Source organism: Nitrobacter sp. (assembly GCF_051535215.1).
GTDB lineage: Bacteria > Pseudomonadota > Alphaproteobacteria > Rhizobiales > Xanthobacteraceae > Nitrobacter.
In genome coordinates this window covers 1-57671 of sequence record NZ_JBPPLY010000015.1, presented here as the reverse complement: position 1 = coordinate 57671, position 57671 = coordinate 1, and the positions used below count along the sequence as shown (strand labels likewise).

Here is a 57671-nt window from a genome sequence, read left to right as displayed (position 1 = left end):
CCAGCGGCATCTATGTGTCGAGCACCGGCGGTAATTCTTTTGATGTCAGCCAGGGGCACGGCGGCATCGCCGGTGACGTGACTGTGTCGAATGCCGGGGTGGTTACCACCACTGGCGTCAATGCATACGGCATCCTGGCCCGTTCGATTGGCGGTAACGGCAGGCCAAACAACCAGGACGACGGCGCTCTCGGTGCGCCGGGCGGCGTGGTGACGGTCACCAACGGCGGCACAGCCTCAATCACGACCACAAACGATGGTGCTGCCGGCATCTACGCGTTTTCAAGCTCGGGTCACACCACCAACAGCAGCACCTATGGTATCGGCGTTGGCACCGTCACCGTGACAAACAACGGGTCGATCGAAACCTCCGGGACATCCAGTCTGACTGATCCGCTGTCGTTTGCTCATGGCATCGTTGCCGTCAACATCGCGGGTTCCGGCAGCGACGGCAAAAACGAGAACCGCCTCGGCAGCGCCAGCGGCGGCAATGCCGGCCTGGGCGGCGACGCCAGCGCGGTCACGGTCACGACGACTGACAGCATTACGACGCACGGCAACGGCAGCTACGGCATCTACGCGCAAAGCCAGGGCGGCTTTGGCGGCACCGGCGGCGCGGCCGGCGAGCGGGGTTCGACCAATACTGGTGGTGGTTACGGTGCAGCGGGTGGCCTTGGCGGCGCCGTGACAGTCACGGCTTCAGGCAGCGTGGCGACGACCGCGGATGCCGACGCCATCGGCATTTTTGCCAACAGCGTTGGCGGTCGAGGCGGCAACGGCGGCAGCGCCACCGGCGGTACGGCGGTGGGACGCGACGGCGGCACCGGGGGTACGGGTGGCGCCGTTACCGTGACGATGGACGGATCCGTTGTCGTGAAAACCCATGGTTCCACCAGCTATGGCATCTATGCCCTGAGCCAGGGCGGCGTGGGCGGCGTCGGTGGCGACGCCAGCGACAGTCTGACCATTGACGGGACCAGCGGCAACGGCGGCATCGGTGGTGCGGGTGGGCAGGTGACGATTGCCGATAACGGCGTCGGCGTCCGCAGCGTGACAACGGATGGCGTCAACGCCATCGGCATTTTTGGTGAAAGTCTTGGCGGCCGCGGTGGCGACGGCGCCAATGCGCTGGGTTCCTTCAACGCCAACGCGCGCAATGGTGCGGATGGCGGTGCGGCCGGTGGCGTGACCATCGATACGACTGCCAACGTCACCACGGGTGGTGCAGGAGCATTCGGTCTCTTTGCCTACAGCCAGGGCGGCGACAGCGGCAATGGCGGCCATGCTTTCTCGCTCACCAATGCCAATGCTGGCAATAGCCACAATGCCGGTGCCGGCGGCGCGGTTTCGCTGACCTCCAGCGGCACCGTCACCACAGGTGGAGCAAATGCCGTTGCGCTGTATGCGTTGAGCGCCGGCGGCAATGGCGGCAACGGCAATAGCGGTGACGCGTTCAACGCCGCTGGCGGCAATGGTGGCGCTGGAGGTGATGGCGATATCGTCACCATCAATGCGAACGGAACCGTCAAGACGACCGGCACGGCCGCCTATGGCGCGTTTGCGCAAAGCGCCGGAGGCATGGGCGGCAACGGCGACGACGCCGGCGGTGCTGGCGGTAGCGGCGGCACAGGCGGCGCGGCGGGTTCGGGCAAACTGGTGACGGTCAACGTCGATGGCACCATCAATACCGGCGGTGCGATCGCCTACGGCGTATTCGCCGAAAGCGTCGGCGGTACCGGCGGTCACGGTGGCGGCGGTGCTGGCGTCGTCGCCCACGGCGGCACTGGCGGCAGTGGCGGCAATGCCGACGCTGTGACGGTGACAACATCGACCGCCAGTGAAATCCATACGACAGGTCAGTTGGCGAGCGGCATTTACGCCAAGAGCCTCGGCGGCGTCGGTGGCGACGGCGCCAACGCGGGAGCGGCCTATGCCAGCCCCGGTGCCGGCGGCCAGGGCGGAACGTCCGGTCATGTCATCGTCCAGACGGCCGGCTCGATCATTACCGATGGCTTCGGCGCATTTGGCATCCAGGCCGAGAGCACCGGCGGCGGCGGTGGCACTGCGGCCAGCGGCAGCGGCGTTGTTTCGATCGGTGCCTCGGGTGGATCCGCAGCCAATGGCGGCATCATCGATGTAACCAACGATGGTCGCATTACGACCAATGGCGCTTTCTCCCACGGCATCGTTGCGGCCAGCATCGGCGGCGGCGGTGGCGCTGGAAGCCAATCGGGCAGCCTGGTTGCGCTCGGCGGTGCGGGAAACTCGAGCGGCGACGGCGACACCGTGACGGTCACCAACAATGGCACCATCCGGACCACCGGCGCCGGGTCGTATGGTGTTTATGCTGAAAGCGTCGGCGGCGGCGGTGGCAACGGCGGCGGTGCGTCGGGCTTCATCACCATCGGTGGTGACGGCGGTGGTGGCGGCAAAGGTGGTGACGTCAACGTCTACAACTACAACCTCATCGCGACGAGTGGTCTCGGCAGTCACGGCATTTTTGCGCAAAGTGTTGGTGGCGGTGGCGGCGACGGCGGATCGGCCAGTTCCTATGCCGGTCCTTCGGTTGGCTCGGTGTCGATCGGAGGCAACGGTGGCGTCGCCAGCAATGGCGGCAATGTGCTGGTTCAGAACGACGGCGCCATCAACGTATCCGGCTTCCGCTCCAGCGCGATCTTTGCGCAAAGCACCGGCGGCGGTGGCGGCAACGGCGGCGACAGCATGGGCCTCGGCGTGACTGTGGTGGACTACACCATCGGCGGCAAAGGTGGCGCGGCAGGGAATGGCGGCACCGTGGAGGTCGACAATTACGGAACGATCACAAGTCATGGCGATCTCGCACCTGCTATCCTCGCGCAAAGCGTTGGCGGCGGCGGCGGCAGCGGTGGCGCTGCCTACGCGATCACTGGCAACCTGGTGAATGCAACGGTTGCGATCGGAGGCAGTGGCAACGGCGGCGGTGACGGCGGCACGGTTACCGTCAATCAGACCGGTGCGATCACAACGACCGGCATCGGCTCCAACGGCATAACGGCATTCAGCATCGGTGGCGGCGGCGGCACCGGCGGGACCAGCATGGCACGCTCGATCAGCGCGTCGCCGAAGGGATCGATGGCCCTGGGACTTTCGATCGGCGGCAGTGGCGGTGTCGGTGGTGATGGCGGTGAAGTCACGGTCAACAATACCGGCTGGATCATGACCGGTGGCGCGGCCTCCGTTGGTGTATTTGCCCAAAGCGTCGGTGGCGGTGGTGGAAACGGCGGCGACGCAACCGCGACGGCGCAGGTGATCGTTGCGGGAAATGCGGCTGCGATTTCCGTCGCCATTGGCGGCTCCGGCGCCGGTGGTGGCGACGGCAAGGCCGTGACGATCACCAACAACGGCCGTATCGTGACGCTCGGCAACGATGCGCACGCGATCGTGGCGCAAAGCATTGGCGGCGGCGGCGGCATGGGTGGCGCCGGCCGCGCCAGTTCGGATGCTGACGTGGCTGGTGGGCTGGTGAGCTTTCTTGCGCTCAATTCGGACGATCCGGATCCTACCAAGCCTCCGCCAGAACAGGACAAACCGGAACGCAACGGAAAGAAGACCGACGACGCCAAAAAGGGAGAGAAGGAAGATACCAAGATATCGGTTGCGATCGGTATCGGCGGCAGCGGTGGCGTTGCAGGCGCCGGCGGCACAGTCACGGTCGGCAATACCGGCTCGATCGATACTTACGGCTATGCGGCTTACGGAATTTTTGCCCAAAGCGTTGGCGGCGGCGGTGGCGCCGGCGGTGGTGGTGGCGGCGAGAGCGACGGCGATATCAGCGTCGGTGTTGGCTTGGGCGCCAGCTCGGGCGGCGCCGGCAAAGGTGGCGATGTCATCGTGACCAATACGGGCACAATCGCGACGCGTGGCGGAGATGCCTACGGAATTTTCGCGCAGAGTGTGGGCGGCGGCGGCGGTATCGCGGCGGCAGGTGACGCCAGTGCGGGCACCGATGTAAAAAATATAGGAATCAGCGTCGGCGGCTCAGCCGGAAGCTCCGGCGAGGGTGGAGTTGTTACTGTCAACCAGACCGGTGACGTGACAACGCTCGGCGATCGCGCGGTCGCGATCTTCGCGCAAAGCATCGGCGGCGGCGGCGGTGTCGGCGGTACTGGTCAAGGGGCCGATGGTGGCTCCGTCATGGTTGGCGGCTCGGGTAGCGCAGGCGGCAAAGGCGGCGCCGTTAACGTGACGATGGCCGGCGATATTCTGACCTTCGGTGACGGCGCTCACGGCATTTTCGCGCAAAGCGTCGGTGGCGGTGGCGGTGTCGGCGGCGACGTCTCGGGCAGCAACCCGACCCTGATAAGCCACGCGATGACGATTGGCGTCGGCGTCGGTGGTGCGGGCGGTGGCGGCGGTAACGGCGGTGATGTCACGATCGGCACGACCGGCACCATTACCACATACGGCTACCGGACTTACGGCATCTTCGCGCAAAGCATCGGCGGCGGTGGCGGCACCGGTGGCAGCGGCAATGCCAGCTTCGGCACCATTCCATTCGCGGGTTCTAACGGCGGTGCCGGTTCGGGCGGCAAGATCACCATCGACCAAAGCGGCAGCGTGATTGCGTACGGTCTCGACTCCCACGGAATTTTTGCGCAAAGCGTTGGCGGTACGGGCGGCGACGATATTACGGTCAACCTGCATAGCGGCACGGTTTCCGGCGGCGGCGGATCGGCCGCAGGTATTTACATCGACGGCGGCAAAACCAATTCGGTCACGATTGCCGCTGACGCTACCGTCACTGCGTTGTCCGGTCTGGCGATCAAGGCCACCGACGGCGTCGATCAGAACAACGTCGCGCATGCGACCGGCAATACCGCGATTACGAACTCCGGAAACATTTTTGGTAACGTTGACCTTGGCTCCGGAATCGGCAGCCTGAGCAATCTTGCATCGGGCGTTTTCGTCACCGGCCAAACAATCAATCTCGGCTCAGGCACGATGAGCAATGCCGGCCGGCTCGACCTCGGCGGTATCGGCTATAAAATCAACGCCGCGCTGAACGGGAATTTCATCCAGGCGCCAAGCGGCGTATTGGTGGTCGACGCGGCGTTCGGTGGCACGTCGGATGTGCTTGCAGCGACGGGAACCGCCAACGTGCGCGGCAAAGTCGAGCCTCATCTCGCGTCGTTGATGCCTAACGCGCCAACGACGATCGTCAGTGCCGCCAACGGGTTTGTCGGCACCAACGACGCCACGCCGATCAATAGTGCCAGCGTGACTTATGGTCTGCAGATCGCGGGCAACGATTTGCAACTCAGTGTTCAGAGCGCGCAGTTTGTGCCGCCTGCGTTTGCGTCCTATTTTTCGCCGAACGAGATTGGTGTTGCCAATCAGCTTCAGGGTATCTGGAATGCCGGCGGCGGAGCGGCCGGTATGGGGCCGGTCTTTGCGTACTTCGCCACCATTCCAGATTCCAACACTTACGGCCAATCACTTGATCGATTGCACGGCGCATCCTACGCAAGCCAGGCGTCCGCCGCGATTTTGACCGGTCTCAACTTCACCGACAGCATGATGAGTTGTCACGGGGTTCAAGGCGCGCTCGCCCCCCTTCGCGAAACGGCTTGCGAGTGGACCAAGGTCACGGGTGTTCTGACGGACAAAGGTTCGGCGTCCGGTTCGAACGGATATCGCGATCGTGCCGGGCGCATCCAGGCCGGCCGCCAGATAGAGATTGCACCGGATTGGTTCTTTGAAATCGCGGCAGGTTATGAGTATGGCCACACGACGGTCGGTAATTTTTCCGTCACGCAAGCTGATCGTTATGACATCGGATTGGCGATCAAACGCCAGGTAGGGTCATGGTTGTTTGGCGTGGCCCTCGATACCGGCTACGCCGCGCTCGATACCACGCGCGGCATCAATCTGGCGGGCATCGGGTCTGCCAGAAGCCAATCAAGCATCTGGCGGCTCGATACCCGATTCCACGCGGCTTATCTGGCGGAATTCGGGATCACTTACGTCAAGCCGATGCTCGACTTCGATGTCATTTATAACGCCATGCCTGGGTTTAGCGAGACGGGTGCCGGCGTACTGGGCCTGCGTGTTGCTTCGGCCAGTCAGATGATGTTCGCCTTTGCGCCATCGGTTGAGCTTGGTCAAACCATCATTTGGAACAATGGTCAGGCCATGCGGCCCTATATTCGGGCCGGCGCCACGTTGCTGTCGACCGGCAGCTGGACGATCAACTCCAATTTTGAAGGTGCCCCGGCCGGCGTCGCCTCGTTTGCGTCGGTGAATTCGATGCCGCGTGCCCTGGCCAAGACGTCGGCGGGTATCGATCTCTACGGATTGTGGGGCGTTTCCGGGCTCGATCTGAAGCTGCAATACGAAACACAGTTTACCAGCGGCTATCAGGATCAAACGGGTTCAATCAAGCTGACCCGACGTTTTTGACCTCGCGGAAGAAGATCCGGCTCGCCCCGGGATCACGTAGCTGTCGGTCCCATCTGAATGCGCAAAGCCCGCTATTGGCGGGGTCGCGATACCGTTGAAGGCGGTCGCAACAACATTCAGCGCTGCCGCGACAGCAATGCGCACCAATTGGTGATGATGGACTCGAAGCGCCGGTCAAGCTCGGCGCGCTCCCTCACCTCGCCGTTGAAATGCGCTGCCGCCCCGGCGTTCTCGCGCAGCCGTACCAGCAAGAACAGGCAGGTCTTGTGCGGCGTTGATTTCGTTTGGCTCTGCTGTGGCCGAGGAGCTTTGGTTCTCCGACTATTTCAGCGTTAGCTGAAAGTCTGTCGGCTAAAAGTGAAAGGTCTCCTAGGGTCTGACAAGATTTGCCGATTGTCTTGGTCGATTGGCAACTTGTCCTGCAGCAGGCCCTTTGGCCTCGGCCCTTGGCTTATGAGCGTCACTTGAAAGATATTCCGCCGTCTCACGCAACACGTCGATAGTCTGCAGCGTGACCTCCGTCTGCCGGGACGGAATCGAGATACCGACCTCGTGGAAGGCTTCCAAGATCGCGATCCTTAGGTCAGCGGCCACGTTGCCGCCCGCGCGCAGGTCGACAAAGGCGTAGAGTTTGAACGTGAGACCCTCTACTCCAAAATCTTCAAAATCGAAGGACGGTGCAGGCATTGTCAGGACATTGGGATGATCCTGCGCGACCTTGAGCAGAATTGATTTGACCGCCCGCGGATCGGAGCCATTCGCCACCTTCACCGGAATCGCGATGCGGCGCTTGTTGTCGCGCAATGTCCAGTTCTTCACCTTCTCCGTAATGAAGTAGGAGTTCGGAATCACAACGCTCGCCCGCTCAAACGTCTCGACCTCGGTCGAACGAACGCTGATCTTGCGAACATAACCTTCTTCGCCTCCGACGACGACCAAGTCACCGATCTTGATCGGGCGCTCGGCCAGAAGGATCAGCCCTGACACGAAATTGTTGACGATGCTTTGCAAACCGAAACCGATACCCACGGAGAATGCGCCGGCCAGTATCGCGAGATTGGACAGGTCGAAGCCTGCGTAAGAGAAGGCCACAAGCGTTGCGATGACGACGCCGCCGTATCCCACTCCAACGCGAATCGAATCGCGGAGGCCGCCCGAAATACCCGCCGCCTTGAGAACCCGCTCATCGAGCCAGCCCTGGAAAAGTCGCGCGGCGCCATAGGCGAGCCCGAACACGATCACCGACGCGAGGAGTACCGCAATGGATACATGGGTGTTGCCAACCCGAAAGCCGAAGAAGAGCTGCGTGTACCAGTCGTAGACTTCCGGCCAACTGTAGCCCCACTGAAGCAAGATGAGGGGCACGGACAGTATGATCACGGCAGCCTTGAGCAACAGGCCGATCGGTAGAGCCAACTGCTCGTGCCGCCCGTGTTGCTCACCAAAGCTTTCCTTGAACCAGCGGCCTGTCGCCGCGCGGTCGTCGCCCAAGCCCTGCATCAGTCCATCAACCCATAGCAGCAGGAGGTAGGCAAAGGCCATGATGGAGCTGGTCACGACCAATTGTTGCGCGAGAAACCGAGCAAGCGCCAGGTACCCGGCAAGGGCCGATATGATGATCGCGACCACTGCGATCCAAATAGGCGCCCGCAGCACGGCGAGCAGTCGCGGTGAGATACTTCGGTCCTGATGTTGCCCCTCCAGCGGCGTAAGGAGAATGGCAACGATGATGCCGGCTATAAGCAGGCTCGACGGAAGTGCAACCGCGACCGTCAGTGCAAAGGGGGCCTGCACAACACGGGTAACGATGTAAAGCAATGTGGTCACGCCGTAGACGATTGCGAGCGCCAGAAGCAGCCGGCAAAGCCGACGGGCTGTGCGATCAGACACGGGAATCAACCGCCAATGCGGCATTCTCGGTGCGAACGCGCTGATGACAAGCACGCCGACCGCGAGAACGGTGATGATTGATTGCGCAGTCGAGTAAAGCAGCCAATCGACGCGTTCGGGCAATTGATGCGTGTTAGCGACAAGCCCGTAGAGGAAAGCGATCGGCACCACGACCGGCAATACCCACAGCAAGGCGACGGCGCCGGCGACCGCAACCCGCCGCCAGAAAGGCTGATCGACATCTTCGGATGACCGGCGGCGCAACCGCCAGGTTCCGAAGGCGGCGGCAACAGCGAGCCCGAGCAGGAGCAGTCCGGCTTCGAAAACGACGAGCAACACCTCGTCCTGATCGCGGAGGCTGCCCCACCAGTCGACCATGATGTCGCGAACGCGGTATGTGGCCAACGGGACATAGTCCGGCACTCGCGACCAGGTCTCGGACGAGTAAATGCCAGGGATCGGCTGCAACAGGCGCGTCGCGAAATTTTTTCGACGGATGTCCTGGATGGTATCGATAAGCTTGTCGATGCGCAGGTTGGCGGAGTCGATCTCTTTCTGGCCTCCGGTCAACACCCCGAGGTAGTAGGTCCGGTCAGCCCGGCTTCGTGATACCTCATCCGGCTCGGGTGGCTGACCGGCGGCCGGTGCCGGCCCGAGCAAGCCCAGTTGGTCTTTGGCGGCCGTGAGTGCCGGTTCAAGATGAGTGCGGAAGCTCCCGATCTCGCCGCGAATGCGCTGGAGCTCGCCACGGTAGTCGTTCAGTTCGGAATAGCGCAATCTCGGCTTTTGCAGGTTGCTCTCCAGGCGCGAAAGCTCCTGCTGCCAACCCGTGATACTCTTCTCGATATCAACGCCGACACTCTTGTTGGCACGTATAGTGATCTCGGCCGTGTTGAGTGGAGGCGGTTTTGCTGGCTGCGCGGTGGCTGGCGCAGTTGAAGGAGAACCGGCCTGCGGGGCCACATCAGGATTGGGCGATGTGGGCGCCTGTGCGGTCTGAGCCTGAGCGCCGGCTACAACCAGCAAGGAAAAGAGGCTCAACACCCACGCTACGACCCACAGACGGCGGATCATCGGCAGTTCTCCCACACTTCGATTCTGATGGCGATTCCCCCTCAGCCGTCTCCGAAAACTTGATGGCCAGACAATGACCAAATGTGTGATTTCGGGGTTAGGCCACGTTGGTGCGTAAATATCGATTGAGCCAATGAACATCACAAAAAGTCTGCCATGTGCGAACATCGGCGCGCGCTGAGCTTATGAAGCACCCGCCATTCACAGCTTCAAGACTACGTTTCTAACTGACGGTTGTTGTCCAAACCGATGCATATCAGGTAGCTCGCGAAGCTGCGGCGTAGCCCGCCCATATTTACGCAATTATAATTTGCTCCATCCCGCCTCCTCGCCCCGACACGGGCTTTCTATGGCCGGAACAACTCACAATGGTCGCGGGATTCCGCGATCACCGGCATCGATGGCGTCATATCCCTGAAACATCGTTGGGCGAACGTCCTGAAATTGAGAATCAGCAAACTTGAGATCTTAATGCGAATTCTGGTAGCGACCGATGCCAGACACCCGCAGATCAACGGGGTAGTCCGCACATTGACGTCCCTGCCCCGCAGCGCGTCGACGCTTGGAGCAGACATCGGTGGTCGCAACCTCCCCGCTCAGGCAGCACTGAACACAAGAGGTTTCAAGAGACTTGGCACCTGGACGCGCGGCGTCGATAGAGAACTGTTCACGACCAATGACGTGTTCGAGCTTGATTGGCCGAGACCCATCTTCATGACCGTAGGACGCGTCGCGGTCGAAAAGAATCTCCGTTCGTTTCCGATGCCGGGAGATGAACGACGCGGCCAAGGGTGACGGCGTGAGAGTGTCGCTCGATGATTCTTTCAGAAAGCCGCTCTAATCATTGGTGAGCGTCGCACTGAAGACCCTGTGGAAAGAAAATCCGGCATGATTCCAGGCTCCACTGCGTCTCGATCCAACCAGTCGCGGTTGAACTATTCTCCGGTCTGAGCCTCGCCAAAAACGGGAATATCAGCGAAGGCCCGGAGATTTTCGGCAGACAGCATGCGGGCTTCGACGAGTGTGGGAACGCCTTTCCGCGCAAGTGAGCAGTTTTAGATTGATCGTCGTCGCACCGACTGCGGTGCGGATCACCCCAATGGAACGGCGCGCCGCGTCGAGGAAGGCCGGCGCTTACGTTCTCCATCAGGTGCCAACAGTCGGCGACCTGGACGGCGTCGGGCGGCGCCTTTTCCGCGGGCTCACCGTAGCCGCCGCCACGGTCGCGCGGTACGATCATGGTCTCCGGATAGCCGGAAAGCCAAGCCCACTATCACGAGAGTATCGACTACTTCACCCACGCTGACGTCTATGGAGTGGCGGAGATAATCTTTGCCGAGCGAACGCATCAATCGTGCCACCATCGCAAACTGACGCTTGTCGCATCATATACAGGTCGTAAACTCCCAACCGGCGATGAGCCTCGCATCGCGGGTTTGCGAGATCGCATTCTTATCGTCTGACGACGGACACCTCTCATGACGCAGTGCCTGCCAGTATCGCTCACGCCGCTCGAGGAGGCCGCCGCAACGTTGCTGCACGGGATCAGTGCGGTCGCGCCGGAGAAACTTGCCGTGGCAGAGGTGCTCGGCTGCGTCGCGGCCGAAATGCCGGCTGTTCCATCAACTCCGGCTCAGGATCTTGCCGCCGCTGACGGCTGGGCGGTAAACGCCAGTGATGTGGTTGGCGCCTCCTCCTATTCGCCGCTGGCCGTAGTGAAGCCGCCGACATGGGTCGACTCCAGCGATGCCATACCGCCGCATTGCGACTGCGTGCTCGAAGCCGATGCGATCGTGATGTCAGGTCCTCTCGTCGAGGTTATCGTCGAAGGTGTGCCCGGGCAGGGCGTCCGGCGTGCCGGCAGCGATATCAGCTCGGACCGTCCAGCGGTCGCGTCAGGTCATTTGATCCGTCCGCGCGACCTTCTTATGGCGCGGATCGCGGGGCTGGAAACGCTCAACGTACGCCGCCCGCAGCTCCGCATCGTCAATCTTCCCGGCGGTGCGGCGACAGCGCATCTGATCGCTGACCATGCTCGCGCCAATGGCGCCCATGTCACGGAGATCGAAGCGGCGGCGCGCGATGCGACGTCCGTCGCGGACGTGCTCGATCCGGCCGGCATCGACCTGTTGATCGCCGTGGGTGGCAGCGGCGTCGGCCGCAACGATGCAACGGTCAACGCTCTTGCCCGCCGCGGCACGGTGCTTGTCCATGGCGTTGCGCTGCGACCTGGACGCACCGCGGCCATCGGGCGGACCGGCGCGACCCCTGTTCTGGTGATGCCCGGCGCTCCCGATCATGCACTTGCCGCATGGTTCGCCCTGGCGCTTCCCGTGCTGGAGCGCCTGTCCGGACGGAGATCGCGGCCATCGCGGCGCCTGCCCTTGTCGCGCAAGATCGCTTCGAGCATCGGCCTTGCCGAGATCGCTCTGCTCGAGGAACGGGAGGGCGCGTGGCTTCCCCTCGCAACCGGTGATCTGCCGCTTCATGTCATGGCCCGCGCGGATGCATGGCTGCTGATCCCGGGTTCCAGCGAAGGCTTCGCGGCGGGCACGCCGGTCGATGCCTATCTATGGCGTGAATGACATGGATTGGAAGATGACCGAGGCTCCATCCCCGAACAACCGCGACAGCGGCGAGCAGGACCAATTCCTGACGATCCTGTCGCGCGAAGAAGCTGTCAGACGGTTTGAGGCCGCGCTGTTTCCGCGCGCGGTCACAAGCGAGCAGCGCAGGATTTCGGATGCGCTCGGCAGCGCGCTCGCCGACGATGTGGTGGCGCCGCTCGACGTGCCGCCCTTCGATCGTTCCAATGTTGATGGGTTCGCCATTCGCTCGATCGATCTATCGTCAGCGACTGAAGGCGCTTCGGTGCGGCTCATGCTGAACGACGAAGCGATCGTGTGCGGCACTGCGCCCACCAGGCCGGTGCTATCGGGAACGGCGACGATGATTGCGACGGGCGGCCCTCTACCGCGCGGCGCCGACGCCGTCGTCATGGTCGAGCATACCCAACCGGCGGGTGGCTCCAGCATCGAAGTGCGCCGCACCGCTTCACCCGGACAGTTCGTCTCTTATGCCGGTTCCGACATCGCCCGCGGCGAGACGTTGCTGCGGGCCGGGACGATGGTCGGCTCGCGCGAGGTCGGCATCCTGGCGGCATGCGGCATCGCGAATGTTAGTGTCGTTCGGAAGCCGCGCGTTGCCGTCATCTCGACGGGCGACGAACTGGTGCAGCCGGGCTCACCGCTCCGCCCCGCCGCGATCTACGATACCAACGGCGCGATCATTGCCGCGGCGACAGATGAGAACGGCGGCGACGCGGTCTTTCTCGGCGCGGTCCCGGACGATGACGCGCAGCTCGAGGCGGCGATGCGGCGCGCGCTTCTCGAAAGCGACATGCTGGTATTGTCCGGCGGCACCTCCAAGGGCGCCGGCGATCTGTCCCACCGCATCGTCACCCGGCTCGGCAGGCCCGGCATCATCGCGCATGGCGTTGCCCTCAAGCCGGGCAAGCCGTTGTGCCTCGCCGTGTGTGACGGCAAGCCGGTCGTGATCCTGCCCGGATTCCCGACCTCGGCGATGTTCACCTTTCACGACATGATCGTGCCGGTGCTGCGACGAATGGCCGGCCTGCCGCCGCGCGCCGATGCCAAAGTCGGCGCGAAGGTGCCGGTGCGTATCGCCTCCGAGCTTGGCCGCACCGAATTCGTCATGGTCTCGCTGGTGGAGGGCCGCGACGGATTGATCGCCTATCCAACCGGCAAGGGCTCGGGCGCGATCACCTCGTTCGCGCAGGCCGACGGATTTCTGCGTATCGATACATTGGCCGATCACATGCCGGCCGACACCGAGACGGACGTCACGCTGTTCACGCCGCATGTCCGGGCGCCGGACCTTGTGATCATAGGGAGCCATTGCACCGGACTTGATCTCGTCACCACGCCGCTCGCGCGCGCAGGCCTCATGGTGCGCACGATCGCGGTCGGCAGCCTCGGCGGACTGGCGGCGGCACGGCGCGGCGAGTGCGATCTCGCGCCGATCCATCTGTTCGACGACAAGACCGAGACCTACAACACGCCTTTCCTGGCCGAAGGACTCGAATTGCTGCCGGGTTGGCGCCGCATGCAGGGCATCGTGTTTTGCAAAGGCGACCGACGGTTCGAAGGCGTAAATGCGCAGGAGGCCGTGCGTGCCGCGTTGGCCGATCCCGCCTGCATCATGGTGAACCGCAACCAGGGCGCCGGCACGCGCATCCTGATCGACCGGCTGCTCGCAGGCGCGCGGCCCGAAGGATACTGGAACCAGCCTCGTTCGCACAATGCGGTCGCAGCAGCCGTGGCCCAGCATCGTGCCGATTGGGGCATGACCATTGCTCCGGTGGCGCAGGCCTACGGTCTCGGCTTCATTCCGCTCGCCGAGGAGCATTATGATTTCGCGCTGGTGACCGCGCGAAGGCAACGCCCCGCAGTACAGGCCTTTCTCGACGCGCTGGCATCGGAGGAAATCCGGACGGCACTGGACCATGCCGGCTTTCGGCGGGCGTGACGGTTACCCCCCGTCGAGAGCCGCCAGACGCTCCGCCTCGGCAATGTCCTCGACCGTATTGGCATTGAAGAACGGATCGAGCGGCTCCGCCGGCCAGCTTACGGCAGCGAGCCGGTAGCGTGCGGTCCAGCGGTCGATCTTGCGGATGTCGTCCTTGACCAGCGCGTGGCGAAGCTCCTCGCGCAAGCCGACATGCCAGAGCCCGATCACCGGATGCGTTTGTCCGCCGGACACGGCGACCGCAAGCTGGGCCTTTTCCGCCGCGCGGCCCTGATGCAGGCGCGCGACCAGATCGCGCGGCAGGAACGGGCAATCCGTGGCGACGCTCAGCATCCATTCGACCCCGGGGCGGTTCGCAGCCGCCCAGTCGAGCGCAGCGAGAATGCCGGCGAGCGGCCCGGGAAAATCGGCCACGTCGTCGGCGACGACGGTCAGCCCGAATGTCGCGAACCTTTCAGGGTCGCCATTGGCGTTGAGAATGATCCCGTCGCATTGCGGCTTCAGCCGTGCGACGACGCGCTCCAGAATAGTACGGCCGGCGATCGTCCGCATCGGCTTGTCGCCGCCACCCATGCGTCGCGCAAGGCCGCCGGCGAGTAACACGCCCGGGGTCGGCGGAATCTCAATCGTCACCGCCCTCACCCTTACGCTTGTGCCGCGCCGATTCTTCCTCAACATAGGCAAGATTCTGATCGTAGACGATACGCTCTTCGCCCGACAATACGATGAAGCGTTTTCCCCGCGTGCGTCCGACCAGTGTCAATCCCACCTGTCGCGCCAGATCGACGCCCCAGGCAGTGAAGCCCGAGCGGGAGGCCAGGATCGGAATGCCCATGCGCACGGTCTTGATCACCATCTCCGAGGTCAGCCGTCCTGTGGTGTAAAGGATCTTATCGGCGGGATCGACGCCGTGCTGGTACATCCAGCCGGCGATCTTATCGACGGCATTGTGGCGGCCGACATCCTCGGTATAGCACAGAGGCGTGCCTTCCCTGCAAAGCACGCAGCCATGGATGGCTCCGGCCTCAAGGTAAAGCGACGGCATGGTATTGATCGTATGCGTCATCTGGTACAGCCAGGATGTGCGCAGTTCTGCCTTGGGAAGTTCGACGCTTTCGACAGCTTCGAGCAGATCACCGAACGCCGTGCCCTGGGCACAGCCGGAGGTCTGTGTGCGCTTCTTCAGCTTCTGCTCGAAATTGGTGTGGTGTTCGGTCCTGACCACCACGACCTGCAGATCATAATCATATTCAACCTCGGTGACGACGTCGTCGTATTTCAGCATGTTCTGATTGAGAAGATAGCCTAGCGCGAGGTATTCCGGATGGTCGCCAATCGTCATCATGGTGACGATCTCCTGGGCGTTCAGGTAGAGCGTCAGCGGCCGCTCCATCGGCACCTTGATCTCGACATTCGCGCCGGTCTGGTCGATCCCGGTGACGCGCTGGGTCAACCGTGAATCGTCCGGGTTGGGGACGATCAGGGGGGCCGGCGGTTTTTCGATCTTCATCATACTAAAGACGTTAGCATGACATCGGCATCGAGCCGATATAAACATGTGGAGAATGCCGCCGGCCCATGCTGCGAGCGCAGCAACCAAGTTGGGTCGCGCGGAAGCAGCTTGATTGACCGGCCGCTTCGCTTCGCGATAGCGCAGAAGGCGAGCTGGTTCCGGGGACCGCGATGAAAGTGATCGGCCTGGCTGGATGGAGCGGCGCCGGAAAGACCACGTTGCTGACGCGCCTCATTCCGCATTTGCTGAAAGAAGACGTGAGCATTTCCGTAATCAAGCACGCCCACCACAATTTCGATGTGGACGTGCCCGGCAAGGATTCCTGGCGCCACCGCGAGGCGGGCGCGACCGAAGTCCTGGTGTCATCCGAGCGACGCTGGGCGCTGATGCACGAACTGCACGAAGCTCCCGAACTCCATCTTTTTGAATTGCTGCAAAAGCTGGCTCCGGTCGACCTCGTCGTCGTCGAAGGGTTCAAGCGCGCGACACTGCCCAAGATCGAGGTCCACCGAACCGGCAACGGCAAGCCCTTCCTGTTTCCCAACGACGATCACATCGTCGGCGTCATCGCCGACGTTTCAGTTGAAACCCGGCTGCCGGTGGCCCATCTCGATGATATCTCCGCAGTCGCAACGCTCGTGCGGCGCGCGGCGATGCCGGTGGAGGAGATCGATACCGTGCGCGCGGCGCGGGGCTGAAGGAGCGCAATGGCTCAATTGTCCGATGATTGCTTTGCCTTCGGCGGCCCGATGATGTCGGTCGATGACGCTGTCAGCCTGATCGCGGCGAGCGTCAACGCGATCACGGATTTCGAAACGGTGCCTCTTTCTGACAGCGATGGACGCGTGCTCGCAGGCAACGTGACCGCGCCCTTGCCGCTGCCGCCCTTCACCAATTCCGCGGTCGATGGTTACGCGGCGCGGAGCCGGGATATTGCAAAAACGGCAGAGCAGATCCTGCCAGTGGCCGGCCGCATTCAGGCTGGCGCCGCGGCATGCGGGCCGCTGGAGCCCGGTCACGTCGCCCGAATCTTTACTGGCGCACCGCTCCCGCCGGGCGCTGATACCGTATTCATGCAGGAGGACGTCCGCATCGATCCATCCGGCAAGGTGGTTTTGCCGCCCGGCTTGAAGCCGGGTGCCAATGTCCGTCCCGCGGGTGAGGACATCCGACAAGGCGAGATCGGCCTGCGCGCCGGCCAGCGCCTGCACCCGCAGCACGTCGCGCTCGCGGCCGCCTTCGGCCTGACGCATCTCAAGGTGGTCAGACGGATTCGTGTCGCGGTATTTTCGACCGGCAACGAATTGGCCTTGCCGGGCGAGGCTCGCACCGGTGCGCAACTCTTCGATTCCAACCGCTTCATGCTGATGGCGATGCTGCGCAGGATCGGCTGCGGAATCATCGACCTCGGCATCCTGCGTGACGACCCGATATCGCTCGCCGGCGGCTTGAAGACGGTCGCGGGCGAATGCGATCTGGTCCTGACCAGCGGCGGCGTTTCGACCGGCGAGGAGGATCACGTCAAGACGGCGGTCGAAAGCATCGGGACGCTGGTGATGTGGCGCATGGCGATCAAGCCGGGCCGTCCCGTCGCGATGGGGATCATCGGCGGCACGCCCCTGATCGGATTGCCCGGCAACCCGGTCGCAAGCTTTGTCACCTTCGTCCACGTGGTGCGGCCGACCGTGCTGGCGCTGTCGGGCGCCTTGCCAGAACCGCTTATCCCGATGCCGGTTCGCGCGGCTTTCACCTACAAGAAAAAGTCCGGCCGACGCGAATATGTCCGCGCCAGCTTGCGCAGGGCCGACGATGGTGCGATCGAAGCTATCAAGTTTCCGCGCGAGGGCGCTGGGCTTTTGTCCTCGCTGGTCGATACCGATGGCCTGGTCGAACTCGGTGAGACCATGACCCGGGTCGAGCCCGGGCAGCGCGTCAGGTTTCTTCCCTACGCCAGCCTGCTATGAGGATGCTGCATTGACCTTGGGCGTCCCCACCTTCATCCTGCGCGCATGAACAGGACGAAGCTCGATCTCACCGGACTGAAATGTCCCTTACCCGCCTTGAAAACAAGGAAGGCGCTGAGACCATTACGAGCGGGCGATCAGCTCGAAGTGCACTGCACCGATCCGTTGTCGGTCATCGATATTCCAAATCTGATCCGCGAAACCGGCGACAAGGTCGAGATTACCGAACGCAGCGAGCAGCGCATCGTTTTCCTGATAGAGAAAACCAATGGAGCGGCAGAAGCCTGAATAAAGGCCGCCGCACTTTTCTCATCACGTGCCTATCAGCAGGTACGGCGCCCGATTAAAGGCGAACGGCTGAGGTGGAGAAGGCAACGCTGACCGGCTTCTGAACGACGTTAAGGCCCTCGACGGCCACGAGCGCAAGCACGACAGCGCAGACGCACGCCAGCAGAAAGGCTTTCATTCGAGTATCCTCCAAGCGAGGCACTATTTGCACATCATACCAAATTCCATCTTCCCGGCAAAGCTACAGCGTTTTTGAGCGAAGCGGGGACCGGTTCGCGTGAAGAAAACGCGTTAAATCAAGGCCCGCTTCTGATTCCATCGGAAGCGGAAAGGCTCTGAGTACCGTCTGTTACGCCGGCCTTGCGGGCTTCGCTGATGCGAGCAGTTGCTCCCGTCCGTGCCCTGCAAACCCAGACGGCAGCAGCCGGCGCCGCATCAGCAAGTGCATCCGATCACGCATCCCGATCGTGGGCATTCGGATAGAACAACTGCTCGCCGTTGACCTTATAGTTGGCGATTGCCGCCTGCCCCTCCGGTGAGATTAGCCAATCGATGAACTGTTGACCGAGCTTCGCCTTGACCGTTGGATGCTTTGCCGGATTCACCAGCATGACGCCGTATTGGTTGAACAGGCGCTTGTCGCCTTCAACGACGATGTCGAGGTCACCGCGATTTTTGAAAGACAGCCAGGTGCCGCGATCTGACAGCACGTAGGCATTCGAGGCCGACGCGATGTTGAGCGCGGCTCCCATCCCCTGACCGACCTCCTTGTACCACGGCCCCTCGTCTTTCCCGATGTCGATACCGGCTATTGTCCAGAGCTTGATCTCGGCGATATGCGTCCCGGAACGGTCGCCGCGCGAAATGAACGACGCGCCTTTATCCTTGATGGCGGTCAAGGCCTTGACGATATCCTTGGTGCCCTTGACGCCGGCTGGATCGTTCTTGGGCCCGATCAGGATGAAGTCGTTGTACATGACGGGAAACCGTTTCACGCCAAAGCCTTCGGAGAGAAACTTCTCTTCTGCAGATTTCGCGTGAACAAAAACGACATCGGCGTCTCCACGCCGTCCGGTATCGAGAGCCTGACCGGTCCCTTGCGCGACAACTTTCACGTCGATCCCGGTGGCTTTCTTGAACAACGGCAGGATGTGACCGAACAGTCCTGAATCCTGCGTTGACGTCGTCGAGGCGACGGTAATGAATTTGTCCTGGGCGAGAGCCGGAAAAGCAAAAAACGCCGCGACGGCGGCAATCAGCAATCTGCGGGCGAACATTTGACTTCCTCCGTGTTGGTCAGACAAGCAAATCACCGCTGATGAAGATTTTTGCTTCGTCACTCTGCGGCGCAGTGAAAAACGTTGAAGCGGCGCCGGCCTCCACCACGCGACCATGATGCATGAAGATAATGTCGCCGGCCAAGCGTCTGGCGGATCCCAGGTCGTGGGTCGACATGATGATCTTGATATTGCGCGCGGTGACAGCGCGAATGACGTCCTCGACCGCCTTGGCGGCCGCCGGATCAAGGCTGGCGCTGGGCTCGTCGAGGAAAAGCACCACGGGATCGCGCGCGAGCGCCCGCGCAAGGGCAAGGCGCTGTTTTTCTCCGCCCGACATCCGGCGAGCCGGACGGTCACCGACCCCGGAGAGTCCAACAAGCGACAGCAGCTCGGCGATCCGCGCGTCATGGCCTTCGCGCGGTATTCTGCCCGAAACCTTGAGTGCGTATCGCAGATTCTCGGCGGCCGTGCGCCTGAGCATCACGGGATGTTGAAACACGATCGCCCGACGCACCGGCGCGACGTTCTCCCGTCCTCCCCAGGTGATGGTCCCCGCGGACGGCAATGTGAGCCCCATCGCGATGCGCAGGAACGTCGTTTTGCCCGAGCCGTTCGGCCCGATCAGCACCGTTGGAGACCCTGCTCCCAACGCAAGCGTGATCCGGTCGAGAATGGTCACGCCATGAGCCTCGACGGTAACGTTGCGAAAACAGATCGGCAACTCGGCGCTGGGAGCCCGCATGGTCATCCTGCGTATCGCTGGGCCGTTCGCCCTATGACCCATGCCAGCGCATTGACCAGCACGACGATGGCCATGAGAACCACGCCTAGGCCGATGGCGAGCGGTATGTCACCCTTGGACGTCTCCAGGGCAATGGCGGTCGTCATCGTCCTGGTGAAACCATCGATATTGCCGCCGACAATGATGATGGCCCCTACTTCTGCTGCCGCTCGCCCGAATCCGGCGAGCACGATGGTGATGAGGCTGAAACGGCCGTCCCAGATCAGCGTTCCGACGCGCCGCACTGCGCCGACATTCATCGCGGTGAGTTCGTCGCGATATTCCCCCCAGAGGTCCTCGATGGTCTGGCGCGTCAGCGCGGCGATGATCGGCGTCACGAGGACGACCTGCGCAAATACCATCGCGGTCGGCGTAAACAGCAGACCTAATGGACCGAGCGGGCCCGACCGCGAGAGCAGGAGAAAAACGGCCAGGCCGGCGACAACCGGCGGCAAGCCCATCAACGCGTTGAAAACGACAATGACGGCGGTCCGGCCGGGAAAATGCGTGAGCGCAATGCACGCGCCGATGGGGACGCCGACCAGCGTCGCGAGGCCGACCGCGCTCATGCTCACGATCAGCGACAGCCGGACAATCCCAAGCAGCGCGGGGTCGCCAGTCAGCAAGAGTTGAAATGCTGAGACGCTCGGATCCATGCTCCTTATATTGCGCGAACTCCGCGGGAATGGTCAATTTCCAAAAAAACCGGAGCCTTTCGCCTCTGATGAATCAGAAGCGGCCTCCAGAATTTTGATTTGACGCATTATTCTTCGCGCGAACCGACAATCTGTCCACGCGTCGAACCCGAGGGATGGCCCGAGGCCGGCCGACGCTACTCCGCGGGCGTGGCCGACGTCCGACGCGGCGTTTTATTGACGCCGGTACGGGCGTTTTGTTCATCAAGCCAGAGACTGTGATGTTCCCTGGCCCAGTTCACGTCCACCGTGCCTTCGCCCATCGCCTCGAAGGCTCCCTCCATTCCGATCGTGCCGATATAGATATGGGCCAGCATGACGGCGATGAACAAAACCGCGGCCACGGCGTGAACGACGTGCGCGAGTTGCATGCCTTCGATACCCGTCAGATAGAAAGGAAACATCAACTGATAGCCGGTCGCAGCGACAAGACCGCCACCGATGACGACGATCCAGTAGACACCCTTCTGACCGGCATTGAAGCGGTAGGCCGGCGGATGGTCATGACCGACCATCCCGCCACCGCGCTTGAGCCACTCCACGTCGACCTTGTTGGGGATGTTGCCGGCGATCCACATCAGGAAAATCAGGACGACGCCGAGGGTGAAGGGAAAGCTCAGGTAATTGTGCGCATACTTCGCCCACTGCGACCATTCCGAGAATGCTTCAAAACCGATCAGGGGCAGCAGCAGCGGGCGGCCGAAGGTTATATTCAGGCCCGAAATCGCGAGAATGACGAAGCAGGTCGCGGTCATCCAGTGCACGAAGCGCTCGAAAGCCGAGAAGCGGACAATGGTGCGGCCGGAGCGACCGCTTTCGATGCGCACCATGCCCCGCGCCAGATAGAAAATAATGAGGAGGGCAAGCATCCCGAGAATTGCGATGCTGCCGATCCAGCGCAGTGTGACGTTGCGGAAATGCCGCCAGTCCCTGCCGGCCGGCTGTTCCAGCACTCCTGAGCGTTGATTGGGGATGCTGACGCGCCCCTGGATACGGTTGTGTTCCTGAAATAGCCCCTGCTCCGTCACCGCGCTCGCATTCGGGTCAACGCGGGACGGCTCTTGGGCGGATGCGGGAATCGCCGAAACGACGATGACGAACGCGATCCAGGCGCAGGCGGCAAAGCGGACATACCTTGCAAAGGACGCCATGAGGAGTCTCCCTCGATTTTCAGCCGCGCCCGTCGCGCAGCCGCTGCCACCCGCCAATCACGACGCGACACTTTCACGGTAGGCTGTCTGCCAGCCCCATGCGCCGGAACCATATCCCCGCCTCGTCACCCTTTCCTTGTAGATTTCCGCGATGACCTCGCCATCGCCCGCGAGCAGCGATTTGGTCGAGCACATCTCCGCGCACAGCGGCAGCTTGCCTTCGGCAAGACGATTGGCTCCGTATTTTTCGTATTCTGCCCTGGAGCCGTCGGCCTCCGGACCGCCGGCGCAGAACGTGCACTTGTCCATCTTGCCGCGCGAGCCGAAGTTGCCGATCTTCGGATACTGCGGCGCGCCGAACGGGCATGCATAGAAACAATAACCGCAGCCGATGCAAAGATCCTTGGAGTGCAACACCACGCCGTCTTCAGTGGTATAGAAGCAGTTCACCGGGCAAACCGCGGCGCATGGCGCGTCGGTGCAGTGCATGCATGCCATCGAGACCGAGCGCTCACCCGGCTTGCCGTCGTTGATGGTCACGACCCGGCGCCGGTTGATCCCCCACGGCACCTCATGCTCGTTCTTGCAGGCGGTGACGCAAGCGTTGCATTCGATGCAACGATCGGCGTCACAGAGAAACTTCATCCGGGCCATGGCTGTTGCTCCTTATGCCGCGACGATCTGGCAGAGTGTGACCTTCGGTTCCTGCATCCCCGTCGCGGGATCATACCCGTAGGACGTGATCGTGTTGGCGCTCTCGCCCAACACGATCGGATCGGTCCCCTTCGGGTAGTTGCCGCGCAGATCAACGCCCGCGTACCACCCGCCAAAGTGGAATGGCATCCATGCCACGCCCTTGCCGACCCGCTCCGTCACCAGCGCCTTCATCTTCGCCTTTGAGTTGTTCTCGGCGCCCGTCACCCAGACCCAACCACCATCCCTGATGCCGCGCTCGGCGGCATCGGCGACACTGATCTCGATGAACATGTCCTGCTGCAATTCGGCGAGCCACGGATTGCTCCGCGTCTCCTCGCCGCCGCCTTCGTATTCCACGAGACGGCCCGAGGACAGGATGAGCGGAAACTGCTTGGCGATCCCCTTCTCGACCGCGGCCTTCTGCACGGAGAAGCCGATGTTGGGCAGGCGGAACTGCTTGGCGTCCGGCAGCGTCGGGTATTGCGCCACCAGATCGACACGCGGGGAATAAATCGGTTCGCGATGCACCGGGATCGGATCCGGCAGACCGAAAGCGTTCATGCGCGCTTTGCCGTTGCCGTAGGGAACACAGCCGTGCATCAGCGCAACGCGCTGGATGCCGCCGGAGAGGTCGAGCGACCATGACACCGTGTCCGGCTTGTCCGGGTTGATCTTGTTGATCGTGGCCATCTCGCTTTCGGTCAGATCCTTGTCCCAGCCAAGCTTCTTCAAGCTCGCCAGTGTGAATTCGGGATAACCGTCCTTGATTTCCGAATCCTTCGAATAGGACCCATCCGCCAGCAGGCTGACCATGCGGGTGCTGCCATCGGGCAGCTTCTCCTCGCGCTCGAGGCCAAAACGCGGACGGAAGTTGCCGCCGCCATCCATGACCGCAAGATTGGTGTTGTAGAGCAGCGGCGTGCCCGGATGCTTCACCTCCGGCGAGCCCCAGCACGGCCATGGCAGGCCGTAATAGTCCCCGCCGACCTCCGGATCGTCCTTGGGCGCGCGCATCGTCACCAGATCGAACTTGTGCTGGTTTTTCATGTGCGCCTTGAGGCGTTCCGGCGACTGGCCGCAATAGCCGGTAGACCAGCTCCCGCGATTGATCTCGCGAAGGATGTCCTCGGCCACCGGCAGGTTGTCCTCGACCTTGATGTTCTTGAACATCTCGGCGGCGAAGCCGAACTTCTTTGCGAACAGATATATGATCTCGAGGTCGTCCTTCGACTCGAAGACCGGCTTCACGATCTGCTCGCCCCATTGCAGCGAGCGGTTCGAGGCAACGCGCGACCCCTTGCATTCGAACTGCGTGGCGACCGGCAGAAGATAAACGCCGTCCTTGCGGCCGGACTGCACCGCGAGCGCAGCCCATGTGGTCGGGTGCGGATCGGCGATGACGAGCAATTCCAGCGCCTTCAGTCCCTTCAGCGATTCGGGAATTCGCGTAATGCTGTTGCTGGCGTGTCCCTGCACGAACACCGCCTTCACATTGTCCTTCTGGGCGACGTCGGCTTTCGGAAGGATGACCGCGTCGAACCACCGCGTCAGCGGGATACCGGGCGTTTCCATCGATTTCTTGTCGTCGAACCGCGACGCCAGATAGTTGTAGTCGACCTCCCAGACCCGCGACCAGTGTCTCCAGGCGCCTTCGGCCAGGCCGTAGTAGAACGGCAGCGTCACGATATCGAGCCCGACGTCGGTAGCGCCCTGCACGTTGTCATGGCCGCGGAAGATATTGGCGCCGGTGCCGGGTTTGCCGATATTGCCGGTCAGCAGCAGCGCGATGCAGCTCGCGCGCACATTCGCGGTGCCGACCGTATGCTGGGTTTGCCCCATGCACCAGATCAGCGTCGCCGGCTTTTCCGTCGCAAACATTTTGGCGACGCGCTCAAGCTGCGCGCCCGGAACGCCGCTGACGCGTTCGACTTCGTCCGGACTCCACTTCTCCACTTCCTTGCGGAGATCGTCGAAGCCGTAGACGCGCTGCCGGATGAACTCCTTGTCTTCCCAGCCATTCTTGAGGATGTGCCACATCATTCCATACAGAACCGGAATGTCCGTTCCCGGCCGCAGCCGCACATATTCGGTGGCGTGCGCAGCGGTCCGCGTCATGCGCGGATCGATCACGACGACATTCGCCTTGTTCAGTTCAGCACCTTCGAGAAGGTGTTGCAGCGAAACCGGATGCGCTTCGGCGGGATTGCCGCCCATGATGATCTGCGTTTTGGCGTTGCGGATATCGTTGAAGCTGTTGGTCATCGCGCCGTAGCCCCAGGTGTTGGCCACGCCGGTCACGGTTGTCGAATGGCAGATGCGCGCCTGGTGATCGGTATTGTTGGTGCCCCAGAACGCACCGAGCTTGCGGAACAGATACGACCCTTCGTTCGTCATCTTTGCCGAACCGAGCCAATAGACCGAATCGCCGCCCGACGTCTCGCGAACCTGCATCAGCTTGTCGCCAATCTCGTCGATCGCCGTCTCCCATGAAACGCGCGTCCATTGCCCGTCGACGAGTTTCATCGGATAGCGGAGGCGGCGTCCGTCATGGACGAGTTCGCGCACCGAGGCGCCTTTGGCGCAGTGCGAGCCGCGATTGATCGGGGAATCCCAGCTCGGCTCCTGGCCTATCCAGACACCGTTCAGCACCTCGGCGGTGACGGTGCAGCCGACGGAGCAATGCGTGCATACACTCTTGCGAACCGTTGCGCCGGATGTCAGCGGTCCCGCCGCCACCGCCGCGTCGGCCTTGCGGACGGCGTCGAGCGGCAGCGTGCTCAACGCGGCAAGGCCGCCGGCGGCCAAACCTGAGCGACGCAGGAACGTGCGGCGGTCGAAGCCTTGTCCATGTTCGGCCGGCGTCGCGAGAGCCGAACCGCCACGCGCGATTTGCGCATTCTGTCGCTGTGCTCTCTTGATCAGCACGGCAGCCTCCTTCAACCCGGATAACGATTGACGCGGTAAAACGCCTTGACGTCGTCAGTTACCCGGTAGCGTGATTTGCGCTTCTCGTCGTTCGTTTCGCTATCGGCCATGGCGGGTGTCGCAAGCGGCGCTGCAGCCATCGCGCCGACGCCCAGCGCGCCGATGCCGACCCCGCGCAGGAAACCACGACGGCCGACGGCTGCCTTGCCGTCATTGTTGTCGTTCTTCATCGCGAGTCCTCCCGTGGCTTGCTCAATTGGTGAGCGTAAAGGCCTCCGCCTCGATTTCCAGAAACAGGCGACCGAGCGAACCGACCGATCGATAGAAATTCGCGGCGGTCGCGTTCTCCATATCGGCGAATAAACGCCTCATCCATGGCGCAATATGTCTCTCGAACATCAGACGCTGCGCATCCGCCGAAGCCGGGACGCGGCCGCCCGCCAAGGCGGCCATGATCTCGCACAGCGTCGCCGCGTGATCCTCCGGCTCGGAATTGGTCTCGACGCGCTCGATGCCGAGCGCAGCGAGATCCTGCCGCAGCCGCGACAACGGCCGTTCGTTGAGGAAGCCGGTGAGATAGAACGATGCGTATGGTAATAATTCGCCTCGCCCCAGGCCGATGAACAGGTCGAAATATTCGCGCTCGACGGCTGCGGGAGAGATTGTCGATGCCGCGTCCGCCAGCCGGGCATGCGCCGACCCCAGCGGCGTCGCGTCGCCGTGCAGCCGGGAGATCTGCGCGAGCAACATGTCCGACGGCGCGCGCGCCAACAGCGTGGCGAGCAGCGCATATTCCCGGGCACGACCGATATCAACGTCGTCAACGTCATCAGCCACGGCCAACTCGCTATAAAGATCGGGACGAAGTTCTATGCGCGATATGCCAGTTGCGGCTTCAACGGCGACCACCCGCTCGGCGGGCACCCTGTTCCAGTTCGAGACCGAGGGCTGCGTAATGCCTATTCTGCGGGCAAGCTCGGCCTGCCCTCCCGCCAGCTGAATTGCCCGACTTAATCCCGCATCGCGCATATTTTGTTTCCCGAGCGAGCGTTCCAGAATGCGTCCTCTTTGGAACGATTAAAAAACTAGGCCCGGGCACCGGCGGTCGTCAACCGCCACCTATAGGATCAGCCTATATCTTTGGTCGAAACCTATCTCGGCAGTGCGCCGCCGTGGGTGCGACGAACCGCCGGGGAGACGTCAGCCCTGTCTTGAGCGACATCCTGCCGTTCACGCGGAGCAGATTCGGCACCCTGCGCCGTCACAGGCTCCGGCTCACGGTGCTCCACCTCGCGGACGGCTTGCCCGACGACTGCGTCCGGCATATCGGCCGCGCCCGGCGACTGATCCTGGTCAGCCTGCGCCGACGGAGCCTGATCGACAGCCTCATGCGGCGATGCAAGGTCCTCGATGTCGTCGGCCGCGCGCCGGGCGCCCCCGACGATCCTGCTGACCAGATCGCGCAGCTCTTCCGGCGAATAGTCCAGCGGACCGAACCCCGGCATCGCATCGGGATCGTTGAAATCCCAGGCATTCTCGGCGAGACCGACGAAGTCGCGGATGGTCGGGTCGGCGATCCAGGCCCGGCGGAGCGCCTCGCGACTCAATGCCGGCGGAACGCCCTTGCGCAGGAATGCGGTGACGTCTGTGGTCGCCGAGATCGACTCGAGCGGCGGCAACGTCGAGAGATCGAATTCCTCGACTGCATCCGCTGCGCCAGTCGAAGACAGCGGAACATTCTCGTCAGTCGCCTCCTCCAACCTGGAAGCAGGCGCTTCGGCGCGGACGGGCGCATTCGCCATGCGTTTGCGGCGCGACCAGCGGCTCAGGAAGTCCTCGTCCGTCATTCGTCCCGGCCTCCGCGCCCGCGTCGCGCCAACGCTTCGAGATTCGCGCGACCGCGCTTGCGCTTGACGAACTCTTCCCTCTCGACGTGGTGTTCGGCGATAAACCGTTCAATGGCGCTGCGGATGACATCCGGCATCGGCACCGGTTCGACAAGATTGGTCGACGCGTCGGTGAAGCTCTCGCCCTCGGCGGAGTCGGCCGTGACCGCGGTGACCGCATACGGCCACGGACCTTCGGACGGACTCAGGATCACCCAGATACTGGCCGAACCGGAAGCCAGGTTTTCGCGATAACGCCCGGTCTCCGAGCGGTAAAGGTCGATCGCGGCGCTTCCGGCATAATAGAGCGTGCTGTCCGCATCGGCGCGCAGCCGCGTCCATGGCTCGATGTCCGGCGCGTCGGGCAGCACGCCGACCGCGCGCCAGATAAAATCGGCCCAGGCGGATGCCGCCGCGCGGCGTTCGATCACCACGCCGACAGGAATGCGCACGAGCGGTGACGCGGCGGGACTCAACTCGCGGCCTCCAGATGCCTGACGGGCAAGCCGGTGATCAGATTCTGCGGTTTCATGCGCAGGATCCGATCGGGCGATGCCGCCAAAATCAGATAAACTGGCTCATTCATACGCCCATCGACAATGGCCGTAGGGTCTGAAAATACAAGCTGGAAAAGCGCCACCACGCGGCCAGACATGCCGTCGTCGAGGAATCCGTCATTCCAGAGCCGGTCGCCGATTTTGGTCGCCTCGGCATCAAGTCCGACGTACCAGGTAAAACGTGCGTCGCGCAGTTCTGCGAGCGGCTCGATCGTCACATCGACAGCGAGCAGATGCCTGATCCAGCGGGTCATTGCTTCGGCGAGGGCTGCGCGACCGCGTCCTCCGGCCGAGAGATCCAGCCCCAGATCGAACATATCGCTGCGACGCCAGTAGCTGGCGGCATTCGCGTCGTCCATGATCTCGATCTTGGCTTCAGCGGCCATGTCCAGCAGCGACAGCAGCGGCGCAACAGACTCCGCATGCGCGCTCGCGATCCATTCCTCGTCGGTTGCTATCATTGACTGTTGATTGGGCATGATGCGCTGCGGCCGGAAAAACAGTTCGCCGGCACGCAAAACGAATGGATCGTCGCAACAATCGAGCGCGTTACGCAGGATGACGTGTGTGAGTTGATTGACGAACAGCGGCGGCAAGGTCACCGCCCCTCCGCGCATCAAGGCGAGATATGCGGCCTCCAGCGTCTGGTGGCGCAACAACAGGTCGCGAAACGCCAGCACGAGCTGCCAGTTTTCTCGCGCATCGGGATCGGCGATTGCGGAAATGTCGGCCGCGTCAACGGGCCGTCGCGGTTCAGCCAGCAGCGCCCCATGCAATTTTCGCTCGAGCGCGCAAGCATCCGGCGGCGGCGTCAATTCGGGCCGGATGAAATAAGCCTTGAGAAATTCGTCGGTCACGGCCAGCCCGCCGCCCGGTGCGCGGTCGAGCAGATGATGGCCGCAGGATATCCAGAAATCCATCATTTGCTTTCACGCCCGAGAAAGACGCCGGCCAGATCGATCTCCTCCGCCGATCGTTCGTCGTCGACTTCCAGAAACGAGAACGCGCGATGGGGTTGCGATCCACAGCGCGACCGCAGTGTACGGAACGTTTCGCGGATCTCGCCACTCTCCACCATGCGATGGACCGCGATGAGCATGCCAACCGGCTCGCTGCAAAGCGATTCGGCAAAATTGACTTCTTCCTCGGCCGCCCGGCGCGCGGCGATAAGATCAGGTGCGCCGAGCCGCTCGACCAGACGTCGCGCAAGCAGGTCCACGACCGTATCGCGATCGTCGTCTTTCACGTCCACGACCTGAACGAGTGTTGACCAACCCCAGGACTGCAGGCCGAGAAATCCGCTGCGAAACGCGGAGCGCGCCTTGCCCCGCAGCGCCGCCGGGTCATCACTCCAGAACCGGAAGGTGCCCGGCACCGCCCATTCGCCCGGTTCGGCGGCTGCGTCGAACACGAACGTATCCGACGGATCGAGTGCGATTGTCCGAAGCAACTTCACAAGCGCGGCCCTCCCGTGTCCGGATCAAGCCACGATGGTGCATTCAATGCGGGCAGTAATTCACAGCGCACAAGGCCGGTGTCGCCCATCCGACGCACAAGCAAATCGCCATTCTCGGCGATTTCGTGGACAACGCCGGGCGCGCGCGGAAACCGTTCCACGAATTGCTGCGCGAGATCGTCAAATCCGTCCGATTGCCAGACATCACATGCCGTCATCAGGTGACGCGCGAAAGCCTCGGTCAACTTTGCCGCGCTGACATCTCCGAAACCCTCCTGCTCAAGCGCTGACGCGAGGGGATGCACGCCGGGCTCTTCTCCCGACATCAACACCGTGCGGATCATAGCGCCGAATACCAGCCATTGCGGCCGTTCATCCTCCCTCGTGATCTCTGGCCATCCCAGACGCCCGCCACCAACCAGACCCCCATCGATGCGAATGGCGTCCGGCCAGTCGACCGTCACCAATTTCCCCGACGGCGCGTGGGCCAAGAGGGCGGCGCTCAGTGCGATCATGCCGGCGTAAACGGCGCGGCGCGCCGAGCGCAGCGGTTCATCCGGCTCCAGAACCACCGCGAATTCCGCGAGATCGAAGCGTCCGACATAGACCAGAGTGCCGGCGCCGCATTGCGACGCAATATCGACTGCATGGTTGAATGCATCCAAGCGCTCGCGCAGCGTCACCAGCGTAAACGGCGGCGGCAGATCAAGAACCTGCTCGAAGGGTGCGCGGACGCGCATGGTCGGCAATACGACCTCCGGCGACTATTTTATTCGTTCTGATATAGCTATAGGCTTCCGCTTCCCGATACGAGTCCTATGACAGGTGACGGACGCAGGTAGCGGCAATGGCGGATCGACCCCGGAAAATCCTGATATGTTCGTGCGAGGACACGATGAGCCTGGATTCGGCCGCGGTCCGACGAGCGTGCCCCAACGCCGAGATTTCCACCTTTCGTCATATGTGCCGGACGGAGGTGGAGCGATTCCGGAGCGCGCTACAAGACGGCGCCCCGCTGAGCGTCGGCTGTACCCAGGAAGCGGCGCTATTCTCGGAATTGGCCGGCGAGCGCGATGCTCCAATCAGTTATGTCAACATACGCGAAACCGCGGGCTGGTCCGCGCAGGGAGCGAAGGCGGGTCCGAAAATGGCCGCGCTGCTCGCGCTCGCGGCTGAGCCTGCGCCGGATTTTCCGCTGGTCAGCCTGTCGAGCGAAGGCGTTATTCTGATCTACGGCCGGAACGAACGCGCGATCGAGGCCGGCAACCTGCTGGCCGATCAACTCGACGTGACTGTCCTCCTCAGCCGGCCGGAACCGCTCGAGCCGCCCGGTGTCACCACGTTTCCCATCGCCAAAGGAACCATCCGCGCAGCGACGGGCCATCTCGGTGCCTTCGAACTCACGGTCGACGATTACGCGCTACCCCGGCCGTCTTCCCGCGACAAGCTGATATTCGAACCACCACGCAATGGGGCGGTCTCGCGCTGCGATCTCATCCTTGATCTCACCGGCGGCGCTCCATTGTTTCCGGCGCACGATCTGCGCGACGGCTACGTGCGGGCCGACCCTGGCGATCCGACAGCGGTCCTGCGCGCCGTGCTCAAGGCCCGCGATCTCGTCGGCAGCTTCGACAAGCCGCGCTACATCAACTTCAACGCAGCGCTCTGCGCCCATTCGCGTTCGAATATCGTCGGATGCCGACGATGCCTTGATCTCTGTCCAACCAGCGCGATCACGTCCAACGGCGATCATGTCGTCATCAACGCGGAAGTTTGCGCCGGGTGCGGCCAATGCGCCGCAGCATGTCCAACCGGGGCAGCATCCTACACGTTGCCTCCGGCGGACATGCTGCTTCACAAATTGCGTGCGATGCTGACGGCCTACCACGGAGCCGGCGGCACGGACGCCATCGTGTTGCTGCACGATGGCGAACATGGCACCCCACTGATCGAGGCGCTCGCGCGTCACGGTGCAGGACTTCCCGCCAACGTGCTGCCGCTCGGCGTCAATGAGGTGACGCAGGTCGGGCTCGAAGCGATCGTGGCGGCTTTCGCCTATGGCGCCGCCGGCGTGCGGCTTTTGTTGCGCGCAAAACCACGCCACGCACCGGTTGGACTTGGCAAGACGACAGCGCTCGCCGAGACGATCCTCACAGGGCTCGGGATTCAGGGTCCGCGTGTTTCCACGATCGAAACCGACGACCCAGAGGAGTTAGGCGCGGCATTGTACGACATGACGCCAGGCGCGGCTGTTCAACATCCGGCAGGCTTCAGGACGGTCGGCAGAACGCGAGACGTCCTGCGCTTCGCGTTGCATGAATTGCACAGGGGGGCGCCGGCGCCGGTCGATGTGATCGCGCTGCCCGATGGCGCACCATTCGGCACTCTCGAAGTCAATGCCGAAGGATGCACGCTCTGTCTGTCCTGCGTTTCGGCCTGCCCCACCGGCGCGTTGCGCGATGACCCGGAACGGCCGGTGCTTCGGTTTGCGGAGGATGCCTGCGTGCAATGCGGCCTGTGCCAGGCAACGTGCCCGGAAAAGGTCATCAGACTGGTACCGCAAATCGACTTCCGGGCAGCCACGGCGCCCGCACGCACGCTCAAAGAGGAAGAGCCGGCGCTCTGTATCCGCTGCCACAAGCCATTCGGTGTCAAAAGCACCATCGACCGGATCGCAGCCAAGCTGGAAGGCCGGCACTGGATGTATCCCAACGCCGACAAGCGCGTCGATGCCATCCGAATGTGCGCCGACTGTCGTGTCATCACAATGAGCGAGGACGGTTTCAGTCCCTTTGCCGACGTGTCCGAGCGCCCGGCGCCGCGCACCACCGACGACTATCTGCGCGAGCGCGAACAAGAAACAAAAGGCTGATTTATTTAGCGGCGAAACGATGCGGTCTTCTGCCGAAATGTCCCGACAAGGCAGGGCCAGGCAACACAGGGGCCGAACCACCGATGAAAACTTGTTCGTCGTCTTGCTTGCCATGGCTCCATCCTCTCTGCAAACCCGGGGCAGTTCAGACAGCCGGAGACTTTTGGCATTTCAGCGCCTCCGACCATGAAGGGGGCGCACGGAGCCCGCACATCTTTGCATCGCAGAAGCTATTGCCGACGACACTCCGATGAAAGCCGTTCGTCGCCTTGACGCGTTCCGCATCATAGGATGCCGAGCCTCTCCGGCAGCTTGGCAAGGTTGCTCTCGAGAATTTCCTGGCGTGCGGTTTGTGGCCTGCGATCATCAGGACATTCTGTTTGATCCTGACGGCGATCTCGTTTGGAAGAATCGCGGTAGCTCACCAATAGCGGTCTTCGACATAGCGCTTGACGTGTCGGGCAGTGATCTTCGCTCTCATTGAACTGCGCGGCATCAAGCCAAATCTACTGAACAAAATGGATATGAACGGACACCAGATTTCACCGGAACCTGCGGGCATTCTGGCCCCCGGTAGCCGCGTTGGCGGCAAGAAACAAATTCGAGGCCATCGCAACCTTCGGCTCGATCTCGGCCGCCGGACGCGACTGCGTCTCGACCCAACCAGTCGGGGTTGAACTATTCTCCGGTCTGAGCCTCGCCAAAAACGGGAATATCAGCGAAGGCCCGGAGATTTTCGGCAGACAATCTTCAAGAAGCCACCGGGGTTGTCTCTCGGGAGAGCCGTTCTGTCGCAAAAGCCCTTCTTTTGGCGGGTCTTTTCGTTGGTCTTTAAGATATCCCCCAAATTACCGGACTGGATGGCTGGGGCGGGAGGGATCGAACCTCCGAATGGGGGAATCAAAATCCCCTGCCTTACCGCTTGGCTACGCCCCAACGGCCCGGAACGCGCGAAAAGTGACCTCGCGGATTTCCTCGGGCTCCGACGGTCTATAGAGAGAACCCTGTTTTTTCAACCGCTGGACGATCGGACAGCGGTTGGCCTGCTCGAAATCTGAGCCTTCTCCTGCGCTCCTGGAATCACCGGCAGCCAACGGCCCTGTATGGCCGCATCGCCACTATACTTGAAAGAGTTGAGAGCCGTCCGGTTTCGTGGGAATACGGTTATAGCGACCGGCAGGGCGCCGTCCTGTCCGGCCATCGCTCGCGAGGCACGCCATGACCTATCGCGCACCGATCAGCGACATGCTGCTTGCTCTCAACCACGGCGCGGGGATGAAGGCCGCGGTCGAAGCCGGCCATTACGGCGACTACGATCCCGAAATCACCTCGGCGGTGCTTGAGGAAGCCGGCCGGTTCGCAAGCGAAGTGCTGGCTCCGCTCGACCGCAGCGGCGACCAGCACGGCGCCAAGCTGGAAGACGGCCGCGTGACAACCGCACCCGGCTGGCCTGATACTTACCGGCGCTGGACGGCGGCGGGCTGGAACTCCGTCTCCGGGCCGGAGAATTTTGGCGGACAGGGGCTGCCGCTCGCGATCAACGCCGCCTGCACCGAAATCTGGAGTGCGGCGAATGTCGCGTTCGGTCTGTGTCCGCTGCTGACGCTCAGCGCGATCGAAGCGCTTGCCGCTCACGGCAGCGATGACCTGAAAAACATCTATCTCGCAAAACTGGTATCCGGCGAATGGACCGGCACGATGCAACTGACCGAGCCGCAGGCGGGCTCGGACGTCGGCAGCCTGCGCAGCCGCGCCGAACGGGCCGCCGACGGCAGCTATCGCATCTTCGGCACCAAGATCTTCATCACCTATGGCGACCACGACATGACCGGAAACATCGTGCATTTCGTGCTCGCGCGCCTGCCCGATGCGCCTGATGGCACCAAGGGAATCTCCCTTTTCTTGGTCCCGAAATTTCTGGTCAACGCTGACAGTTCGCTCGGGGCGCGCAATGACATCCACGCCAGCGGCATCGAGCACAAGCTCGGGATTCATGCCTCGCCGACCTGCACCATGACCATGGGCGATGACGGCGGCGCCGTCGCCTTCCTTGTCGGCGAGGAAAATCGCGGCATGCAATGCATGTTCACGATGATGAACCAGGCCAGGCTCGGCGTCGGGCTCGAAGGCGTCGGCATCGCCGAGCGCGCCTATCAACGTGCGCTAGCTTACGCGCGGGAGCGCAAGCAGGGCCGCGCCGTGGGCAAATCCGGCAACGGCATGGACGCCATCATTGTACACCCCGACGTCAAGCGGATGCTGATGCAGATGCGCGCGCTCACCGCCGCCGCCCGCACCATCTGCTACGCCACCGCCGTCGCACTGGATGTTGCGGCGCGTGCGCGCGACCCTGACGTGCGCGCGGCCGCTGCCGCCCGCGGCGCGCTGCTGACGCCGGTGGCAAAGGCGTTCTCGACCGACATCGGCAACGAGGTCGCCTCCCTCGGCATTCAGGTTCACGGCGGCATGGGCTTCATCGAGGAGACCGGCGCGGCGCAGCATTATCGGGACGCCCGCATCACTTCGATCTACGAAGGCACCAACGGTATCCAGTCGATCGATCTGGTGACGCGAAAGCTCGGCGCAGATCGCGGCGCGGCGGTGTTCGCGCTGCTCGACGAACTGTCGCAGACCGTCCAGCGCGTGGAGGCTTCGAACGATCCCGCGTTCGGCACCACCGGCCTGAGACTGCGTGAAGCGGTCGGGTCTCTCGAACGCGCCAGCAAGTGGCTGCTGCAGCAGCTGGCGTCGTCGCCGAATGATGCGCTCGCCGGCGCGACACCCTATCTGCGGCTGTTCGGATCGACGCTCGGCGGTTGCAAGCTCGCCGAAGAAGCCCTCGCGGCGCATGACGCCGGCGACGAATTCGGCGATGCCAGCCGCTACGTCACGCTGGCGCGCTTCTTTGCCGAGACCATCGCGGTACAGGCTCCGGCGCTGGAGCGCACGGTGATCGATGGCGCCGATGCCGTGAACGGCGCCGATTCGGTTCTGCTCTCCTAGAGTCATTCCGCTTCTGATAGAGTTCGAAGCGAGACTCTGATTTTGATTTGGCGCGTTTTTTTCACGCGAACCGGTATCCACTTCGCTCGAAAACGCCATGGATCGCGCGACACGGGACAACGAAACACATCATGACCGGACATGTCACAGTCACCGACGACAACGCCGTCCGGATCATCGCCATGCGCCGTCCGGAGAAGAAGAACGCGATCACCCGCGACATGTATCGCACGATGAGCGAGGCGATCGACGCCGCACAAGACGACCCGGCGATCCGCTGCATCCTCATCACCGGCGACTCGGGCGTATTCACGGCGGGCAACGACCTCGACGACTTCCTGAAGGACGGCACGTCGGGCAGCAGCGGCGAGCCTCGCGCTTCCGAGGCCGTGACATTTCTTCACGCGCTGGCGCATAACACAAAGCCGCTCATCGCGGCGGTGGAAGGCCTTGCCATCGGCATCGGCGCTACCATGCTGTTCCATTGCGACCACGTCATCGCCGGCAGCACGGCGACGTTCTCGACGCCCTTCATCCATCTCGGTCTGGTGCCGGAAGGCGGGTCCAGCCTGCTAGCGCCGCAAACCATGGGCTATCAGCGCGCCTTCGCCATGCTGGTAATGGGCCGCGCGCTCGGCGCGGAGGAGGCCCGCGAGGCGGGTTTCGTCACTACCGTCGTCGCGCCGGGCAACGCCGAAGCGGAAGCCAAAAAAGTCGTCCGCGAGATCTGCGTGCTGCCCGCGGAAGCCGTTGCCATTTCGCGTAAGCTTCTGAAACTGCCACCGGAAGAGTTGACGCGCAGGATCGATCAGGAAGCTCACCTGTTCGCCGAGCGGCTGCGCTCGGAGGAAGCGATCGCCGCGTTTCAGGCGTTTTTCGCGCGCAAAAAGGATTGACGGTCGAGCCCGCGGGACCGCCCGACGATACCCGTGCGGCGGTCAGGATATGGCATGACAACGCTCGTTCTCACCCATCCCGCCAGTCTCGATCATCTGACGCCGCCCGGCCATCCGGAGCGTCCGGATCGGATTCGCGTCATCGACAAGGTGCTGACCGAAGATCGTTTCAAGGATCTGGCGCGCGGCGAGGCGCCGGAAGGATCGCTGGATTCGGTCGCGCTCTGTCACAGCGAGCATTATATCGCCGAGCTCCGGCATAGGTCGCCATCGGATGGTCTTGTCTATCTCGACGGCGACACCTCGATGTCGCCGGGGACATGGGAAGCTGTCATGCGCGGCGTCGGCGGCGCGATCGCGGCGACCGAAGGGGTGATCGCCGGCCGCGCCAGCAATGCATTCGTCGCCACGCGCCCGCCCGGACATCATGCCGAGGCCGGCCGGGCCATGGGCTTCTGCTTTTTCGACCAGGCTGCGATCGCGGCGCGTCATGCCCAGCGCAAGCACGGCATCGACCGCGTGGCTGTTGTCGACTTCGATGTCCACCACGGCAACGGTACGCAGGACATCTTCTGGGCTGATCGAACGGTGATGTATTGCTCGACCCATCAGATGCCGCTGTTTCCCTACAGCGGCGCGACCAGCGAACGCGGCGATCACGACACCATCGTCAATGCGCCGCTGGCAGCGGGTGAAGGCGGCGCCAAATTCCGTTCCGCGTTCGAGAACCTGATCCTGCCCCGGCTTGAAAAATTCGCGCCTGAACTCCTCGTCATTTCCGCAGGCTTCGACGCCCACAAACGCGATCCGCTGGCAAGTCTCAATCTGGAGGCGAGCGATTTCGGATGGGTGACGCGCAAATTGATGGATGTCGCCGATGCGACCGCGGACGGCCGAATTGTCTCGGTTCTCGAGGGCGGCTATGATCTGCAAGGGTTGCAGGAATCGGTGGCTGCACATGTCGCCGCATTGATGGGCACGTGACATTCTGCCGCGCTCTGACCCAGACGCTCCCATAATTTGCAAGTAATCGATTCCGGAAAAAACCAGATGGCCGAAAATACCCCTGCCAATACCCTTGCCGACGTGAGGACACTGTCCTTCGAGCATGCCATCGCGGAGCTCGAATCCATCGTCAAACGTCTGGAGGATGGCAAGGTCCCGCTCGAGGAGTCGGTCGCAATCTATGAACGCGGCGAAGCGCTGAAGCGGCGCTGCGAGGAATTGCTGCGCCAGGCCGAAGCGCGGGTGGAGAAAATCACAACGGACGCTTCCGGTCAGGCCAGCGGCACGGAACCGCTGGACGTGCAGTAGGGCTTCTTTCCCCGATCATTCGGAGCACGTCCCGGTCCGCCAAGCTGGAACCATCATCAAATTAAGTGTCTTTGAACTAATTGTCCTTGATTGTCGTCTGTGGCGGTTCCTTTGGCGATGCAACTTCAGCCCCTTGGAAGCGTTAGCTTTCCACTTCCGGCGGACTGGCTTGCGACCCTTGAACCTTCGGCCAAGCCCGCTCTACTACTCAGGGGGCTGCCCGTTGGCTTTGGCCGCAGGTTTGGTGTATTGCTTCTCGAACTGCGCGCTGCCGAACCTGCTCCGCAACGGCGCTGAAGCGGGGTAAGCGCCTCGAGCAGCTTGCAAAAATGATTGGAACGCGTGACACGATACATAGTGACGTCTATCACAGTTCTTGGATGGGGCATCAGCCAGGCTTCAAGCACGTCAGCGCGGGAAGTTTCGCGGCCCTAGGGACGTCTGTTGCGCGACGGCGCCGACGTCCTAATCTCCATTCAAGGCTTCCGGACATAAAATTGGAATGTCGCAGTGACCGATTTCAGTAAGACCCCGCTTCTCGACACCATCCGTACCCCCGCCGATTTGCGCAAGCTTAAAGTCGAGCAGGTCCGGCAGGTTGCGGACGAGTTGCGCCAGGAGACCATCGACGCGGTGTCGGTGACGGGAGGACATTTCGGTGCCGGCCTCGGCGTCGTCGAACTGACCACCGCAATCCACTACATCTTCGATACTCCGCGCGACCGCCTGATCTGGGACGTCGGTCATCAGGCCTATCCGCACAAGATCCTGACCGGCCGCCGCGACCGCATCCGCACGCTGCGCACAGGCGGCGGACTGTCCGGATTCACCAAGCGCACGGAGAGCGACTACGATCCGTTCGGCGCCGCGCACTCCTCGACATCGATCTCGGCCAGCCTCGGCATGGCGGTGGCGCGCGACCTCTCCGGCGGCAAGAACAACGTCATCGCCGTGATCGGCGACGGCGCGATGTCCGCGGGCATGGCCTATGAGGCGATGAATAACGCCGGCGCGATGAATTCGCGGCTGATCGTCATTCTCAATGACAACGACATGTCGATCGCGCCGCCGGTCGGCGCGATGTCGGCCTATCTGTCGCGGCTCTACTCGGGCAAGACCTACCGCTCGCTGCGCGAAGCCGCCAAACAGCTCGGCAAGCACCTGCCCAAGATGATCGCCGACCGCGCGGAGCGCGTCGAAGAATATTCGCGCGGCTTCATGGTCAACAGCGGCACGCTGTTCGAAGAGCTCGGCTTCTACTACGTCGGTCCGATCGACGGCCACAACCTCGACCATCTGCTGCCGGTGCTGAAGAACGTCCGCGACATGGAGAACGGCCCGATCCTGGTTCACGTCGTCACGCAAAAGGGCAAAGGCTACCCGCCTGCCGAGGCCGCAGCCGACAAATATCACGCGGTGGTCAAGTTCGACATTTCCACCGGCGCGCAGTCCAAATCCAAGCCGAACGCGCCCGCCTATCAGAACGTGTTTGGCGCGAGCCTCGTCAAGGAAGCCGAAAAGGACGACAAGATCGTCGCCATCACCGCGGCGATGCCCTCGGGCACTGGCGTCGACATCTTCAACAAGGCGTTCCCGAAGCGCACCTTCGATGTCGGCATCGCCGAGCAGCACGCGGTGACCTTCGCCGCCGGCCTCGCCACCGAGGGCTACAAGCCGTTCTGCGCGATCTATTCGACCTTCCTGCAACGCGGCTACGATCAGGTCGTTCACGACGTAGCGATCCAGTCGCTGCCGGTGCGTTTTGCCATCGACCGCGCCGGCCTCGTCGGCGCCGACGGCGCGACGCATGCCGGGTCGTTCGACAACGCCTATCTCGGCTGCCTGCCGAACTTCGTCATCATGGCCGCCGCCGACGAAGCCGAGCTGGTGCACATGGTCGCGACGCAGGTCGCGATCAACGATCGCCCGAGCGCGGTGCGCTATCCGCGCGGCGAAGGCCGCGGTGTCGAGATGCCCGAGGTCGGCGTCCCGCTTCCGATCGGCAAGGGCCGCGTCATTCGCCAGGGCAACAAGGTCGCGCTTTTGTCGTTCGGCACCCGCCTCGCCGAGTGCGAGAAGGCGGCAGACGAGCTTGCCGCGCACGGCCTCTCCACGACCATCGCCGACGCGCGCTTCATGAAGCCGCTCGACGTCGATCTGGTGATGAAGCTCGCGCGCGACCACGACGTGCTGATCACCGTCGAGGAAGGCTCGATCGGCGGCTTCGGCTCGCACGTCATGCAGACGCTGTCGGACAACGGCATGCTCGATGGCGGGCTGCGGATGCGCGCGATGATCCTTCCGGACGAGTTTCTCGACCACGACACGCCGGCGGCGATGTACGCCGTCGCGGGGCTCGATGCCAAGGGGATCGTCGCCAAGGTATTCGAGGCGCTCGGCAAGGACGTCAACACCGAAACCGTCAAGCTGGCCTGATCCGATCGGGACTCTCGCCGCGTCGCCTTTGGCCAGCTTCGGGCCGGTTGTGGCTATGGGCTGACAATGGCGAAGCGCGACAGCACGATGTCCCCTCCTCGCAAGCGCGCCGACGTCCTGCTGGTCGAGCGCGGCCTGTTCGAGAGCCGGGCGCGTGCGCAGGCCGCGATCGAGGCCGGGCTCGTCGCGGCCAACGGCAAGGCGGTGACCAAAGTCTCCGAGACCATCCTGGTGAGCGCCACGCTCGAGGCACAATCCGCGCACCCCTATGTGTCGCGCGGCGGCGTCAAGCTCGCCGGCGCGCTGGAACGCTATCCGATCGAGATCGAGAATCATGTCTGCCTCGATGTCGGCGCTTCGACCGGCGGCTTCACCGAAGTCCTGCTGGCGAACGGCGCTAGCCTGGTGTTCGCCATCGATGTCGGCCGCGATCAACTGCATCCGAGCCTGCGCGGCCATCCGCGCGTAGTGTCGATGGAGTCCACCGACATCCGCTCCTTCGAAGGCAGGCGGCTGCCTCAGCGGCCGGATGTGGTGGTGATGGATGCGAGCTTCATTTCGTTGAAGGCCATTCTTCCGGTCGCGTTGTCGCTGGCAGCCGCGCCGATGCATCTTCTCGCGCTGATCAAGCCGCAGTTCGAGGCGCCACGCGCCGCGATCAAGAAGGGCATCGTCCGCGATGCGGCGGTGCATCAGGCGGTGTGCGACGACATCGCAGCCTTTGCGGCAACACTCGGATGCACCGATATCGACGTCTTCCCCTCCCCGATCGCCGGCGGCGACGGCAACGCCGAATTCTTTCTCGGAGCGCGCCGTGGCTGATTTTCAAACGTCATCCCGGGATAGCCACATCGCATGACCGAACGCCTGATCATCGATCACGTCGGCCATCGCGGAGACGGCGTTGCGGTGACGGATGCGGGGAGCGTCTTCGTCCCTTATGCGCTCGGCGGTGAAACCGTTGAGGTCGAGCCGGCAGCCAGCCATCCCGACCGCGCGCGACTGCTTCGCATCGAGAGAAAGAGTGCGGAGCGGATTGCACCCTTCTGTCCACATTTCGGCGCCTGCGGCGGTTGCGCCATCCAGCACTGGCAGCAGGCCGCTTACCGCGCCTGGAAACGGCAGATCGTCATCGACACGCTGACGCAGGCTCGCATCGATTGTACGGTCGACGAACTGGTCGACGCCCACGGCGCGGGACGGCGGCGAATCACCCTTCATGCCCGGCGCGACGGCGACGGCAAGCTGCGCGTAGGCTTCGCCGCATCGAACAGCCACGCGATCGTGCCGATCGACGCCTGCCCGATCCTCGACCCTGCCCTGCACGGCGCGTTCGATGCGGCGCGCGAGTTGGCCTCCGTGCTGAAACCAGCGAACAAGCCGCTCGACATCCAGGTGACGGCCACGGACAACGGTCTCGATGTCGACGTCCGTGGCTCCGGACCTCTGCCGGCCGCGTTGATCGCGACACTGTCGCGCGTCGCCGAGGCGCACCGGCTGGCGCGGCTGACCCGTCACGGCGAACTGGTGCTGATGCGCGTCCCGCCGATGATCCGGATCGGCACGACCCGCCTCACGCTTCCGCCGGGCTCGTTCCTGCAGGCGACCGTCGCAGGCGAGGAAACGCTGGCGGCGCTGGTGGCCGGTCATTGCAAGAAAGCGAAACACATCGCCGATCTGTTCTGCGGCGTCGGCCCGTTCGCGTTGCGGCTCGCAACGGGGGCACGCGTCGCGGCGCTCGACAGCGATCCCGGCGCGATCGAAGCCCTGCACAAGGCAGCCGCCGCCGCACACGGATTGAAGCCGCTCAATGCCGAAGCCCGCGACCTGTTCCGCCGGCCGCTGGTGCCGCAGGAGCTACGCGAGTTCGATGCCGTGGTGTTCGACCCACCGCGGCAGGGCGCGGAGGCTCAGAGCAAGCAACTCGCCACCAGCAAAATTCCCGTCATTGTCGCAGTGTCCTGCAACGTCGCAACCTTCGCCCGCGATGCGCGCCTCCTGATCGACGGTGGCTACCGGCTCGAAGCCGTAACGCCCCTCGACCAGTTTAGGCACTCCCCGCATGTGGAATTGGTGGCGAGATTTCAGCGCGGTCGATGAACTACGCGGGGGCTTTGCAGCGATCCCCAACCCGGCCCCGCGCCACGGGTATACGTTTCGCGCGCACCTTCTGCGTGTGCAACGCAGGATTTAGGCAAGCGCGGTATACTCGTGTTTACGAACATTTCATTCAACAGGTTCATGATCCCTGAAATCAAACCCCGCTGCAGCGCAGCCGGGCAGGCGGCCTTTGAGTCGGAACGCCCCTCTTTTCGTTTTTGCGCTCCCGCCAAGCCGGTCGCCCTCAGTTTTCCGTCAGCCAATGCGGACTGCCGAAAGGGTCAGAACGATGCTTTCCCGTCTCTCAATTCGCGCCAAAATCATCTCCACGATCTCGTTTCTCCTGCTGGCCATGGCGGGAATGGGCGTGCTGTCCATGATCGAAATGGAAGCCATCCACGATCGGGCCGTCGATCTGCGGACCAACTGGCTTCCCAGCGTGCGCGAGCTCGGCGAGTTGCGCGCCGGCACCATTGCCTACGGGGCAGCAGTCCGCTCCCACCTGCTCGCTTCCGACGCCGCGGGAAAGGACGCCGCCGAGAAAACCCTGGTTTCCGCCGGAGAGGCGATCGAGAAGACCCGCAAAGCCTATGAGCCGATGATCGCCTTGCCCGAGGAGCAGCGAATCTACAAGGCATTTTCCGCGCAATGGGCATCCTATGTCGCGGACGTTCGCGACCTGCTGGCGCTCTCGCGAAAGGGCGATCTGCGGGTTAGCCTCGATATGTATGACCGCAAGGTCGACCCGGCGGGACTGAAGGCCGACGAGACCCTGCGCGAGGACATCGCCATGAACCACAGGGAAGCGGATGCCACAGGCAACGCGGCCAGTCGAAGCTACAAGTCGGCCTTCGCCATCGTGATCACCATCGTCTCGCTGGCGTTGATCTTCGGCATCGGCGTTGCAGTCTATCTGGTGCGCGATGTTTCGCGCGCGATCGCTTCGATTGTCGCGCCGATGCGCTCGCTCGGCGCCGGAGATCTGTCCGCCGTCGTTCCGCACCAGGGTGAAAAAAACGAAGTCGGCACGATGGCCGACGCGCTTCAGATCTTCAAGGACGCACTGATCGCCAAGAAGGCAGCCGACGAAGCCGCGGCGCACGATGCACAAGCCAAACTCCAGCGCGCCCAACGGGTCGAGAGCATTACCCGCGAATTCGAATCGATGATCGGCGAACTGGTGGGCTCTCTTTCATCGTCCTCGACCGAACTGGAGGCCGCGGCCAACACCCTGACGGCGACGGCCGAAATCACCGGCCGGACGTCCGGCGACGCGGCTGCCGCCTCGCAGGAAGTATCTTCCAACGTACAGTCCGTTGCCAGCGCGACTGAAGAGATCACCTCGTCGGTGAATGAAATCGGCCGGCAGGTCAACGAGGCGAGCCGTGTCGCCGGCGATGCCGTCAGGCAGGCCGAGCAGACCGACGCCAACATTGCGGACCTCGCCCAGGCCGCAAGCCGGATCGGCGACGTCGTCAAATTGATCACGGCGGTCGCCGAACAAACCAACCTGCTGGCGCTCAACGCCACCATCGAGGCGGCAAGGGCTGGCGATGCCGGCCGCGGCTTCGCGGTGGTGGCCTCGGAAGTCAAGACGCTCGCGGCGCAGACCGCGAAAGCGACCGACGAGATCAGCACCCAGATCGCAGACATGCAGGCCGCCACACGCGAGTCGGTGTCAGCGGTCCGGGAGATCGGCACCACCATCAAGACGATTTCCGAAATTTCTTCGGCCATCGCGGCCGCGGTCGAAGAACAGGGCGCGGCGACGCAGGAGATCGCCCGCAACGTCCAGCAAGCGGCCCAGCGCAGCGGCGAGGTCGCCTCCAGCATCACCGAAGTCAGCCGCGGCGCCGGCGAAACCGGCTCGGCCTCGAGTCAGGTCCTGTCATCGGCGCAGATGTTGTCCACCGAAAGCACGCGGCTGAAGACGGAAGTCGAAAAGTTCCTGGATACGGTCCGCGCTGCCTGAGCCGAAAGGGACGGCACCACCCGCCGCCCCTTTTGCGGTTGCCGCCAGCGCTATATTCTGCCGTCTTCCCTCGCGCAGGCCGGCATCGGCTTCGCGCGAAAAAGCTACAAGTCCAAGGTGCAGCCGCAATGAGCGATACCACCCTCAAGCCCCGGACCGAAATCAAGGTCGAGCGTCCGCGTCTGTACAAAGTCATTCTTCTCAACGACGACTTCACGCCGAAAGAATTCGTCGTCGCCGTGCTGAAGGCCGAATTCGGCATGACCGAGGATCAGGCGCACAAGGTGATGATCACCGCGCACCGGCTCGGTTCCTGCGTCGTCGGTGTGTTCGCGAAAGATATCGCGGAAACCAAGGCCACCCGCGCCACCGACGCCGGTCGCACCGCGGGCTTTCCGTTGTTGTTCACTACCGAGCCGGAAGACTAGCGGCTTGGAGGATTCTCAGCGCACGCCAACCTGGCCGCGATGACGCAGGAAATGGTCGGCCAGCACGCAGGCGACCATGGCCTCGCCCACCGGAACTGCGCGGATGCCGACGCAGGGATCGTGGCGGCCTTTGGTCAAGATATCGGTTTCGGTGCCATTGCGATCGACGGTCTTGCGCGGCGACAGAATCGACGAGGTCGGCTTTACCGCGAACCGCGCCACCACCGGCTGGCCGGTCGAGATGCCGCCCAGAATGCCGCCGGCATGGTTCGAGGTGAACATGGGTCCGTCATTGCCCATCCTCATCTCGTCGGCATTCTCCTCGCCGGTAAGCGCCGCAGCATCGAAGCCCGCGCCGATCTCGACGCCCTTCACCGCATTGATGCTCATCAGCGCCGCGGCGAGATCGCCGTCGAGCTTGGCATAGATCGGCGCGCCAAGGCCTGCGGGCACGCCTTCGGCCACCACTTCGATCACGGCTCCGATCGAGGAGCCGCTCTTGCGGATGCCGTCGAGATAGCTTTCGAAAAACGCGGCCTTGTCCCTGTCGGGACAGAAGAACGGATTCCTGGCGGTCTCGTCCCAGTCCCATTTCTCGCGGTCGATCTTGTGCGGTCCCATCTGCACCAGCGCGCCGCGCACGCTCATGCCCGGCACGATCTTGCGCGCGATGGCTCCGGCCGCGACCCGCATCGCCGTCTCGCGCGCCGACGAACGTCCGCCGCCGCGATAGTCGCGCAGCCCGTACTTTGCCTCATAGGTGAAATCGGCGTGGCCGGGGCGAAACTTGTCCTTGATGTCGGAGTAGTCCTTCGAGCGCTGGTCGGTATTCTCGATCAGCAGCCCGATCGGCGTGCCGGTCGTCACCTGCTCGTCGCTATCGGGATGCGGCATCACGCCGGACAGGATCTTCACCGCATCAGCCTCCTGCCGCTGCGTGGTGAAGCGCGACTGGCCGGGACGTCGCCGGTCGAGATCGCGCTGGATTTCCTCCACGGTGAGCGGCAGCAACGGCGGACAGCCGTCGACCACGCAGCCGATCGCAACCCCATGGCTCTCGCCAAAGGTCGTGACGCGGAACAGATGGCCGAAGGTGTTGTGGGACATAGCTTAAGCAGGCCCGCGATTGGATCGGTCAGAACCGATTTCTGATCGTTTGGTAACGTGCGGAGTCCGGTGCGTCAAACCCTACCCTTGAAGCCTCCGCCCTCGCCTTGCTCGGAAACCCACTCCCGCAAGGGGAGAGGTAAACGGATGCGCTCTCCAAGCTATGTGGTGGTTCAGAAGTTCGCTTCGAGTGTCTCGGCGAGTCCGCCAAGCGAACTTCTGAACCCAAACCACACTAGAATCATAGAGTTGGTAGTGTCCCTTTGATTCTAGGGTATGCGAACTTCGGAATCGGGACATTAGCTATGCTTCGTCAATCCGTCCTCGCGCAGGACATACACCGCGCCCTGCTCGATCCGCAGACTGGCGGCAGCTTGCGGTGTTTCAAGGCCGAGTACGACCATCAGCGCCCGAGCCGTGCCGCTATGCGCAACGGCGACGGTGCCGGACTTCAGCGAGCGATACCAGTCGCGCAACCGCGATGTGGCGGAGGCGTAGCTTTCGCCACCCGGCGGCGCCACGCTCCATTTGTCGGCCTCCCGAGCCGCGAACACATCGGGATGGGCAGCCTTCATCTGTGCCAGCGTCAGGCCCTCCCAGTGCCCGTAACCGACCTCGCGCAACCGGTCATCGACCGAATAGTCGTGCGGCGGCAGGCTCAGCACGCCGCGCATCAATTCCATGGTGCCGCGCGCACGTGACAGCGGACTCGTGACGAAGCCCAATCCAAGGGGATCATGACCCTCGCGCGCAAACAGCTTGCACAGAATGTCGCCCGCCTTCACCGCGTCTGCGCGGCCGAGATCATTGAGCGGAATATCCTGCAAGCCCTGGAAGCGGCCATCGGCATTCCATTCGGTCTTGCCGTGGCGGATGTAATAGATGGTATGCATGTCAAGAGGATAGGATCTGGCATCGGCGAAGCTGGGTGCGGGATATACACCATTTCGGCCCGACGAAATACGTCAGCGGCGATACGCCGCCTGACTGCGGCCACGGCATCAAGAACGAAGACATAAGCCTCTTTCCCAGCCGATACATTTTGGTCATGGTCCCGCCGCGACATCTCGCGGAGAGGGACTTATGACAACGACCGGAAGCATCACCACGGACGCGGGCCGGATCGCGTACCGGCAATCCGCCGGCACCGGCAGCGCCATCGTTCTGGTTCACGGCAATTCGTCGTCGTCGAAGGCTTTTGCGCGACAATTGGATGGAAATCTCGGCGGGGCGCATCGCGTGATCGCATTCGACCTGCCGGGACATGGCGAGTCCGACAACGCGGCCGATCCCGACTCTACCTACACCCTGCCGGGCCATGCGCGAGTGCTGCGCAATGTCGCCGAGCACCTGGATGCAGCGGACGCAATTTTCGTCGGCTGGAGCCTCGGCGGACATATCGTGCTGGAGGCCGCACCCGACCTGCAGCAGGCCAAGGGTTTTGCGATCTTCGGTACGCCGCCGTTTGCGTTTCCGCCCGCGGTCAAGCAGGCGTTCCTGATGCACCCGGCGATGGCCTGCACCTTTGCGCAGGATCTCGCCGAAAAACAGGCTAAAGGCTATGTCGCCGCGGCTTTCAGGCCGGGCATCGGCGACCTGCCGGCTTTCATGATCGACGACGTCCTGAGAACGGACGGCCACGCCCGCAAGACTCTCGGCGCGAGCATCACGCCGCAGGGCTTCCGTGACGAGGTCGAGGTTATCGCCAGCCTGACCCGGCCGCTCGCGGTTTTGCACGGCGCGGAGGACCAACTCATCAACGGCGATTACGTCAAGTCGCTAGCGATACCGACGCTGTGGCGCGGGGCAGTCCAGAGTATCCCCGACGCCGGCCATATTCTGCAGTGGGAGCAGGCGGAAACCTTCAACGCGCTGCTCAATGCGTTTGCCAGCGACTGCGAACGACAAGAAGGCTAAATACTTTTCCAGTCATGCCAAATTGGCGAACGCGGGTGCGAACGGAGCACACAAACCGCATCGATGCTTTCGCTCGAATACTCTATCCCTGATCGCGGCGTGGATCGTAGGGATGCACGTCGCGCCACTTCTCCATCAAGTCCTCGAGCTCGGCATCGTTGCCGTCGGGCAGGATGATGCGCGTGGTGACGAGCAGATCGCCGGACGCGCCGTTCCTGGAAATGCCCTTGCCCTTGAGACGAAAGGTGCGACCGCTCGAGGTATTTTTCGGAATCGATAATTCGACCGCGCCGCCAAGCGTGGGCACCCGCACCTTGCCTCCCAGCACTGCCTCGTAGAGCGTGATCGGCAGGTCGGCGCGCAGGTCGCTGCCGTCGACCTTGAAAAAGGGATGCGTCGCCACAGTCACCGAGATCAACAGATCGCCGGGGCGGTGGCCGGGCGCGGTGTCGCCCTGCCCTCTCAGCCGGATCTGCTGGCCGGTGGTGACGCCGGCCGGAATCCTGACGTTGAGTTCCCTGCCGCTGGGCAGGCGGACGCGTTTCTCGCCGCCCTTGACCGACTCCTCCAGCGACACCGTCATGGTGACGTTGAGATCGAGATCGGGCGCGCCAAACGTGCTGGTGTCAAAGTCGAACTGCGCGCCGCCGCGGCGTCCGCCCCGCCCCCCGCCACCGAACATGGTGTTGAGGATGTCCTCAAATCCGCCGGCGTCAGCGCCCGGACCGCCGCCACCGCCGCGAAAGCCATACTGCTCGAAACCGCCACCGGGCCGCGCGCCGCGCGGACCGCCTCCGGGGAAACCCTGAAAGCGCGGCTTTCCGTCGGCGCCGATCTCGCCGCGGTCGAATTGCTTGCGCTTGACGTCGTCACCGAGGATCTCGTTGGCGGTATTCACCTCCGCGAAGCGTTCGGCGGCCTTCGGATCGTTCTTGTTGGCATCGGGATGATGCTTCTTCGCGAGCTTGCGAAAAGCACTTTTGATCGCCGCCGCAGTGGCGCCCCGCTGCACCCCCAAGACCTCATAGGGGTCGCGCATCCGTCTCAGTCTCCTTCAGGAAATTCGGAATCATGGGCCCCCTGACCCATGTGCCTATCATCTGGGGCATACGTGGCATTTTTGCAACGGGCTGGCGAGCCATTCGTCCCCGCAATCTATAGCGCTTTGCGAAGCATGTCGCTTGCCCCGAAGGACGGGTATCGCTCGCGTCGAGAAAACACGCCAAGACAGAACCAAGACAAAAGCTGAGCCCGGCTTTAAGGCCGTGGACCGCAACGGCGCTAGCTTCGCTGCCAGGGTTTGATCGACTGGATTTCCCACCGGCCGCCACCGGACCTGCAGGCTGCGCCCTGCAGCCAGCTTTCGGAGTTTCCGTTAACGTAACTCGCCAAAAAATCGCGGCAGGTGCGACCCTCGGCCATATAGGCCTGTGCCAGCGGCGTTACCGAGCCGCGCGCCCCGGTCGAGGGATTTTCCCATGGCTGGCTCGCGTCCTTGCTCCCCTTGGTCAGCACGTCGGAGGCGGCCGTGCGGGCAAAGGCGAGATCGGTATCGGTCGGCCCGGTCCGTGCGGACCCTACAATCGACCCGGTGGCGTCTCCGGCGGTCATCTGCGCGAAAGTCCCGTCGTTGCGCGCCAAACTGCAACCTCCGGCCGACGCCCCGATCAGAATTGCCGTGACCATCGCCACAGCGGACCTGATCGCGGATAGGCCAACGCGCAGACGTGCCCTATATAGGTTTGCCCTGTATAAGGACCGCAACGGGCTTTCGACGACAGACCGGCGCAACCTGGACTCCCCGCATGAACGACACCACGGACATCAAGGACACAAGCCAGTTAACGTCCGGTGATTTCACGGAGGCCGCGGAACCGTTCGCGCTATTCGCCACATGGTTCGCGGAAGCCGTCGCGGCGGAACCGAACGACCCCGACGCCATGGCCCTCGCCACCGCCGACGCCGACGGCATGCCCGATGTGCGCATGGTGCTGATGAAGGGCTACGATGCGCGGGGCTTCGTGTTCTACAGCCATATCGCCAGCGCCAAGGGCCGCGAACTCGCTGCGAATCCCAAAGCGGCGCTGCTGTTTCACTGGAAGTCGCTGCGCCGGCAGGTTCGCGTGCGCGGGCCGGTGACGCCGGTCACCGATACTGAGGCCGACGCCTATTTTGCCACCCGTCCGAAGCAGGCGCAGATCGGCGCCTGGGCAAGCAGGCAGTCGCAGCCGCTGGAAAGCCGCCTTGCTTTTGAACAGGCGATCGCGAAGGAAGCAGCGAAATATCTCATCGGCGCTGTGCCGCGGCCACCGGGCTGGAGCGGCTGGCGGATCGTCCCCGTGCAGTTCGAATTCTGGCACGATCGCCCGTTCCGCCTGCACGATCGCATCGAGTTCCGCCGCACGGCGCCTGACGCGCCGTGGATCAAGACAAGGCTGTACCCATGACCCCGGACAAAGCAAACCCTCGAACCGATATGGCGACGGCGGTGGACCCCAACGCACCGCGCCGCACGCTGCTGTTGACCGGCGCGAGTCGCGGCATCGGCCATGCGACCGTGATCCGCTTTTCCAGCGCGGGATGGCGCGTCATCACCTGTTCGCGACATCCTTTTCCGGAGCAATGCCCGTGGGACGCCGGGCCAGAGGATCACATTCAGGTCGACCTGTCCGATCCCGAAAATACGATGCAGGCCATCCAGGAGATTCGATCCCGGCTCGAGGGCGGCAGGCTGCACGCGCTGGTCAACAATGCCGCGATCTCGCCGAAGGGCGAAGGCGGCGCGCGGCTTGGCTCGCTGACCACCGACATGGAAACCTGGGAGAAGGTATTCCGCGTCAACTTCATGGCGCCGATCATGCTGGCGCGCGGGTTGATCGGCGAATTGAAGGCCGCGAAAGGTTCCGTTGTGAACGTCACCTCGATCGCCGGCTCGCGTGTGCATCCCTTCGCGGGCGCGGCGTATGCGACCTCGAAAGCAGCGCTGGCCTCGCTGACCCGTGAGATGGCGGCCGACTTCGGCCGTATCGGCGTGCGGGTCAATGCGATCGCGCCGGGAGAGATCGACACCTCGATCCTGTCGCCAGGCACCGAGAACATCGTCCAGCGGCAGATCCCGCTGCGTCGTCTCGGCACGCCGGACGAGGTGGCGAAGATCATCTACGTGCTGTGCACGGAGACGAGTTCATACGTCAACGGCGCGGAAATTCATATCAACGGCGGCCAGCACGTTTAACTTTCTCACCATCCCCTTGAGGGGGAAGGTGAAGCAAATTCACTCCGCACAAAACCGGCGGGGCGGCGCGCGCAATGCAGGCGTCCCGACGCCCGCGCTGGAACAATCGTCGTCGCTCTCGCCATCGAGCAGTGCGGCGCCGCAATGCCGGCATGTACGCATGGAAGCAGGCGAACGACGCACGGCTTCGTTGTCTGAACCGAATCTACGCAACTGTTGATAGCTGCGAAAATCGAGGATGGTGCAATCCTCTGTTATGATTTTCTCAACCATTGTGGTCCCCGTGAGTTCATTCACAGGTTATGGCAGCAATCTTTTTTGAAAACCGTTCAGGCGAACGCTCAAATTTTACGAGGAAAAATGTGGCGGACGTTGCGCGACCTGCAATCACGCAAAATTCCGCATTGCCGAAAACCCTCTCACAGCCACTTCTTCCACTTGAAGATCATGTAGGGCAGCACCGCGGCGATCACCATCATGGCGAGTGCGAACGGATAGCCGTGCGGCCAGTCGAGTTCCGGCATCATCTTGAAGTTCATGCCGTAGACCGAAGCGATCAGGGTGGGCGGCATCAAAACCACCGCCATCACCGAAAACAGCTTGATGATGTTGTTCTGCTCGAGATTGACGACGCCGAGCATCGCATCGAGCACGAAAGTGATCTTGTTGGACAGATAGGAAGCGTGATCGGTCAGCGACGCCACGTCGCGCTGCATGGTCTTGAGCTGCGCGCGCATCTCCTTTGACCATTTTATGCTGTCGGATTCGGTGGCGACGAAGGTGACGAGACGGCCGATCGAGACAAGACTCTCGCGGACCTTCGAGGTGAGGTCGCCCTTGCGGCCTATCGCGATCAGGATTTCGGAATAGCGCTTGGCGTGACCGGTGCGCGCGGATTCGTCCGGCTCGAAAATGTCGTGGCTGACCTGATCGACGTCTGCGCCGGCGCGCTCCAGGATGTCGGCGCAGCGGTCGATCACGGCGTCGAGCAGTTCGAGGAGCACACCCTCGCCGGTCAGGCCCTGTACGGCTGCGCGCGCGAGCTTGTTCTCCACCAGCGTGAACGGTTTTGGCGCTTCGTAGCGCACGGTGACGAGGCGATGACGGGACAGGATGAAAGTGACGGGGGTGATGCGCGGCGCGCCGGTTTCGCTGCCGCACATCAGGCTCGCAGTCATGTAACGCGCCCCGTTCTCGAGATAGAGACGGCTGGAAATCTCGATTTCCTGCATATCTTCCCGGGTCGGCACAGCGACCCCGGCCAGCCGCTCCACGGCGCGATCCTCGTCGGCCGTCGGCTTTTCGAGATCGATCCACACCGCGTTCTCCGGCAACGCGGCAAGATCGGCCGGACTGGTCTTCAGGAGGGCGGTGCCGGCCGGCGCGAAGATCGAGAGCATGGCACCCCTCCGTGGAATGACGGCGTGGATTCGGTGTGAACACGGAGTGCGCAAATCACGTCGATTTGGCAAGCCGCAAAGGGCCGCCGCGGCGGTCGGGATGCCATTGCCCATGTGCCGCGGCAATGCACGCGTCCTGCCTTGCACGGAGGGAACGGCGGCAACATCCAGCGGCGAACAGGAATTTTGCGGCAAAAATACCACAGACACGACGTTGCGTGGCGACAGAAGCTTCTAAGTGCTGGAGTTTCAGGGAAGTTTGACAATAATGAGTCGCAGAGGAATCGTGGCGTCCGGGTGCGAACGGTCATGATTCAATGGGGTATTTGGAAGACAACAATGTCGCCTTTTCGGGTTACGCTTGGAATTCTGGCCGCGGGCCTGATGCTGTCGGGCTGCATGCAGGCCACGCATTACGAGGCCGCCAGCACCAGCAACTTGAAGCCGCGCGACAAGGAATTGCTGTCCAAGGTCTCCTACGTGAAGACGCCGGTGGCGGAGCCCTTCCGCCGCGCCATCGTCGACTATCATCGCAAGGAAGCGCCGGGCTCGATCATGGTCGATTCCGACAACCATTATCTCTATTACGTGCTCGATGGCGGCAAGGCGATCCGCTACGGCATTACCGTCGGCGAAGAAGCGATGGCCTGGTCTGGCATCGCGAAGGTCGGCGCCATGACCGAATGGCCCGCCTGGCACCCGACGCCCGGCGAGATCGAGCGCCTCGGGGTGCCGAAGTTCGTGCCTCCCGGTCCGGACAATCCGATGGGATCGCGGGCGATGTATCTTTACGTCAACGGCAAGGACACGCTGTTCCGCATCCATGGCACCAACCAGCCGGAATACATCGGCGCTTCGATTTCCTCGGGCTGCATCCGCATGACCAACGAGGACGTCATCGACCTCTACAACCGCGTCAAGCTTGGAACGGTGGTCGTTGTGCTTGAGCCCCATCACGGGGATTCGCCGTACAGTTCCAAGATGGCGTTGCAAGGTGGCGGCGGCAGCTTCAACTGATCGAAGCGGTTCTGAAATTGCGAAAAGCGCCGGCTTGCCGGCGCTTTTTTGCTGCCGGTGTCACGATCGGGTGCGAAGCGCATCGCTTCACTCGAGCAGCGACCTGAGAAACGGCGGCAGATCGGAATGCCGCTTGCGCTTGCGCTTCACAGGCTTTGCGGTTGAAAGCCGCGTTGACGCTCCTGAAGCGGATGGTGACGGCTTCGACGCATCTTTCGCCGCCTTGCTGGCGGCCGCAGGTCGCTTCCGGGGTTCAGGCACTGCCTCCGTTGGCGGAGCGACAGGCGCGGCTGGTGAGGCGGAGCGGGGCGCCACCGCATGCTCCCGGAACGCCTCCGGCGCGCCGCTCTTCTCGTCTGCCGTTTCGCGCGGCGATGCTTCCGCCGGGCGTTCGGTCGGCAGCAACGGCGCCACCGCGGGCATCGGATCGTCAATTCCCCATTGGCAGATCCGGTAGCCGTTCCGCCGTTCGGCGAGATCGAGATGGATGTGGTCTTCGTGGTATCCGTCCGACCCCGGTCCCAGCACGGTCATGAATCGCATGCAGGCTGACTTCATCATCGTTTCACGCAACTCGTGCGAAACGTTACGATCGGTCAGCCCAATCGTCCGGCCGTTGGCAAGCTTAATCGCACGAATATCGAGCGCATTGGCGCGCCCGTGCTCGGACAATTTTGCTCCGGCGACCCGATTGCGTCCCCGGCATTCGAACGAATCGAAATTGTCGAGTTCGCTTATACGGCTTCCAAGCCCTTCCGCCAGCGACGCCATGTCGGTGCGAATCCAGTCGGCGATTGCCGAGGCCATTGTACAGCGCAGCGTGGCGGCCGGCTTGACAGGGACACGGCTCCGGTCCGCCAGCACAACCGCCTCGAGGCGGACCAGATCATCACCCCCGCACGCGCTCGGCCCGGTGATTGCCGGAAGGCTCGGAGCGATGGCCACCGCATCGGTCAGCGCCAGACGGCAGGCGGAAGGCGCTGGTGAAGCCTCAGGCATAGCCGGCGCAGCCTCTCTCGCCTGCCTGTCTTCCTGTTGGCCCGCAGGCGCCCACGCGGCCGGGCGAGGCTGCGGCAACGGAATCCTCACTCCTGCCAACGCCGTCGCCGGCATGACAAGTGCGGCAAGCGCAACCATGGCCAATCGGTCGCGGCTCACGCCTGCACAAGATCGTATGCGACGTGCCGTCCTCACGTTAAACTTGTTCATGCCGATCCCTGCGAGGCCACGATAACCGCCGGGCGCTGATCAGAAGGAATGTTCGAATGCGGGGCTTGATGCAGGACTGGCCCTTGCTGTGTCATCGGATCATCGATCATGCGGCGAAGGTTCACGGCAAGCGCGAGGTGGTGACGCGATCGGTCGAAGGCCCGATCCACCGGACAAACTATATTGAAATTCGCCGCCGCGCGCTGAAACTCGCACAACGGCTCGACCGCGAAGGCATCAAGCTCGGCGACCGCGTCGCCACCATCGCATGGAACACCTGGCGTCATCTGGAGACCTGGTACGGCATCATGGGCATCGGAGCCGTCTGCCATACCGTCAACCCCCGCTTGTTTCCGGACCAGATCGCCTGGATCATCAACCATGCTGAAGACCGCATCGTGATGACCGATATCACGTTCCTCCCCGTCCTGGAAAAGATCGCCGGCAAGCTGGCGAGCGTCGAACGCTACATCGTTCTCACCGACAACGCACACATGCCGCAGACCAAGCTGAAAAATGCGGTCGCATACGAGGACTGGATCGCGGAAGTAGACGGCGACTTCGGCTGGAGAATGTTTGACGAGAATACCGCGGCGGGGATGTGCTACACCTCGGGAACCACCGGCGATCCAAAGGGAGTTGTGTATTCGCATCGTTCCAACGTGCTGCATTCGATGATAGCGAACAACGGTGACGCGCTGGGCGCGGCATCGAAAGATACAATGCTGCCGGTGGTACCGCTATTCCACGCCAATAGCTGGGGAATCGCGTTCTCGGCGCCGTCCATGGGAACCAAACTGGTGATGCCCGGCGCCAAGCTCGACGGCGCATCGATATTCGAATTGCTGTCGACGGAAAAGGTCACGTATACCGCGGGCGTGCCCACCGTATGGCTGATGCTGCTGCATCACATGGAGAAACACAACCTCAAGCTCCCGGACCTCAAGGTTTTGATCTGCGGCGGCTCGGCGATGCCGCGCTCGATGATCAAGGCTTTCGACGACATGGGCGTCGAGGTTCGCCATGCATGGGGCATGACGGAAATGTCGCCGCTCGGCACGGTGGGCGCGCTGCAGGGCCAGTTCTGCCATCTCGAGGGCGACGCCAAGCTCGACCTACTGCAGATGCAGGGCTACGCGCCGTTCATGGTTGAAATGAAGATCACGGACGACACCGGCAAGGAATTGCCCAGGGACGGCAAGGCCCCTGGCCGGCTCAAGGTGCGAGGTCCCGCGATCTCCGGCGCCTACTACCGCATCAAGGACGATATCCTCGACGAACAGGGATTCTTCGACACCGGCGACGTCGCCACCATCGACGAGCACGGCTACGTGCGGATCACGGATCGATCGAAGGACGTGATCAAGTCCGGAGGCGAATGGATCTCGTCGATCGATCTGGAAAACCTCGCGGTCGGCCATCCCAAGGTCGCGGAAGCCGCCGTGATCGGCATGCCCCATCCGAAGTGGGGCGAACGGCCGCTCCTCATTGTTCAGGTCAAGGAAGGCGAGAGCCTGACGCGCGAGGAAATTCTCGGGTTCATGAACGGCAAGATCGCCAGTTGGTGGATGCCCGATGACGTCGTCTTCGTCGACAGCATTCCCCATACCGCCACCGGAAAGATCCTGAAAACAGCGTTGCGCGAGCAGTTCAAGGATTACAGCCTGCCGACGGCGGCAGCATAAGTCGCCGCCATCAAGGACAAACAAAGTCCGGGCATTTTTTACCGCGCAGGCGTCCCACCATCTATCTCGCAATCCCACCATGGTGAAGTTGTTAGGTGGGCGGGCGAAGAAAAGCGGGAAGCGGCGTACCGCCTCCCGCACGGTGGTTCGGTCAGGTGTCAGTCGCGACCGGTTCCAGGGTGCTGAAGCGGCCGCTCTGGAAATCGATCATGGCCTGACGAATTTCACCCTCCGTGTTCATGACGAAGGGACCGCGCATCACCACCGGCTCCTCGATCGGTTCGCCCGAAAGCACCAGCACCGAGGCTTCGCCGTTGGCTTCCAGCCTCACTTCGCCGCCGCTGCGGTCGAGCAACGCGAATTGCGCTTCCCGCGCGATCTCGCCGCCGTTGATCTGCACGGTGCCTTTCAGCACCACGACCGAGACGGTATGTCCCTCGCGCGGCCGAAGCGTCGCAACGCCGCCGCGGTTGAGCTTCACGTCGTAGATGTCGATTGGCGTGAAGGTCTTCGCCGGTCCCTTGCGGCCGTCGAACTCGCCCGCGATCACCCGCAGCCTGCCGGCGCCGTCCGGAAGATCGACCGCTGGAATGTCGGCGTCGAGCAGGGTCTGGTAGCCGGGATCGGCGTTCTTCGCCTTGGCCGGAAGGTTGACCCAGAGCTGCACCATCTCCAGCGTGCCGCCCTTTCTCGTAAAGGCGCGCGAGTGAAACTCCTCGTGCAGGATGCCTGAAGCCGCCGTCATCCACTGCACGTCGCCCGGCCCGATCAGCCCGCCGTTGCCGGTGGAATCGCGGTGCTCGACCTCGCCCTGATAGACGATCGTGACGGTCTCGAAGCCGCGATGCGGATGAACGCCCACGCCGCGCGGCTGCTCCGCCGGGGCGAAATTCGCCGGGCCGGCATAGTCCAGTAGCAGGAACGGACTGACATGGTCGCCGTGGCTGGCGTGCGAGAATAGCGATCGCACCGGAAAACCGTCGCCCACCCAATGCTGCCGGGGACCGCTGAAAACACCGAGAACCTTTCGCATGATGAATCTCCATTGCGCGACCGGGATCGATCGCCTGTTGCAAGGATGATATGATCGAGACAATTCCCCCGGTAGCTGCCACTATTGCGCCTCAGTGTCCTATAATTGAGACAATGATGCAGGATCTTAACGATCTCTATTTCTTCGTGCAGGTGGTCGATCGCGGCGGGTTCGCGGCCGCCGCCCGCGCGCTGGGGATGCCGCGCTCGCGGTTGAGCCGCCGCATCGCGCTGCTGGAGGAACGACTGGGAGTACGGCTGATCCAGCGCTCGACCCGGCGCTTCAGCGTCACCGAGATCGGGCAGGATTATTACCGTCACTGTGTCGCCATGCTGGTTGAAGCCGATGCGGCGCAGGAACTGATCGAGCGTTCGCGCACCAAGCCGCAGGGCATCGTGCGCGTGAGTTGTCCGCCGCCCCTGCTCTACTTCCAGGTCGGCGAGATGATCGCCCGCTTCATGGCCGAGTGCCCGGACGTCGAGGTGCATCTTGAAAGCACGCCACGCCGGGTCGACGTAATCGCCGAGGGCTTCGACATCGCGCTGCGCGTGCGCTTTCCGCCGTTGGAAGACAACGATCTGGTGATGCGGGTGCTGGCGGAAAGCACGCAGCGGCTGGTGGCGAGTCCGGCGCTGTTGGAGAAGCTGTCTCATCCGCCGGTTCCGGCCGATCTCGCCATGTTTCCCAGCATCGGCTGGGGACCGCCGCATCAGCGGCATGAATGGTGCCTTGAGGGTCCTGACGCCGCCACCGCGCTGATTCCGTACACACCAAGGCTTATCACCGAGGACATGGTGGCGCTGCGCTTCGCGGCTTTACGCGGCATCGGCGTCGGACAGTTTCCGACCATGGTCGTGAAGGCCGATCTCGACTCGGGCGCGCTGGTGGACGTGCTGCCGCAGTGGA

48 protein-coding genes, 1 tRNA gene and 2 pseudogenes (1 of these 51 running past the window's edge) are annotated in these 57671 nt (G+C 62.9%); 23 read left to right on the top strand and 28 right to left on the bottom strand.

Annotated features, from left to right (window positions below; genetic code table 11):
• Positions 1-6437, top strand: partial view of a hypothetical protein gene (locus tag ACS3WB_RS13395; RefSeq protein ID WP_438275988.1) — the 3' portion only. The gene continues 166 nt to the left of window position 1, outside the view; the window shows 6437 of its 6603 coding nt (coding positions 167-6603); its start codon lies beyond the left edge, outside the window; the stop codon is at positions 6435-6437.
• A gap of 116 nt (positions 6438-6553) precedes the next feature.
• On the opposite strand, the gene ACS3WB_RS13390 is transcribed toward ACS3WB_RS13395, so the two are convergent.
• Together ACS3WB_RS13390 and ACS3WB_RS13385 are read right to left on the bottom strand one after the other, a co-directional pair.
• On the bottom strand, positions 6554-6688 hold the full coding sequence (locus tag ACS3WB_RS13390; RefSeq protein WP_438275987.1) for a hypothetical protein: 135 nt from the start codon (positions 6686-6688) through the stop codon (positions 6554-6556).
• A 118-nt stretch (positions 6689-6806) separates the two neighbouring features.
• A complete protein-coding gene (locus ACS3WB_RS13385) occupies positions 6807-9401 on the bottom strand; it encodes a mechanosensitive ion channel family protein (protein WP_438275986.1) in 2595 nt (864 codons plus the stop codon).
• A gap of 471 nt (positions 9402-9872) precedes the next feature.
• Between ACS3WB_RS13385 and ACS3WB_RS13380 the strand changes: the two are divergent.
• Positions 9873-10160 (top strand): annotated as a pseudogene (locus ACS3WB_RS13380) (hypothetical protein); the annotation flags it as partial.
• A 273-nt stretch (positions 10161-10433) separates the two neighbouring features.
• On the opposite strand, the pseudogene ACS3WB_RS13375 reads toward ACS3WB_RS13380, so the two are convergent.
• Positions 10434-10668 (bottom strand): annotated as a pseudogene (locus tag ACS3WB_RS13375) (ISL3 family transposase); the annotation flags it as partial.
• Between the two features lie 211 nt (positions 10669-10879).
• Here ACS3WB_RS13375 and ACS3WB_RS13370 point away from each other — a divergent pair.
• On the top strand, positions 10880-11986 hold the full coding sequence (locus tag ACS3WB_RS13370; RefSeq protein ID WP_438275985.1) for a molybdopterin-binding protein: 1107 nt from the start codon (positions 10880-10882) through the stop codon (positions 11984-11986).
• Between the two features lie 13 nt (positions 11987-11999).
• Positions 12000-13949 carry a molybdopterin biosynthesis protein gene (locus ACS3WB_RS13365; protein WP_438275984.1) on the top strand — a complete coding sequence of 650 codons (1950 nt, stop codon included), beginning with the start codon at positions 12000-12002 and terminating at the stop codon, positions 13947-13949.
• A gap of 3 nt (positions 13950-13952) precedes the next feature.
• Here the strand turns inward: ACS3WB_RS13365 and mobA are convergent, their stop codons facing one another.
• Positions 13953-14627, bottom strand: a complete 675-nt coding sequence (mobA, locus tag ACS3WB_RS13360; protein ID WP_438275983.1) for a molybdenum cofactor guanylyltransferase MobA — start codon at positions 14625-14627, stop codon at positions 13953-13955.
• Positions 14572-15462 (bottom strand): formate dehydrogenase accessory sulfurtransferase FdhD, encoded by an 891-nt coding sequence (gene fdhD, locus ACS3WB_RS13355; RefSeq protein WP_438275982.1) that lies wholly within the window; start codon positions 15460-15462, stop codon positions 14572-14574. The genes mobA and fdhD overlap by 56 nt, the downstream gene beginning before the upstream one ends.
• 170 nt (positions 15463-15632) lie before the next feature.
• Here fdhD and mobB point away from each other — a divergent pair, with 170 nt between their 5' ends.
• Genes mobB through ACS3WB_RS13340 form a run of 3 tightly spaced genes read left to right on the top strand, consistent with a single transcriptional unit; the run spans position 15633 to position 17714 of the window.
• A complete protein-coding gene (mobB, locus tag ACS3WB_RS13350; protein WP_438275981.1) occupies positions 15633-16160 on the top strand; it encodes a molybdopterin-guanine dinucleotide biosynthesis protein B in 528 nt (175 codons plus the stop codon).
• A gap of 9 nt (positions 16161-16169) precedes the next feature.
• On the top strand, positions 16170-17426 hold the full coding sequence (locus ACS3WB_RS13345; RefSeq protein WP_438275980.1) for a molybdopterin molybdotransferase MoeA: 1257 nt from the start codon (positions 16170-16172) through the stop codon (positions 17424-17426).
• Between the two features lie 45 nt (positions 17427-17471).
• The gene (locus tag ACS3WB_RS13340) at positions 17472-17714 is read left to right on the top strand and encodes a sulfurtransferase TusA family protein (RefSeq protein WP_438275979.1); all 243 of its coding nucleotides are present in this window, start codon (positions 17472-17474) and stop codon (positions 17712-17714) included.
• 55 nt (positions 17715-17769) lie between these two features.
• Here ACS3WB_RS13340 and ACS3WB_RS13335 read toward each other — a convergent pair whose 3' ends face one another.
• The 14 genes from ACS3WB_RS13335 to ACS3WB_RS13270 form a co-directional block, all read right to left on the bottom strand.
• Positions 17770-17892 (bottom strand): hypothetical protein, encoded by a 123-nt coding sequence (locus tag ACS3WB_RS13335; protein WP_319797746.1) that lies wholly within the window; start codon positions 17890-17892, stop codon positions 17770-17772.
• Positions 17893-18166: 274 nt separating this feature from the next.
• Positions 18167-18991, bottom strand: a complete 825-nt coding sequence (locus tag ACS3WB_RS13330; RefSeq protein WP_438275978.1) for an extracellular solute-binding protein — start codon at positions 18989-18991, stop codon at positions 18167-18169.
• Between the two features lie 19 nt (positions 18992-19010).
• Positions 19011-19736, bottom strand: a complete 726-nt coding sequence (locus ACS3WB_RS13325) for an ATP-binding cassette domain-containing protein (protein ID WP_438276005.1) — start codon at positions 19734-19736, stop codon at positions 19011-19013.
• 2 nt (positions 19737-19738) lie between these two features.
• Positions 19739-20431, bottom strand: coding sequence for an ABC transporter permease (locus ACS3WB_RS13320; RefSeq protein WP_438275977.1), 693 nt, complete (start codon positions 20429-20431; stop codon positions 19739-19741).
• A 176-nt stretch (positions 20432-20607) separates the two neighbouring features.
• The gene (locus ACS3WB_RS13315; protein ID WP_438275976.1) at positions 20608-21621 is read right to left on the bottom strand and encodes a formate dehydrogenase subunit gamma; all 1014 of its coding nucleotides are present in this window, start codon (positions 21619-21621) and stop codon (positions 20608-20610) included.
• 57 nt (positions 21622-21678) lie between these two features.
• The gene (gene fdh3B, locus ACS3WB_RS13310) at positions 21679-22275 is read right to left on the bottom strand and encodes a formate dehydrogenase FDH3 subunit beta (RefSeq protein ID WP_438275975.1); all 597 of its coding nucleotides are present in this window, start codon (positions 22273-22275) and stop codon (positions 21679-21681) included.
• A 12-nt stretch (positions 22276-22287) separates the two neighbouring features.
• Positions 22288-25242: a formate dehydrogenase subunit alpha gene (locus ACS3WB_RS13305; RefSeq protein ID WP_438275974.1), complete on the bottom strand. Its 2955-nt coding sequence runs from the start codon at positions 25240-25242 to the stop codon at positions 22288-22290.
• A gap of 11 nt (positions 25243-25253) precedes the next feature.
• Entirely contained in the window at positions 25254-25472 is a 219-nt protein-coding gene (locus ACS3WB_RS13300; RefSeq protein WP_319797740.1) for a formate dehydrogenase, read from the bottom strand.
• Between the two features lie 22 nt (positions 25473-25494).
• Positions 25495-26271: a molecular chaperone TorD family protein gene (locus ACS3WB_RS13295; protein ID WP_438275973.1), complete on the bottom strand. Its 777-nt coding sequence runs from the start codon at positions 26269-26271 to the stop codon at positions 25495-25497.
• Positions 26272-26393: 122 nt separating this feature from the next.
• Positions 26394-27089, bottom strand: coding sequence for a DUF3306 domain-containing protein (locus ACS3WB_RS13290; RefSeq protein ID WP_438275972.1), 696 nt, complete (start codon positions 27087-27089; stop codon positions 26394-26396).
• Complete coding sequence (locus ACS3WB_RS13285; RefSeq protein WP_292618827.1) at positions 27086-27604, bottom strand: DUF3305 domain-containing protein; 519 nt, start codon at positions 27602-27604, stop codon at positions 27086-27088. The genes ACS3WB_RS13290 and ACS3WB_RS13285 overlap by 4 nt, the downstream gene beginning before the upstream one ends.
• Positions 27601-28608, bottom strand: coding sequence for a DUF6352 family protein (locus ACS3WB_RS13280; RefSeq protein WP_438275971.1), 1008 nt, complete (start codon positions 28606-28608; stop codon positions 27601-27603). Before ACS3WB_RS13280 ends, ACS3WB_RS13285 begins: the two co-directional genes overlap by 4 nt.
• On the bottom strand, positions 28605-29141 hold the full coding sequence (locus ACS3WB_RS13275; RefSeq protein ID WP_438275970.1) for a DUF6505 family protein: 537 nt from the start codon (positions 29139-29141) through the stop codon (positions 28605-28607). The genes ACS3WB_RS13280 and ACS3WB_RS13275 overlap by 4 nt, the downstream gene beginning before the upstream one ends.
• Entirely contained in the window at positions 29138-29881 is a 744-nt protein-coding gene (locus ACS3WB_RS13270) for a biotin/lipoate--protein ligase family protein (RefSeq protein WP_438276004.1), read from the bottom strand. Before ACS3WB_RS13270 ends, ACS3WB_RS13275 begins: the two co-directional genes overlap by 4 nt.
• Positions 29882-30036: 155 nt before the next feature.
• Here ACS3WB_RS13270 and ACS3WB_RS13265 point away from each other — a divergent pair, with 155 nt between their 5' ends.
• On the top strand, positions 30037-32013 hold the full coding sequence (locus ACS3WB_RS13265; RefSeq protein WP_438275969.1) for a 4Fe-4S binding protein: 1977 nt from the start codon (positions 30037-30039) through the stop codon (positions 32011-32013).
• Positions 32014-32874: 861 nt separating this feature from the next.
• Here the strand turns inward: ACS3WB_RS13265 and ACS3WB_RS13260 are convergent.
• Positions 32875-32949, bottom strand: a tRNA-Gln gene (locus tag ACS3WB_RS13260).
• Between the two features lie 282 nt (positions 32950-33231).
• On the opposite strand from ACS3WB_RS13260, the gene ACS3WB_RS13255 reads away from it, so the two are divergent.
• The 9 genes from ACS3WB_RS13255 (at position 33232) to clpS (ending at position 44162) form a co-directional block, all read left to right on the top strand.
• Positions 33232-35016 (top strand): acyl-CoA dehydrogenase, encoded by a 1785-nt coding sequence (locus ACS3WB_RS13255; protein ID WP_438275968.1) that lies wholly within the window; start codon positions 33232-33234, stop codon positions 35014-35016.
• A 131-nt stretch (positions 35017-35147) separates the two neighbouring features.
• Positions 35148-35912, top strand: coding sequence for a crotonase/enoyl-CoA hydratase family protein (locus ACS3WB_RS13250; RefSeq protein ID WP_438275967.1), 765 nt, complete (start codon positions 35148-35150; stop codon positions 35910-35912).
• A 54-nt stretch (positions 35913-35966) separates the two neighbouring features.
• Positions 35967-36896 (top strand): histone deacetylase family protein, encoded by a 930-nt coding sequence (locus ACS3WB_RS13245; RefSeq protein ID WP_438275966.1) that lies wholly within the window; start codon positions 35967-35969, stop codon positions 36894-36896.
• A gap of 66 nt (positions 36897-36962) precedes the next feature.
• Entirely contained in the window at positions 36963-37226 is a 264-nt protein-coding gene (locus tag ACS3WB_RS13240; protein WP_438275965.1) for an exodeoxyribonuclease VII small subunit, read from the top strand.
• Positions 37227-37736: 510 nt separating this feature from the next.
• Positions 37737-39662 carry a 1-deoxy-D-xylulose-5-phosphate synthase gene (gene dxs / locus ACS3WB_RS13235; protein ID WP_438275964.1) on the top strand — a complete coding sequence of 642 codons (1926 nt, stop codon included), beginning with the start codon at positions 37737-37739 and terminating at the stop codon, positions 39660-39662.
• 87 nt (positions 39663-39749) lie between these two features.
• Entirely contained in the window at positions 39750-40484 is a 735-nt protein-coding gene (locus ACS3WB_RS13230) for a TlyA family RNA methyltransferase (RefSeq protein WP_438275963.1), read from the top strand.
• Between the two features lie 33 nt (positions 40485-40517).
• The gene (locus ACS3WB_RS13225; protein WP_438275962.1) at positions 40518-41762 is read left to right on the top strand and encodes a class I SAM-dependent RNA methyltransferase; all 1245 of its coding nucleotides are present in this window, start codon (positions 40518-40520) and stop codon (positions 41760-41762) included.
• A gap of 289 nt (positions 41763-42051) precedes the next feature.
• A complete protein-coding gene (locus ACS3WB_RS13220) occupies positions 42052-43734 on the top strand; it encodes a methyl-accepting chemotaxis protein (protein WP_438275961.1) in 1683 nt (560 codons plus the stop codon).
• A gap of 128 nt (positions 43735-43862) precedes the next feature.
• Positions 43863-44162 (top strand): ATP-dependent Clp protease adapter ClpS, encoded by a 300-nt coding sequence (gene clpS / locus ACS3WB_RS13215; protein WP_438275960.1) that lies wholly within the window; start codon positions 43863-43865, stop codon positions 44160-44162.
• A 15-nt stretch (positions 44163-44177) separates the two neighbouring features.
• Here the strand turns inward: clpS and aroC are convergent, their stop codons facing one another.
• Positions 44178-45269: a chorismate synthase gene (gene aroC / locus ACS3WB_RS13210; protein WP_438275959.1), complete on the bottom strand. Its 1092-nt coding sequence runs from the start codon at positions 45267-45269 to the stop codon at positions 44178-44180.
• Between the two features lie 299 nt (positions 45270-45568).
• Entirely contained in the window at positions 45569-46162 is a 594-nt protein-coding gene (locus ACS3WB_RS13205; protein ID WP_438275958.1) for a histidine phosphatase family protein, read from the bottom strand.
• Positions 46163-46352: 190 nt separating this feature from the next.
• On the opposite strand from ACS3WB_RS13205, the gene ACS3WB_RS13200 reads away from it, so the two are divergent.
• Positions 46353-47186, top strand: coding sequence for an alpha/beta fold hydrolase (locus tag ACS3WB_RS13200; RefSeq protein ID WP_438275957.1), 834 nt, complete (start codon positions 46353-46355; stop codon positions 47184-47186).
• A gap of 82 nt (positions 47187-47268) precedes the next feature.
• Here ACS3WB_RS13200 and ACS3WB_RS13195 read toward each other — a convergent pair whose 3' ends face one another.
• Together ACS3WB_RS13195 and ACS3WB_RS13190 are read right to left on the bottom strand one after the other, a co-directional pair.
• Positions 47269-48225, bottom strand: coding sequence for a DnaJ C-terminal domain-containing protein (locus ACS3WB_RS13195; RefSeq protein ID WP_438275956.1), 957 nt, complete (start codon positions 48223-48225; stop codon positions 47269-47271).
• A gap of 242 nt (positions 48226-48467) precedes the next feature.
• Positions 48468-48827, bottom strand: coding sequence for an RT0821/Lpp0805 family surface protein (locus ACS3WB_RS13190; protein WP_438275955.1), 360 nt, complete (start codon positions 48825-48827; stop codon positions 48468-48470).
• A 164-nt stretch (positions 48828-48991) separates the two neighbouring features.
• On the opposite strand from ACS3WB_RS13190, the gene pdxH reads away from it, so the two are divergent.
• Both pdxH and ACS3WB_RS13180 read left to right on the top strand, forming a co-directional pair.
• On the top strand, positions 48992-49633 hold the full coding sequence (pdxH, locus tag ACS3WB_RS13185) for a pyridoxamine 5'-phosphate oxidase (RefSeq protein ID WP_438275954.1): 642 nt from the start codon (positions 48992-48994) through the stop codon (positions 49631-49633).
• Positions 49630-50421 carry an SDR family NAD(P)-dependent oxidoreductase gene (locus ACS3WB_RS13180; protein WP_438275953.1) on the top strand — a complete coding sequence of 264 codons (792 nt, stop codon included), beginning with the start codon at positions 49630-49632 and terminating at the stop codon, positions 50419-50421. The genes pdxH and ACS3WB_RS13180 overlap by 4 nt, the downstream gene beginning before the upstream one ends.
• Before the next feature lie 39 nt (positions 50422-50460).
• Here the strand turns inward: ACS3WB_RS13180 and ACS3WB_RS13175 are convergent, their stop codons facing one another.
• Positions 50461-50694: a hypothetical protein gene (locus tag ACS3WB_RS13175; RefSeq protein WP_438275952.1), complete on the bottom strand. Its 234-nt coding sequence runs from the start codon at positions 50692-50694 to the stop codon at positions 50461-50463.
• A 146-nt stretch (positions 50695-50840) separates the two neighbouring features.
• On the bottom strand, positions 50841-51821 hold the full coding sequence (locus ACS3WB_RS13170) for a magnesium transporter CorA family protein (RefSeq protein WP_438275951.1): 981 nt from the start codon (positions 51819-51821) through the stop codon (positions 50841-50843).
• A 339-nt stretch (positions 51822-52160) separates the two neighbouring features.
• Between ACS3WB_RS13170 and ACS3WB_RS13165 the strand changes: the two genes are divergently transcribed.
• Positions 52161-52838, top strand: a complete 678-nt coding sequence (locus ACS3WB_RS13165; RefSeq protein ID WP_438275950.1) for a L,D-transpeptidase — start codon at positions 52161-52163, stop codon at positions 52836-52838.
• Between the two features lie 87 nt (positions 52839-52925).
• On the opposite strand, the gene ACS3WB_RS13160 is transcribed toward ACS3WB_RS13165, so the two are convergent.
• Positions 52926-53975 carry an extensin-like domain-containing protein gene (locus ACS3WB_RS13160; RefSeq protein WP_438275949.1) on the bottom strand — a complete coding sequence of 350 codons (1050 nt, stop codon included), beginning with the start codon at positions 53973-53975 and terminating at the stop codon, positions 52926-52928.
• 128 nt (positions 53976-54103) lie between these two features.
• Here ACS3WB_RS13160 and ACS3WB_RS13155 point away from each other — a divergent pair, with 128 nt between their 5' ends.
• Positions 54104-55732: a fatty-acid--CoA ligase gene (locus ACS3WB_RS13155; RefSeq protein WP_438275948.1), complete on the top strand. Its 1629-nt coding sequence runs from the start codon at positions 54104-54106 to the stop codon at positions 55730-55732.
• 151 nt (positions 55733-55883) lie between these two features.
• Here the strand turns inward: ACS3WB_RS13155 and ACS3WB_RS13150 are convergent, their stop codons facing one another.
• On the bottom strand, positions 55884-56765 hold the full coding sequence (locus ACS3WB_RS13150; protein WP_438275947.1) for a pirin family protein: 882 nt from the start codon (positions 56763-56765) through the stop codon (positions 55884-55886).
• 116 nt (positions 56766-56881) lie between these two features.
• Between ACS3WB_RS13150 and ACS3WB_RS13145 the strand changes: the two genes are divergently transcribed.
• Positions 56882-57671 (top strand): LysR substrate-binding domain-containing protein (locus tag ACS3WB_RS13145; protein WP_438275946.1); only part of this gene is annotated, 790 nt, incomplete at its 3' end.

Coding starts and splice junctions, on each gene's coding strand:
- ACS3WB_RS13385 (WP_438275986.1), bottom strand. CDS start 9,401: ATGATCCGCCGTCTGTGGGTCGTAGCGTGGGTGTTGAGCCTCTTTTCC.
- ACS3WB_RS13370 (WP_438275985.1), top strand. CDS start 10,880: ATGACGCAGTGCCTGCCAGTATCGCTCACGCCGCTCGAGGAGGCCGCC.
- ACS3WB_RS13365 (WP_438275984.1), top strand. CDS start 12,000: ATGACCGAGGCTCCATCCCCGAACAACCGCGACAGCGGCGAGCAGGAC.
- mobA (WP_438275983.1), bottom strand. CDS start 14,627: ATGTTGAGGAAGAATCGGCGCGGCACAAGCGTAAGGGTGAGGGCGGTG.
- fdhD (WP_438275982.1), bottom strand. CDS start 15,462: ATGATGAAGATCGAAAAACCGCCGGCCCCCCTGATCGTCCCCAACCCG.
- mobB (WP_438275981.1), top strand. CDS start 15,633: ATGAAAGTGATCGGCCTGGCTGGATGGAGCGGCGCCGGAAAGACCACG.
- ACS3WB_RS13345 (WP_438275980.1), top strand. CDS start 16,170: ATGGCTCAATTGTCCGATGATTGCTTTGCCTTCGGCGGCCCGATGATG.
- ACS3WB_RS13340 (WP_438275979.1), top strand. CDS start 17,472: ATGAACAGGACGAAGCTCGATCTCACCGGACTGAAATGTCCCTTACCC.
- ACS3WB_RS13335 (WP_319797746.1), bottom strand. CDS start 17,892: ATGAAAGCCTTTCTGCTGGCGTGCGTCTGCGCTGTCGTGCTTGCGCTC.
- ACS3WB_RS13330 (WP_438275978.1), bottom strand. CDS start 18,991: ATGTTCGCCCGCAGATTGCTGATTGCCGCCGTCGCGGCGTTTTTTGCT.
- ACS3WB_RS13325 (WP_438276005.1), bottom strand. CDS start 19,736: ATGCGGGCTCCCAGCGCCGAGTTGCCGATCTGTTTTCGCAACGTTACC.
- ACS3WB_RS13320 (WP_438275977.1), bottom strand. CDS start 20,431: ATGGATCCGAGCGTCTCAGCATTTCAACTCTTGCTGACTGGCGACCCC.
- ACS3WB_RS13315 (WP_438275976.1), bottom strand. CDS start 21,621: ATGGCGTCCTTTGCAAGGTATGTCCGCTTTGCCGCCTGCGCCTGGATC.
- fdh3B (WP_438275975.1), bottom strand. CDS start 22,275: ATGGCCCGGATGAAGTTTCTCTGTGACGCCGATCGTTGCATCGAATGC.
- ACS3WB_RS13300 (WP_319797740.1), bottom strand. CDS start 25,472: ATGAAGAACGACAACAATGACGGCAAGGCAGCCGTCGGCCGTCGTGGT.
- ACS3WB_RS13295 (WP_438275973.1), bottom strand. CDS start 26,271: ATGCGCGATGCGGGATTAAGTCGGGCAATTCAGCTGGCGGGAGGGCAG.
- ACS3WB_RS13290 (WP_438275972.1), bottom strand. CDS start 27,089: ATGACGGACGAGGACTTCCTGAGCCGCTGGTCGCGCCGCAAACGCATG.
- ACS3WB_RS13280 (WP_438275971.1), bottom strand. CDS start 28,608: ATGATGGATTTCTGGATATCCTGCGGCCATCATCTGCTCGACCGCGCA.
- ACS3WB_RS13270 (WP_438276004.1), bottom strand. CDS start 29,881: ATGCGCGTCCGCGCACCCTTCGAGCAGGTTCTTGATCTGCCGCCGCCG.
- ACS3WB_RS13265 (WP_438275969.1), top strand. CDS start 30,037: ATGAGCCTGGATTCGGCCGCGGTCCGACGAGCGTGCCCCAACGCCGAG.
- ACS3WB_RS13255 (WP_438275968.1), top strand. CDS start 33,232: ATGACCTATCGCGCACCGATCAGCGACATGCTGCTTGCTCTCAACCAC.
- ACS3WB_RS13250 (WP_438275967.1), top strand. CDS start 35,148: ATGACCGGACATGTCACAGTCACCGACGACAACGCCGTCCGGATCATC.
- ACS3WB_RS13245 (WP_438275966.1), top strand. CDS start 35,967: ATGACAACGCTCGTTCTCACCCATCCCGCCAGTCTCGATCATCTGACG.
- ACS3WB_RS13240 (WP_438275965.1), top strand. CDS start 36,963: ATGGCCGAAAATACCCCTGCCAATACCCTTGCCGACGTGAGGACACTG.
- ACS3WB_RS13230 (WP_438275963.1), top strand. CDS start 39,750: ATGTCCCCTCCTCGCAAGCGCGCCGACGTCCTGCTGGTCGAGCGCGGC.
- ACS3WB_RS13225 (WP_438275962.1), top strand. CDS start 40,518: ATGACCGAACGCCTGATCATCGATCACGTCGGCCATCGCGGAGACGGC.
- ACS3WB_RS13220 (WP_438275961.1), top strand. CDS start 42,052: ATGCTTTCCCGTCTCTCAATTCGCGCCAAAATCATCTCCACGATCTCG.
- clpS (WP_438275960.1), top strand. CDS start 43,863: ATGAGCGATACCACCCTCAAGCCCCGGACCGAAATCAAGGTCGAGCGT.
- aroC (WP_438275959.1), bottom strand. CDS start 45,269: ATGTCCCACAACACCTTCGGCCATCTGTTCCGCGTCACGACCTTTGGC.
- ACS3WB_RS13205 (WP_438275958.1), bottom strand. CDS start 46,162: ATGCATACCATCTATTACATCCGCCACGGCAAGACCGAATGGAATGCC.
- ACS3WB_RS13200 (WP_438275957.1), top strand. CDS start 46,353: ATGACAACGACCGGAAGCATCACCACGGACGCGGGCCGGATCGCGTAC.
- ACS3WB_RS13195 (WP_438275956.1), bottom strand. CDS start 48,225: ATGCGCGACCCCTATGAGGTCTTGGGGGTGCAGCGGGGCGCCACTGCG.
- pdxH (WP_438275954.1), top strand. CDS start 48,992: ATGAACGACACCACGGACATCAAGGACACAAGCCAGTTAACGTCCGGT.
- ACS3WB_RS13180 (WP_438275953.1), top strand. CDS start 49,630: ATGACCCCGGACAAAGCAAACCCTCGAACCGATATGGCGACGGCGGTG.
- ACS3WB_RS13175 (WP_438275952.1), bottom strand. CDS start 50,694: ATGGTTGAGAAAATCATAACAGAGGATTGCACCATCCTCGATTTTCGC.
- ACS3WB_RS13170 (WP_438275951.1), bottom strand. CDS start 51,821: ATGCTCTCGATCTTCGCGCCGGCCGGCACCGCCCTCCTGAAGACCAGT.
- ACS3WB_RS13165 (WP_438275950.1), top strand. CDS start 52,161: ATGTCGCCTTTTCGGGTTACGCTTGGAATTCTGGCCGCGGGCCTGATG.
- ACS3WB_RS13160 (WP_438275949.1), bottom strand. CDS start 53,975: ATGGTTGCGCTTGCCGCACTTGTCATGCCGGCGACGGCGTTGGCAGGA.
- ACS3WB_RS13155 (WP_438275948.1), top strand. CDS start 54,104: ATGCGGGGCTTGATGCAGGACTGGCCCTTGCTGTGTCATCGGATCATC.
- ACS3WB_RS13150 (WP_438275947.1), bottom strand. CDS start 56,765: ATGCGAAAGGTTCTCGGTGTTTTCAGCGGTCCCCGGCAGCATTGGGTG.